The sequence below is a fragment of the Rhizobium leguminosarum genome, assembly GCF_001679785.1.
Classification (GTDB): domain Bacteria; phylum Pseudomonadota; class Alphaproteobacteria; order Rhizobiales; family Rhizobiaceae; genus Rhizobium; species Rhizobium leguminosarum_R.
In genome coordinates, this window is record NZ_CP016287.1 from 1,147,294 (window position 1) to 1,204,368 (window position 57,075).

At 56.9% G+C, this 57,075-nt stretch carries 47 protein-coding genes and 10 pseudogenes (1 of these 57 only partly in view); 25 read left to right on the forward strand and 32 right to left on the reverse strand.

Going from position 1 to position 57,075, the window contains the following annotated elements; genetic code table 11:
* Positions 1–321: 321 nt before the first annotated feature.
* Entirely contained in the window at positions 322–6,333 is a 6,012-nt protein-coding gene (locus BA011_RS29855) for a DUF3320 domain-containing protein (RefSeq protein ID WP_065283455.1), read from the reverse strand.
* A gap of 368 nt (positions 6,334–6,701) precedes the next feature.
* On the opposite strand from BA011_RS29855, the gene BA011_RS29860 reads away from it, so the two are divergent.
* From BA011_RS29860 to BA011_RS29870, 3 genes are all read left to right on the forward strand, one after another.
* Positions 6,702–9,341: an AAA family ATPase gene (locus BA011_RS29860; protein WP_065283456.1), complete on the forward strand. Its 2,640-nt coding sequence runs from the start codon at positions 6,702–6,704 to the stop codon at positions 9,339–9,341.
* A 434-nt stretch (positions 9,342–9,775) separates the two neighbouring features.
* Positions 9,776–10,369 (forward strand): DUF6088 family protein, encoded by a 594-nt coding sequence (locus tag BA011_RS29865; RefSeq protein WP_065283457.1) that lies wholly within the window; start codon positions 9,776–9,778, stop codon positions 10,367–10,369.
* A complete protein-coding gene (locus BA011_RS29870) occupies positions 10,362–11,300 on the forward strand; it encodes a nucleotidyl transferase AbiEii/AbiGii toxin family protein (protein WP_065283458.1) in 939 nt (312 codons plus the stop codon). Before BA011_RS29865 ends, BA011_RS29870 begins: the two co-directional genes overlap by 8 nt.
* A gap of 140 nt (positions 11,301–11,440) precedes the next feature.
* On the opposite strand, the gene BA011_RS29875 is transcribed toward BA011_RS29870, so the two are convergent.
* The gene (locus BA011_RS29875) at positions 11,441–12,253 is read right to left on the reverse strand and encodes a hypothetical protein (RefSeq protein ID WP_065283459.1); all 813 of its coding nucleotides are present in this window, start codon (positions 12,251–12,253) and stop codon (positions 11,441–11,443) included.
* 410 nt (positions 12,254–12,663) lie between these two features.
* On the opposite strand from BA011_RS29875, the gene BA011_RS29885 reads away from it, so the two are divergent.
* From BA011_RS29885 to BA011_RS29905, 4 genes and pseudogenes are all read left to right on the forward strand, one after another.
* Complete coding sequence (locus tag BA011_RS29885) at positions 12,664–12,894, forward strand: hypothetical protein (RefSeq protein ID WP_065283461.1); 231 nt, start codon at positions 12,664–12,666, stop codon at positions 12,892–12,894.
* 128 nt (positions 12,895–13,022) lie between these two features.
* A pseudogene (gene sbcD, locus BA011_RS42630) lies at positions 13,023–13,622 on the forward strand (exonuclease subunit SbcD); the annotation flags it as partial.
* A gap of 157 nt (positions 13,623–13,779) precedes the next feature.
* A complete protein-coding gene (locus BA011_RS29900) occupies positions 13,780–15,303 on the forward strand; it encodes an ISNCY family transposase (protein ID WP_065279116.1) in 1,524 nt (507 codons plus the stop codon).
* A 216-nt stretch (positions 15,304–15,519) separates the two neighbouring features.
* The gene (locus BA011_RS29905; RefSeq protein ID WP_041365332.1) at positions 15,520–15,765 is read left to right on the forward strand and encodes a DUF6429 family protein; all 246 of its coding nucleotides are present in this window, start codon (positions 15,520–15,522) and stop codon (positions 15,763–15,765) included.
* Here the strand turns inward: BA011_RS29905 and tnpC (BA011_RS29910) are convergent.
* From tnpC (BA011_RS29910) to tnpA (BA011_RS29920), 3 genes are read right to left on the reverse strand one after another with little or no spacing between them, the layout of a single operon-like run.
* Positions 15,734–17,377 carry an IS66 family transposase gene (gene tnpC, locus BA011_RS29910; RefSeq protein ID WP_064246225.1) on the reverse strand — a complete coding sequence of 548 codons (1,644 nt, stop codon included), beginning with the start codon at positions 17,375–17,377 and terminating at the stop codon, positions 15,734–15,736. The two genes, BA011_RS29905 and tnpC (BA011_RS29910), sit on opposite strands and share 32 nt — an antisense overlap.
* Positions 17,378–17,424: 47 nt before the next feature.
* Positions 17,425–17,775 (reverse strand): IS66 family insertion sequence element accessory protein TnpB, encoded by a 351-nt coding sequence (gene tnpB, locus BA011_RS29915; RefSeq protein WP_064246224.1) that lies wholly within the window; start codon positions 17,773–17,775, stop codon positions 17,425–17,427.
* Complete coding sequence (tnpA, locus tag BA011_RS29920; protein WP_065282713.1) at positions 17,772–18,200, reverse strand: IS66-like element accessory protein TnpA; 429 nt, start codon at positions 18,198–18,200, stop codon at positions 17,772–17,774. Before tnpA (BA011_RS29920) ends, tnpB (BA011_RS29915) begins: the two co-directional genes overlap by 4 nt.
* Positions 18,201–18,487: 287 nt before the next feature.
* Here tnpA (BA011_RS29920) and BA011_RS29925 point away from each other — a divergent pair, with 287 nt between their 5' ends.
* From BA011_RS29925 to tnpC (BA011_RS29945), 5 genes are read left to right on the forward strand one after another with little or no spacing between them, the layout of a single operon-like run.
* Complete coding sequence (locus BA011_RS29925; protein WP_186806579.1) at positions 18,488–18,979, forward strand: exonuclease SbcCD subunit D C-terminal domain-containing protein; 492 nt, start codon at positions 18,488–18,490, stop codon at positions 18,977–18,979.
* A 2-nt stretch (positions 18,980–18,981) separates the two neighbouring features.
* Entirely contained in the window at positions 18,982–19,749 is a 768-nt protein-coding gene (locus BA011_RS29930) for an AAA family ATPase (protein ID WP_065283464.1), read from the forward strand.
* 51 nt (positions 19,750–19,800) lie between these two features.
* Positions 19,801–20,229 carry an IS66-like element accessory protein TnpA gene (gene tnpA, locus BA011_RS29935; RefSeq protein WP_065282713.1) on the forward strand — a complete coding sequence of 143 codons (429 nt, stop codon included), beginning with the start codon at positions 19,801–19,803 and terminating at the stop codon, positions 20,227–20,229.
* A complete protein-coding gene (gene tnpB, locus BA011_RS29940) occupies positions 20,226–20,576 on the forward strand; it encodes an IS66 family insertion sequence element accessory protein TnpB (protein ID WP_064246224.1) in 351 nt (116 codons plus the stop codon). Before tnpA (BA011_RS29935) ends, tnpB (BA011_RS29940) begins: the two co-directional genes overlap by 4 nt.
* Positions 20,577–20,623: 47 nt before the next feature.
* Positions 20,624–22,267 carry an IS66 family transposase gene (tnpC, locus tag BA011_RS29945; RefSeq protein WP_064246225.1) on the forward strand — a complete coding sequence of 548 codons (1,644 nt, stop codon included), beginning with the start codon at positions 20,624–20,626 and terminating at the stop codon, positions 22,265–22,267.
* Here the strand turns inward: tnpC (BA011_RS29945) and BA011_RS29950 are convergent.
* Complete coding sequence (locus BA011_RS29950; protein ID WP_041365332.1) at positions 22,236–22,481, reverse strand: DUF6429 family protein; 246 nt, start codon at positions 22,479–22,481, stop codon at positions 22,236–22,238. The two genes, tnpC (BA011_RS29945) and BA011_RS29950, sit on opposite strands and share 32 nt — an antisense overlap.
* A 50-nt stretch (positions 22,482–22,531) precedes the next feature.
* Here BA011_RS29950 and BA011_RS29955 point away from each other — a divergent pair, with 50 nt between their 5' ends.
* Positions 22,532–23,890: a hypothetical protein gene (locus BA011_RS29955; RefSeq protein WP_065283465.1), complete on the forward strand. Its 1,359-nt coding sequence runs from the start codon at positions 22,532–22,534 to the stop codon at positions 23,888–23,890.
* A 9-nt stretch (positions 23,891–23,899) separates the two neighbouring features.
* Here BA011_RS29955 and BA011_RS45390 read toward each other — a convergent pair.
* Both BA011_RS45390 and BA011_RS29960 read right to left on the reverse strand, forming a co-directional pair.
* Positions 23,900–24,058: pseudogene (locus BA011_RS45390) on the reverse strand (MarR family transcriptional regulator); the annotation flags it as partial.
* 255 nt (positions 24,059–24,313) lie between these two features.
* On the reverse strand, positions 24,314–25,837 hold the full coding sequence (locus tag BA011_RS29960; protein WP_065279116.1) for an ISNCY family transposase: 1,524 nt from the start codon (positions 25,835–25,837) through the stop codon (positions 24,314–24,316).
* Between the two features lie 246 nt (positions 25,838–26,083).
* Here BA011_RS29960 and BA011_RS29965 point away from each other — a divergent pair.
* A pseudogene (locus tag BA011_RS29965) lies at positions 26,084–26,266 on the forward strand (hypothetical protein); the annotation flags it as partial.
* A 51-nt stretch (positions 26,267–26,317) separates the two neighbouring features.
* Here the strand turns inward: BA011_RS29965 and BA011_RS29970 are convergent.
* Both BA011_RS29970 and BA011_RS45395 read right to left on the reverse strand, forming a co-directional pair.
* Positions 26,318–26,797 (reverse strand): annotated as a pseudogene (locus tag BA011_RS29970) (IS6 family transposase); the annotation flags it as partial.
* Positions 26,798–27,182: 385 nt separating this feature from the next.
* Positions 27,183–27,394 (reverse strand): annotated as a pseudogene (locus BA011_RS45395) (IS6 family transposase); the annotation flags it as partial.
* A 220-nt stretch (positions 27,395–27,614) separates the two neighbouring features.
* On the opposite strand from BA011_RS45395, the gene BA011_RS29975 reads away from it, so the two are divergent.
* The 6 genes from BA011_RS29975 to purB all read left to right on the forward strand — a co-directional run bounded on the left by BA011_RS29975 (position 27,615) and on the right by purB (position 33,864).
* Positions 27,615–27,869, forward strand: a complete 255-nt coding sequence (locus BA011_RS29975) for a hypothetical protein (protein WP_064244980.1) — start codon at positions 27,615–27,617, stop codon at positions 27,867–27,869.
* Positions 27,870–27,961: 92 nt separating this feature from the next.
* Positions 27,962–29,452: a hypothetical protein gene (locus tag BA011_RS29980; protein ID WP_064244981.1), complete on the forward strand. Its 1,491-nt coding sequence runs from the start codon at positions 27,962–27,964 to the stop codon at positions 29,450–29,452.
* A complete protein-coding gene (locus BA011_RS29985; protein ID WP_065283467.1) occupies positions 29,449–30,906 on the forward strand; it encodes a S8 family serine peptidase in 1,458 nt (485 codons plus the stop codon). Before BA011_RS29980 ends, BA011_RS29985 begins: the two co-directional genes overlap by 4 nt.
* A 29-nt stretch (positions 30,907–30,935) precedes the next feature.
* Positions 30,936–31,562 (forward strand): GTP cyclohydrolase I FolE, encoded by a 627-nt coding sequence (folE, locus tag BA011_RS29990; RefSeq protein WP_064244993.1) that lies wholly within the window; start codon positions 30,936–30,938, stop codon positions 31,560–31,562.
* A complete protein-coding gene (locus BA011_RS29995; protein ID WP_064244983.1) occupies positions 31,562–32,569 on the forward strand; it encodes an adenylosuccinate synthetase in 1,008 nt (335 codons plus the stop codon). The genes folE and BA011_RS29995 overlap by 1 nt, the downstream gene beginning before the upstream one ends.
* Complete coding sequence (gene purB / locus BA011_RS30000; RefSeq protein ID WP_064244984.1) at positions 32,566–33,864, forward strand: adenylosuccinate lyase; 1,299 nt, start codon at positions 32,566–32,568, stop codon at positions 33,862–33,864. The genes BA011_RS29995 and purB overlap by 4 nt, the downstream gene beginning before the upstream one ends.
* A 56-nt stretch (positions 33,865–33,920) precedes the next feature.
* Here purB and BA011_RS30005 read toward each other — a convergent pair whose 3' ends face one another.
* From BA011_RS30005 to BA011_RS30030, 6 genes are all read right to left on the reverse strand, one after another.
* The gene (locus BA011_RS30005; protein WP_064244985.1) at positions 33,921–34,616 is read right to left on the reverse strand and encodes a 7-carboxy-7-deazaguanine synthase QueE; all 696 of its coding nucleotides are present in this window, start codon (positions 34,614–34,616) and stop codon (positions 33,921–33,923) included.
* Entirely contained in the window at positions 34,613–35,818 is a 1,206-nt protein-coding gene (gene guaB, locus BA011_RS30010) for an IMP dehydrogenase (protein ID WP_064244986.1), read from the reverse strand. The genes BA011_RS30005 and guaB overlap by 4 nt, the downstream gene beginning before the upstream one ends.
* The gene (locus tag BA011_RS42645) at positions 35,815–36,486 is read right to left on the reverse strand and encodes a nitrile hydratase subunit alpha (protein WP_186806580.1); all 672 of its coding nucleotides are present in this window, start codon (positions 36,484–36,486) and stop codon (positions 35,815–35,817) included. Before BA011_RS42645 ends, guaB begins: the two co-directional genes overlap by 4 nt.
* A complete protein-coding gene (queC, locus tag BA011_RS30020) occupies positions 36,486–37,190 on the reverse strand; it encodes a 7-cyano-7-deazaguanine synthase QueC (RefSeq protein WP_064244988.1) in 705 nt (234 codons plus the stop codon). The genes BA011_RS42645 and queC overlap by 1 nt, the downstream gene beginning before the upstream one ends.
* A 74-nt stretch (positions 37,191–37,264) precedes the next feature.
* A complete protein-coding gene (locus BA011_RS30025) occupies positions 37,265–37,894 on the reverse strand; it encodes an HAD family hydrolase (protein ID WP_186806581.1) in 630 nt (209 codons plus the stop codon).
* A 32-nt stretch (positions 37,895–37,926) separates the two neighbouring features.
* Complete coding sequence (locus tag BA011_RS30030; protein WP_064244990.1) at positions 37,927–38,499, reverse strand: phosphoribosyltransferase; 573 nt, start codon at positions 38,497–38,499, stop codon at positions 37,927–37,929.
* A gap of 166 nt (positions 38,500–38,665) precedes the next feature.
* On the opposite strand from BA011_RS30030, the gene BA011_RS30035 reads away from it, so the two are divergent.
* Together BA011_RS30035 and BA011_RS30040 are read left to right on the forward strand one after the other, a co-directional pair.
* The gene (locus BA011_RS30035) at positions 38,666–39,283 is read left to right on the forward strand and encodes a 6-carboxytetrahydropterin synthase (RefSeq protein WP_064244991.1); all 618 of its coding nucleotides are present in this window, start codon (positions 38,666–38,668) and stop codon (positions 39,281–39,283) included.
* Positions 39,284–39,479: 196 nt separating this feature from the next.
* A complete protein-coding gene (locus tag BA011_RS30040) occupies positions 39,480–39,710 on the forward strand; it encodes a hypothetical protein (RefSeq protein ID WP_064244992.1) in 231 nt (76 codons plus the stop codon).
* A 124-nt stretch (positions 39,711–39,834) separates the two neighbouring features.
* Here the strand turns inward: BA011_RS30040 and BA011_RS30045 are convergent.
* Together BA011_RS30045 and BA011_RS30050 are read right to left on the reverse strand one after the other, a co-directional pair.
* Positions 39,835–40,314, reverse strand: a pseudogene (locus tag BA011_RS30045) (IS6 family transposase); the annotation flags it as partial.
* 282 nt (positions 40,315–40,596) lie between these two features.
* A complete protein-coding gene (locus BA011_RS30050) occupies positions 40,597–41,580 on the reverse strand; it encodes an IS110 family transposase (protein WP_065283469.1) in 984 nt (327 codons plus the stop codon).
* A gap of 26 nt (positions 41,581–41,606) precedes the next feature.
* Here BA011_RS30050 and BA011_RS30055 point away from each other — a divergent pair, with 26 nt between their 5' ends.
* The gene (locus BA011_RS30055; protein ID WP_041365332.1) at positions 41,607–41,852 is read left to right on the forward strand and encodes a DUF6429 family protein; all 246 of its coding nucleotides are present in this window, start codon (positions 41,607–41,609) and stop codon (positions 41,850–41,852) included.
* On the opposite strand, the gene tnpC (BA011_RS30060) is transcribed toward BA011_RS30055, so the two are convergent.
* The 13 genes and pseudogenes from tnpC (BA011_RS30060) to BA011_RS30115 all read right to left on the reverse strand — a co-directional run bounded on the left by tnpC (BA011_RS30060) (position 41,821) and on the right by BA011_RS30115 (position 55,708).
* Positions 41,821–43,464, reverse strand: a complete 1,644-nt coding sequence (gene tnpC, locus BA011_RS30060; RefSeq protein WP_064246225.1) for an IS66 family transposase — start codon at positions 43,462–43,464, stop codon at positions 41,821–41,823. The two genes, BA011_RS30055 and tnpC (BA011_RS30060), sit on opposite strands and share 32 nt — an antisense overlap.
* 47 nt (positions 43,465–43,511) lie before the next feature.
* Positions 43,512–43,862, reverse strand: a complete 351-nt coding sequence (gene tnpB / locus BA011_RS30065; RefSeq protein ID WP_064246224.1) for an IS66 family insertion sequence element accessory protein TnpB — start codon at positions 43,860–43,862, stop codon at positions 43,512–43,514.
* Entirely contained in the window at positions 43,859–44,287 is a 429-nt protein-coding gene (tnpA, locus tag BA011_RS30070; protein WP_065282713.1) for an IS66-like element accessory protein TnpA, read from the reverse strand. Before tnpA (BA011_RS30070) ends, tnpB (BA011_RS30065) begins: the two co-directional genes overlap by 4 nt.
* 268 nt (positions 44,288–44,555) lie before the next feature.
* A pseudogene (locus tag BA011_RS30075) lies at positions 44,556–44,792 on the reverse strand (IS6 family transposase); the annotation flags it as partial.
* A 183-nt stretch (positions 44,793–44,975) separates the two neighbouring features.
* A complete protein-coding gene (locus BA011_RS30080; RefSeq protein WP_064244966.1) occupies positions 44,976–46,370 on the reverse strand; it encodes an aldehyde dehydrogenase family protein in 1,395 nt (464 codons plus the stop codon).
* Between the two features lie 8 nt (positions 46,371–46,378).
* The gene (locus BA011_RS30085) at positions 46,379–47,629 is read right to left on the reverse strand and encodes a glutamine synthetase family protein (protein WP_151343657.1); all 1,251 of its coding nucleotides are present in this window, start codon (positions 47,627–47,629) and stop codon (positions 46,379–46,381) included.
* Positions 47,630–47,896: 267 nt separating this feature from the next.
* A pseudogene (locus BA011_RS42660) lies at positions 47,897–49,057 on the reverse strand (cystathionine beta-lyase); the annotation flags it as partial.
* Positions 49,054–50,622 (reverse strand): GMC family oxidoreductase, encoded by a 1,569-nt coding sequence (locus BA011_RS30090; RefSeq protein ID WP_065283470.1) that lies wholly within the window; start codon positions 50,620–50,622, stop codon positions 49,054–49,056. The gene BA011_RS30090 and the pseudogene BA011_RS42660, both read right to left, overlap by 4 nt.
* Before the next feature lie 32 nt (positions 50,623–50,654).
* Positions 50,655–51,260 (reverse strand): LysE family translocator, encoded by a 606-nt coding sequence (locus tag BA011_RS30095; RefSeq protein WP_065283471.1) that lies wholly within the window; start codon positions 51,258–51,260, stop codon positions 50,655–50,657.
* Between the two features lie 65 nt (positions 51,261–51,325).
* Complete coding sequence (locus tag BA011_RS42665; protein WP_151343627.1) at positions 51,326–52,156, reverse strand: gamma-glutamyl-gamma-aminobutyrate hydrolase family protein; 831 nt, start codon at positions 52,154–52,156, stop codon at positions 51,326–51,328.
* Positions 52,157–52,185: 29 nt separating this feature from the next.
* On the reverse strand, positions 52,186–53,265 hold the full coding sequence (locus BA011_RS30105; protein WP_064244960.1) for a fatty acid desaturase family protein: 1,080 nt from the start codon (positions 53,263–53,265) through the stop codon (positions 52,186–52,188).
* A gap of 21 nt (positions 53,266–53,286) precedes the next feature.
* Positions 53,287–54,624 carry an O-acetylhomoserine aminocarboxypropyltransferase/cysteine synthase family protein gene (locus BA011_RS30110; protein WP_064244959.1) on the reverse strand — a complete coding sequence of 446 codons (1,338 nt, stop codon included), beginning with the start codon at positions 54,622–54,624 and terminating at the stop codon, positions 53,287–53,289.
* Positions 54,617–55,708 (reverse strand): 2-aminoethylphosphonate--pyruvate transaminase, encoded by a 1,092-nt coding sequence (locus BA011_RS30115; RefSeq protein ID WP_335727685.1) that lies wholly within the window; start codon positions 55,706–55,708, stop codon positions 54,617–54,619. The genes BA011_RS30110 and BA011_RS30115 overlap by 8 nt, the downstream gene beginning before the upstream one ends.
* Positions 55,709–56,602: 894 nt before the next feature.
* Here BA011_RS30115 and BA011_RS44530 point away from each other — a divergent pair.
* A complete protein-coding gene (locus BA011_RS44530) occupies positions 56,603–56,794 on the forward strand; it encodes a hypothetical protein (protein WP_186806601.1) in 192 nt (63 codons plus the stop codon).
* A gap of 24 nt (positions 56,795–56,818) precedes the next feature.
* Positions 56,819–56,908 (forward strand): annotated as a pseudogene (locus BA011_RS45400) (IS6 family transposase); the annotation flags it as partial.
* 54 nt (positions 56,909–56,962) lie between these two features.
* Here the strand turns inward: BA011_RS45400 and BA011_RS30125 are convergent.
* Positions 56,963–57,075: pseudogene (locus BA011_RS30125) on the reverse strand (IS5/IS1182 family transposase); its annotated part runs 82 nt beyond the window's last position; the annotation flags it as partial.

Genomic DNA, 57,075 nt, shown 5'->3' on the forward strand with positions numbered 1-57,075 from the left:
TTGCCGCTGTCAGACAGGCAATAATGCCCACCTCTTGATCCGATACAGAATTTGCCAGACCTGCATGAGCAGTCCCCGGATAGGCTCGGCGTCATATTTTCCGGGGCCGCGCCCAAGAGTGCGGCGGCTCCCATGGTGGCCGTGCATGATTTTTTGCTCCCACTAACGGAGCCATCCCTGCAGATGAAAGTTTCTCCCTGGCAACGATCGATTCCACCCTTACTTCCACTACAGGGCGTGTTGGCCGCTTCTGATGCCGTAGATATAACGAGCCCCGCAATGACAAACGCCGTGCGGAACCATCCTTGTTGGACGAGAGGTTTAATTTCCGGGGTTCGCATGAATGTGGCCTTCCTCCTCGAGGAAACCTTTTGCAGCAGCAATCGCTTCATTCAGACGGGCACGACTACTGGCCGCTAGACGTTCAAGGCCTAGCAATCGCGCAAACACGAGCGCCGGATCTGGCTCTTCCAGGGCCAAAGGATACTGACGCACAAAGCCAATCAATTCCGGCAGAGAGATGTCTGTCACTGGACGGCGGTCGCTCTCTGTCTCAGCGGGACGATAATCCACGACCGTCGTTACGCTACCTTTCAGCCATATGAATCGACCTGCACTATCTTCCGTCACATCGAAAACACCGAGGTGACGTTCAATCTTCTCGCGGATACGATTGCCGGTCCGCAACCAGCCGTGAGCTCTCGCAATTCTCTGCGCCAGAACGTCGTCGCGAACCGGCGCCTCGGCGCTCACGACAGCAGCAAGCATCTCGTCGACAATGGAGCGGTAGCTGAAATCAAAAAAGGCGCCCGGCTCTGCTTTAAACGTCGAGAGGTCGGCTCGCCGGAACTTGGCATGCACCTCAGCCTCATTCGCTGAAACCGGCATTGATATGGGAGTGTTGATTTCCTGAACGAACGGGATTTCATCCGCGTCAGGGGTAGTAATCGGAACGTCGACGTCGGTCTGCTGAACGTCCGCCCAGTCATCCGGCGCCGGTAAGTCCTCAATATTGGAATCTGGCGACGTCATCATGCCGCTGTCGGCCTGCGCCGCTTGAGCGGCATCGACCACCTTCTTCTCGGCCTCCTGCTCGCGACCTGCGAGCACCAGCTGCTGGAGTGCCTCGTGAAGTCGGTCAGTCGCACCGTTCTTGTCATACCACCAATCCGGCGACCAGATTCTGACGATATTCCAACCAAGGCCACGCAGAATTTGTTCCCGGATTTTGTCGCGATCGCGGGCGGTCGCCGAGCGGTTGTAGGTTGCTCCGTCGCATTCGATACCAGCCAGAAACGCGCCAGGCTTGTCCGGATGGACAATTCCAAGATCCACGCGAAAGCCAGAGACGCCTATCTGTGGAACGGTTGTCCAACCCCTCCCCTCAAGTGCAACGGCCACAGCTTCTTCGAATGGTGAATCGAATGATCCCACGGACCCCTTCTGTACCGCCGGCAGCGCAATGGCACCGCGCTCGGCAAAATCAAGAAACGTCTTGAGATGATGGACGCCGGTGGCTTTTGTTCGTTCCGTGTCGATCTTGTCGGCTGTGATCGACGTATAGACCATCAGTTCCTGCCGGGCGCGGGTGACAGCGACATTGAGACGCCGCTCGCCGCCATCTCCATTCAACGCGCCGAATGCCATCGTCAACTTGCCGGCATGATCGTGGGCAAAGGTGATCGAGAACAGCATGACGTCGCGTTCATCGCCTTGAACGTTTTCCAGATTCTTGATGACTGTCGGCTCAATCCGCTCTTTGGCAAAAAACCATTCGATCTCCGGATGATCGCGCCTCTTTTGATCAAGCAGATCCTCGATCAACGACTGCTGCTGACTGTTAAAGGTAATGACACCCAGGGTCGGCCGCACGCTCTCGGGAAGTTTCAGCCAAACAAGCATCCTTGCCGTGGCGTCATTGGCGATGGCTTCCGCTTCCGATTTGTTCGTGCGGCTTTTGCCGCGATCATAAATTGCGTTGGGGAGATACCGGAGCGAGACGGCACGATCCTCCGTGACGGGTGACGGAAAGGTGACCAGCCGGTTGCCATAGTAGTGCCAGTTCGAGAACGCGATAAGGGATTCATGCTGGCTGCGATAGTGCCAATTCAGTTGTAGAACTGGTAGGCCGGAGGCTTTAGCCTCATCCAGAATGCTCTCGAGATCCTTCTCATATTCCTGAATATCTGGGTCATCCTCACCGCCATCGGCCCGGCCAAAGAAGTTGGTCGGCGGAAGCTGCTTCGGATCGCCGACGATGATCGCTTGTTTCCCGCGAGCCAAGGCGCCGACCGCGTCCCAGGTCGTGATCTGTGAGGCTTCGTCAAAAATGACGACGTCAAACAGGGCCTGGTCGGCCGGTAGATATTGGGCGATCGAGAGCGGCGACATCAACAAACACGGCGCAAGCTTTGCGAAGTTTTCAGGCATGCCGGCGATCATTTCCCGAATAGACTTGCTCGGCCGCTGCAATTCCATCTGGTGCCGGAGCAGGCCCAACTCGGATCGCCTCGGCACTTCATTGGGTTTGGGCAAGTCTCTGACAAGCTTGCGCCGCACTTCACTCGCAGCACTCGCGCGCGCCAAATCATCCAGCTTACGGAAATCGAGCAGAGCCTCTTCATGCTGGAAGCGCTTGAACTGCCGCAGGACATTGTCGGCGTCTATCGCGGGCGGCAGCCACCAACGCGCATAGGAAAGTTCGAATGCATCCGCGAGCTGGTCTGGCCGCAGGTGTGCCTCCTCTAGTGCCGCGACAAACGGCGAAATTCCGTGAGCCTCCGCATTCTTGCGGACACCACACCAGGACGTCCACGCCTGCAGTGCCGACTGATTTTCGCGGATCTCTCGCATCGCCTGGGAAATGCCTGCGAGTAGAGAGGTGCTTGCCGCATCCGCTGGAACGGAGCCTGCCAGTTCACGATACGCTTTTATCTCGGTGATGAATGCTTGGCGCGCCTGGAGAAACCGATCGGCACCGTCTCTTAAAGGGTGATCGGAACTGCCGTGGCTGAGGTAAGGAGCGACCGATTGCGCAATGTTTTTAACAGATCCTGCCATCTGCCCGAGGCGAACAAGCGCTGATCGCATCGCCGCTGCCTGATCGAAATGGAGACGGAGAGATGTGGTGTCCGTTTGGGTCCCCTTCCAACCAGGCGCGTGCCTGCCGAGCTCACTCGTCTGTACGGTACCGGCGAACGTCTTCATCACCCGGAGTTGGGGTAAATCGTTGTCAGGATCCACTTGCCCGGAGGTTGCGTAGCTTTGAAGCAATTTGCGAACCCGCCGCTTGCCCAATGAGGACTTTGGCCAGATGGCCGCGTTTGCTTCTCGCCATTCGCGATCGAGGTCGTCGATTGGAATCCGCCCAAGATCATCCTCGGCGTAGGCGGCGCTGAGCTTTCTTTCCGCGGCCTTGAATTGCGTTATGGCGTCCTCGATGCCAGCAATCGAGCTTTTCAGCTGCTCAAACTGGCGTTCGAAAACAACACCGTAATTTCCACTTGAAGCCGACCGGAGCGCCGCGGCCATACCTGCAAGTTCGTTCAATTCGGACAGCGAACAGTCCGCTTTCGACCCGATCCCCAAAAGCGAGGTGAACGACTGTAAGGACGGTTGCAGCGTAGAGGCTACCTTTGCAAGCTTGTCCGATTGGGCAAGGAAACGACTCTCCCAACTTGCGGACCAGTCAGCAATGTTGATGTAGCGCAGCGATGGAACAGGTTTGATAGCCCTGAATGTCAGAGCGAGTTCCGCAATCAATGCCATGAGGCGCTGATAGCTCGCGCGGTCGTGACGGATTGTATCGCCCCATGAGAGCTCCGGCGCGTAGTTGTCCTTTCCCCGAACAAATACCCCCATCGCCGTAAAAATTGTCAGACCATTCGGGCTCTGTCTATGGAGTGCCTCGACATAGGCGTTGAGTTCGTCACGGCGAATCTTCAGCCGGTCATTGACCCTGATCCATTCTTCGCCGGTATGGGAGGTGCCAGCCTCCCACGACGCTTTCAATTGAGAAACGAATTGCTTGCGCTCCGCCTTGTTCGAATGGATTTCCAGGCAATAATCGCCGAGGCCGTGCTCACGAAGGCGGCGGTATACGACATCGAGCGCGGCCGTTTTCTCGGCAACGAACAGCACACTCTTCTTCGCAGACAGACATTGGGCGATCATATTCGCGATGGTCTGGCTTTTGCCGGTACCGGGCGGACCGATCAAGACGAAGTCCTGGCCCTCCGCCGCCGCCATTGTCGCTGCGAGCTGTGACGAGTCCGCCGCAAGCGGTGTCACCAATTGCCGCGGCTCATATTTGAGGTCGACGTCTCTTTCGCTTGGAAAGGCCGTCGAGACGCCAGCTTCGAATGCCTGTTCGGGACTGTCGATCAGATGCCGGACGACACGATTTTGCCGGAGCGAGTCCGTGCGTTCGACCAGGTCCTTCCACATCAAGAATTTCGCAAACGAAAAAGTCGATAGCGCAGTCTCGTTGATAACCTCGAAGCCCGCAACATCTCGCACGGCCCGACGGACCATCTCGAGTACCATGGGCACATCGATACCGTTCTCATCCACGGGCAACGTGCCCTCAAGTTGAGGAAGCTGGAGATCGAAGTCCTTCTTCAACAGCTGCAGAAGCGTGGAGTTGAAGCGGACCTCATCCTCGTGATGCAGGATATGAAATCGTGAAGACGCGCTACGCCGCTCGAGTTTCACCGGAACGAGCAGCAATGGCGCGCGATAGGCTTTTACGTCCTCCGGCGACTTCTTCCATCGCAGAAAGCCGACGGCCAGGAACAAGGTATTGGAACCGCCTTCCGCCATATCATTCTGGGCTCGGCGATAGATTTCCGTCAAACGACCATCAAGATCCTTGGGCGGAAGCGGCGACGAGACTTCGTCTCGTTGCAATGCTCCAAGCGCGAACTCGACGTTGATATCTTTACCGGTCGCCTGAAAATGAAGTTTTTCATCACGGTCACCGAGAGGGTTCTGTTCTGGAAGGGAGATGATCCGGATCCGCGCCTGTTCGGCCAATCGGTCTTCAAGAAAAGGCACATCTGGACACAGAAATGGAACAGCTTGCTTGCTGTCCTTAAAATTGAGCAGTCTGTTTCTCAGCGACAGATCGAGAAGTTTGCGTTGCCACCGATCAATACGTCCCGCCGCTGTCGTCGGCTTCTCCTCCGCCATATCAGCAAGAATTGCGTTAAAGTCCGGGAGCGGTGGGAGAGGCAAAGCCACACCCTCGGCACTCGCGTCCCCTCCGCTCTCGGGAGGTTTTTGATGCGAAGCCATCGGACGGATCTGCGACATGCGCGCACGCGTGATATCGATAGCCGCAACAAAGCGATCTTCTTCCTGCTCTGATGTGGATGTCCGCGCGATACGCATCGCATCGTCAAAGGTTGATGGAGGATTGTGCGTAACCGCGGTGGTCTCGAAGGTCACAAGTTCCTTGCCGGACAGCGCCTTGCGAACCTCTCCAGCGTCTGTCTCAAGAAGGTTCGGAAATGTCTTCTTCACAAGCCAGAAACCGGTATAGGCGTGGCCGTCGAGCAAAACGATGACTGAGTTCAGTCCCACTGCTTCCAACGCGGCTGCAAACAGGAGACTTGTATCCAGGCAGGTGGCTAGCCCATCCTCAACGATCGTTGCTGGGCGCCTGACCTTCTGTCCGTTTTTCTCGAAGCTGCGCGGGGGCTCCGCGTAAGTCAGACGTCTGGCTGAAATGGCCGACCAGATCGCCGCTCCGAGCATGTAGGACCGCCGAGGATCCTGGCTCTGGTAACCGTCAAGTGCTGGCGAGTGGCCATGATTGCCAAGGACATTGGCGGCCTCTTTGATAATCTTCGCGATGGCTGGATCGTTTGGCATGACAAAGGCTGCAAGGAGTGCGGCCATGGAGCCAAAGCCACCCCATTCGTCTCTGGCCAGCAGACGAACATCCTCGAACGCTTCGGCAACGAGCGCATCGCCCACAGTTAGGCGGAACGATGCCCGCCCTCGTTCCGCCTCGTTGAGGCCGGCGAGATAGTCGGGGTCGAGTTCGACAACGCGGTCTGAGATAGTCATACTATCGCCGGGTGCGATTCTATCGATCGCCCAGATCTTACGCTTCGAGAAGGCCGGCGTTACATCAAATTCAAGCCTCAGGTTACTAAGAGTTTCCGCCGTGTCGTTCGTAATTTCGACGGAACGCAGGACGGGTACAGAATTCTGCCAGGACGCATAATTTATAGATCCGACGACGTCGGGACTAATGGTTACAGTTGGGATTCTTTCCTCAGACTCGAGGATGTTCTCAGCTTGATCCAGAAGATCTATCGATTGCATTTGCTGCCCCCACCTAACTCTAGGTCGCTATTGAATATGATCTTGTGGTGAGCGTCTATAGGTTGTGTTAATTCATGCTGGTTAGGGAAACATCCCTGTCCAAGGCGCCTATCCATTTTTTTCGACGCACTGCTGTTTAGCGGCAGTCTTAAATTCATGGGGAGGTCGGCAAGAGATCGCTATCGAACAACTGATGCTCGCCGCGCTACTGTTTCAAATTCAATGGGTCCCAATAAATGCGAAATCGCAGAACGAGACATCGTGGAGCCAGCGGCAAAGGCGAACGCCCACAAATATAACGAGAAGTATTTTTCACTTCGACTTTTCCGGGAGTTGTTGATAGTTCTCTCAAAAAAGGGGAGGCAATTGTGGGGGCGATAGAAGATATTTTACTCTGGTCGGCGACCAAACTGGCACCATGGCGGCAGGATGCATTGCGCCGCTTGGCTAATTCGCCGGTCCTGACAGCCAACGATCATCAGGAAATTCTAAACCTGATCAAACACAAAGTCGGCTTCACGTTCACTGCCGCGCCACCTGCACCCGTTGCATTGAACAAGACGCATCTCACAGGTGCAGGAAGTGGCCAGCCGCTTCAATTGAAATCAATACGCAAAGTCACAAACGTCAACCGCCTTGTGCCGTCAGCGAACCTGACCTTTGAACCCGCCGGGTTGACAGTCGCTTACGGCAAGAATGGTAGCGGGAAGAGCGGATTCGTTCGGATTTTTCGAACCGCGTGCCGGACACGGATAGAAAATGCAGCCAAACTCAAAGTTCTGGCTGATGTCTACGGTTCGTCGGGTGGTCCACAAACAGCCGAGATTGTCATAGATCTTGGCGCCGGTGATGTCCCCATAACCTGGACGGCAGGTGCCGTAGCACAAGAGGACCTCCTTCAGGTCGCAGTTTTCGATACCAGCGCCGCACAGCTTTATGTTGACTCAGGCAACCACATTCAATTCCTGCCCTTCGGCCTCGCCCTTCCACACAAGCTCAACGAACTCTGCCTTATCCTGAAGGAGCACCTCGATGCCGAGCGCAAGCCGGTCACCGACCAGATCAACATCCTGACGGTCGCTTTCGCGCAGGCGCGCGATACAAGCGCGCAGGCGTTTAACAGTACGGTCGGTGCCAAGACCACGGACGAGCAGATTGCCAAGGCAACGGTATTCTCGGCCGATGACGAAAAACGTCTCAGCGAACTTTCCACTTTGCTTGCTGCAAGCATAGCTTCGGCTGCCGACATCACCGCACTGGCCGCGTGGATTAAAACCCTGATTGCTGAATGTGAGGGGTTCGAGGGAGCCCTTATGGATGCAAAGCTCAACCATTATAGGAGCACCCATAAGAGTGCGCTCGAGGCACGCAAAGCCGCTGGGTTTCAAGCTGCCGAACTTTTCGCAAGTGATCCTTTACCAGGTATCGGTGGCGAAACATGGCGCCGATTGTGGCTGGCTGCGCGAGAGTATTCCATTTCTGACGCCTATCCGGATGCGGAATATCCGGTTTTGGTGGAGGCCGCCCAACCAGCCAGCTGTGTGCTGTGCCAGCAACCTTTGCTCGAGGAGGCTTCCGAGCGGATGACTCGATTCGAGACCTTCGTTACCGGAGCCCTTGCCGCAGAGGCAAACTCCGCGGAATTGGTGGTCGAGGAGACCTTCACAAATTTACCGCAACTCACCGTCATGGCGGCGAAGGACTGGGCGACCCGACTGGATCAACTCCGCAAGCGCAACGATCACGTTGCTACAACAGTTGCTTTGTTCAAATCCGCCGTTGAACAGCGGCGCGAAGTAGCTGTGACCATCTTGACAGGGAAGCAGGAAACGTTTGGTTCCCAAAGCCTACTGGCATCTCCGGTGGCGAGCTTGACAGAATTGCGTGCGGCCCTGCTGAAAGAAGCGGAAGCGCTCGCCCAATCAGGTGAATTCGAACAACGCCAGAAGATTGTTGCGGAGCAGAACGAACTATTGGACCGCAAGGTGTTATCCGCAGCAAAAGATCGCCTCATCAAACGCCGTAACCTGCTGCAAGACGACGGCCGTTTCGCAGCTGCCCTCACAGAGGTCAACACGAAGGGGATCACGCAGAAGGCAAACGAACTGATCGATCTCCATTTGACCAAGGTGGTGTCTGATCGGTTCGATGAGGAACGCGGTTATCTCGACATCACCCACCTTAAAATCGGGCTGGCGAGGAAGAGCGGGCAGACCAAAGCCTCATTCCAAACCAGTACCGGTACAGCGCTGGCCAAGCTTACGTCAGAGATACTGAGCGAAGGCGAGCAACGTGCGTTGGCGCTCGCCGCCTTCTTTACCGAGGTCACGGTGACGGAGGGCTCGGGACCGATCGTCATCGATGACCCGGTATCGTCGCTTGACCGCGACCGCGGACTTAAGGTCGCTGCGCGTATCGCAGAGGAGGCCAAAAGCCGCCAAGTCATCGTTTTCACACACGACCTAATATTCTTCAACGACCTGTGTCGCGAGGCTGATGATCGTGGGATCAAGACGGCCACTATCGGCTTGTTTTCGGACGGAGCGAACGCCGGCAAGGTCGATCCAGCGGGCGTTGCATGGAGGGGGCTTTCTGTTTCCAAAAGACTTGGGCCGATCAAGAATGACTTCTCCTCAGTACGCAAACAGCATTCGGTCAGCCCCGCCGACTACGAGTTTGCAGTCAAGAACCTCTACGGGCGCCTGCGTGACACATATGAGCGGTTGGTGGAGGAGTTCATTTTCTGCGATGTCGTGCGCCGCGGTGTTGATCGAATCGAGACGCAGAAACTGCGTTTCGTCCATCTCCCAGACGCGTTGGCAATCCGTTTTCACGAAGGAATGTCGCGCGTCAACACCTACAGTCACGACAATCCGGCATCCGCAACCGTTTCTGTCCCAACCCCAGATGAGTTTGACACCGATATCAAATTCATCGAGGATTTAATCGAAGACCTCAAAGCGGAAAGCAAAGCGGCCGAGGTTAAGCGTCCTAGCATGAAGAAATAAGAACATGTTGCTCCACTCCCTCACGCACGCCAACTCCCACTGACCTGCGACACTCTGGACTCATCGCCATGATCCGCCGTCACGGCCTTCCATTTGCCAGTGGATATTGTGGAAGCTCTCAAAACTGTAGCGCCTCGCCAGCTCCCGGTATCGTCGAAGGTCCGCGAAATTCTCAGGCGCCGTCCCGCTTGCGTCAACTAACTCTTTGATAGCCCCCTGATTGGGAGCACTGGCTGGCTCTGACGAAAATGGATGAAGAACTCCTTCTCCCTTTGCCGGCGGGTGCTCTTCGGGTCGAGAACAGTCCAGCCCGGAAGCGGCTGACGACCTGGAAAATTGGGAGAAACGACATGCAGTAGGTTTTGCATGAATTTTGGATAAAAAAACTTGCAGGTTTCGATCAATGAACTACATTGGGGTCGAGGTGAAACACGATGGCAAAATTCGATGAGTTGAAAAGGCGATTAACGCCAGGCAAAGTCTACCGGCGTGCAGACCTCACAAAATGGTCTGCGGCGGTCGATCGCGATTTGCGCGCGCTTGTGGATGCGGGCGAACTGACGAAAGTTTCAGCAGGGGTCTATCTGCGCCCGAAACAGACGGCATTCGGTAAAGCTCCGGCCGACGAGAAAGATTTGGTTGAAGCCTTTCTCAAAGACAAGAGATTTTTGCTGACGACACCGAATGCTTATAATGCCCTCGGTGTTGGGACGACCCAGCTCTACAATCACACCGTTGTCTACAACAGAAAGCGTCATGGGCAGTTCAAGCTCGGCAACCGCCTCTATGACTTTCGCAAGAAGGCTGAGTTCCCCGAAACGCTGAGCAAGGAATTCCTGCTGGTCGATCTCGTGAACAACGTCAAACGCCTCGCTGAAGGCGAAAGCGTGGTCCTCAAACAGGTGAAAGCCAAAGCCAAGGCGCTGGACTCGAGTGCGCTGAAGCGAGCGGTTGATGATTACGGCGGGGTACGGGCCAAGCGGTTCTTCAGCGAAGTCCTCGAAGAGCAAGCCCAGTTGCATGCCTGAATATCTTCACCGCCATCCTGAGTTCGCGGACCTGATCAGGATTGTCGGCGAAGATATGGGGATCATCCCCGCCTTGGTCGAAAAAGACTATTGGATCATGCATTGCCTGTTCACCCTGAAACAGGCTGGATTTCAATTTGAGCTTAAAGGCGGAACGTCGCTATCCAAGGGCTTTGGCCTTATTGAGAGGTTCTCGGAAGACATCGATCTTCGGATAGACCCTCCAGAGACGCTCGGTGTCGCAACTGGCCGCAACCAGAACAAACCGAAGCAGGTCGAGAGCCGGCAAGCGTTCTATGACTGGCTCGCTCATAATATTTCGATCGATGGAATTGAGGTGGTCGAGCGTGACCGGGCGTTCGACGATGTAAAATTTCGTAGTGGTGGCATCCGCTTGCTCTACAAACCGACTTCAACGGAAGCCGTCGATCTCAAGGACGGTGTCCTTCTCGAAGTTGGTTTCGACGACGTCACACCAAACGAGGCGGCGGACATCAGTTCTTGGGCCTATGACTATGCAGTAGATAGGGTCGACATCATCGACAATCGTGCGCTGGGCATCCTGTGCTATCACCCGGGGTATACGCTTGTTGAAAAGCTCCAGACGATCTCCACAAAGTATCGCATACAGAGACTGACCGGCGAATTTCCGGTGAATTTTCTGCGCCACTACTATGACATTTTCTGTTTACTTGGAAACGCCGATGTCCAGGCGTTCGTGGGAAGCCAACCGTACCTCGACCATAAGGAAAGACGTTTTCGATCGGAAGAACGGGACCTAACAATCAATCCTGCCTTCGGCCTTCTGGAACCATCGATTTTCGCTGAATATGAGAGAGCTTATGAAAGCACGCGCTCGCTATACCATTTGAGGCGACCAACGTTCTCGGAGATTATGCAACGAATCCGTGAATTTGCCGAAAGGCTGTAAAGGGTGTGCGGCGGCTTCCTTCAGTGCGCTCATTTAAACGAAGCCCACTCCAATACGCATTGATATGCGAGCCGGACACTCTCGCCTTGCGTACCCGGCTTCAATTTACCAACCGAATCGAGCTGGGAGGGGATGGTCTCTTAACCTTCCCTTCCGTCGCCCCAAGGCTCATGTTCAATTTTGACAATCTGCAGTCGCGCGTTTTTCTCCTCAAGACGCCATCGGCGTTTCAGATAAAATTCCATCGCCTGGCGAACCACTACCACTAGCAGCTCACCTGAAAAACCATACTCTTTGCTCACTATCGCGGCCTGCTCAGCGGACAGAGCTGCGTGGGGACGCAGGAAAATGCGAGCTCGCGTGCGCCACTCTTCATCCAAAGGCAAAGCTTGGTCCAATTGGCGTTCGTCAAAGGAACTCGACGGGCTAAAGCGGATCGGAAGATAGTCACGATAAGCTTGGTGCTTGAAGCTGAATGCCCTGAGATGGACGTTCTCCCCATCCGATGTGAACCGAACCGGCGCCAGCCACTGTCCTTCGTCAGCACCTGTCGTCATCGACGTGTAGGAAACATGAATTGCTTTTCCCGTTCTCATCACATTGTAAAGTCGCGCGACGATTGCCGCATCGGCTTGACGAAAGGGCCGCGGTACTGAAGCCGAGCCACTTTCGCCGTCTTCGGCATCCTCCAGAACCTCAAAGTCGGTGGTTAGGCTGGGCGTCATCAGCGACTGATGATTTGCGCGCGCAATGTAGGCCTTCCGCACGGGATCATAATCTGGTGGAACGGGAGCCAACTGCAGGTAGGTCCGGAAATCGATCGCCGCTTGAGCGCTGGATATTCGAAAACGATCGATCAGGTCCCGCCGGTTTGCAGCACCTCGCCAAGTCAGGCACCGGTCCAGAAAAATCACGCGCTCGCGCTGGGCATATTTGAGGTCATTGATCGTCATGGAATTTATCTAGCTTTACTCCTCGCCTTAGTCTATATAAAAATTATACGTATAAAAATTAGATGCTTTTTCCACGTCGAAGGAGAAGTTGTCACGATGGCCCACCGATGGAGTTCCAGGAAATCACACACGCGGCGTCTTCGCTCCGGGAAGATCACCTCGGTCTGCGGAACCATCGTCTGTTATTCGACAGATGAAACATCAAAGCGCGACAGCTACCACCATCCCTGCCCCCTTTGCGGAACTGAGGTCGTCAGCGTTCGCATGCCGAGGGGCGGATGGGTTCATTTCGAAGCGAGGAAGGAGCTGAGGAGAACAAAACATTGGTGCCTGCATCTCGGTGAAGGGATGAGCCGGCGCCGAGACAACCGAACACTGGAGCTCTTCAACGATGAAAAATGAGGTCAAGCATGCCTGCATATCGTGACTTGGACGGCGACTCTGGGGTCGTTTCCTACCGCTACGGCGCAGACTGGATCGAAGTTGAGTTCGATCGCGGACCTCAGCGTTGCTACACGTATACCTATGCCAGCGCAGGTGCCGGGCATATTGAGCAGATGAAGCGCTTCGCGAATGCCGGTGAAGGTTTGAATTCCTACATCAACAAAAACGTGGCCAAGCGATACGCATCGAAGCGATGAAGCTGGAGCAGTTTTTTTCATCTAATCTTATCCGCGATTGCTCTTCGGAAATCGTGGAAATTTCTACACATGATCCACTAACCCACCAGCACGAAGTACCCCAATTAAAAAAGCCCGAGGAAAACCCGATGCGTATCCTGCACACTGCTGACTGGCACATCGGCCAAACCCTGAACGGTTGGTCTCGCGAGTATGAGCACGGGGCCTTTTTTGAATCTGTACGTGATGTGATTGTGACCGAGCGCATTGACGTGCTCCTTATCGCAGGCGATGTGTTTGACGGCATCAATCCATCGGGCGAAGCGCAGCGATTGCTCTATGCCGCCATCGCCGGTTTTTTGCGTGTAAATCCCAAGTTGCAAATCGTGATGACGGCAGGAAATCATGACCCAGCACAGCGGCTTGAGGCGCCCGAGGCCTTGCTGAAAGCGCTTGGCGTGCATGTGCTAGGCACACTGCGACGCGGGGCTGGCGGTGTAGACATTGACCGTCATCTCATCCCATTGAGTGATAGTACCGGCGCGGTCCGCGCGCATGTGCTGGCTGTACCCTTCCTGCGACAGGCTGACCTTCCAGGGCTGCAATTGGGTGCGGTCGGCGGAGCCGAACCTGCAGTCACCGCCGCGGTCCGAGCTTTGCATTTGGCGATGTCGGATGCAGCTAAGGTTCACGCAGGCGGATTGCCAATCATTGCCATGGGGCATCTAACCTGTGCCGGCGGCCTCGAATCTGAAGGGGCGGAACGGCGGATCCTTATCGGCGGTGAACATGCGTATAGCGCGACGATCAGGATGAGACGCCGCATTGCCTCGCCTGAACTGCTCCCTGAGAATGGGTTATTGCCTCATCTAAATTGCTCCCGACGAATCAACCTCGGGAGCTTTGATGAGGAAGGTAAGCATGGCGACACGTGTGGAATTGGTGGCGGCGATCAGTTGTCGCTATGTGTTAGGCGGGCGGGCCGAGAAGGCGAGGATGTTGGACGAGTTCGTGGCGCTCACGGGCTTTCATCGCAAGCATGCGATGCGACTGCTGCGAGGAGAACGCGAACCGGCGAAGGGTGGTCCTCGGCCAGGGCGCCGGGTTTACGGCGATGACGTGCGGGCGGCGCTCGTCGTTGTTTGGGAGGCGTCGGATCGAATTTGCGGCAAGCGACTACACCCCCTGTTGCCAACACTGATCGAAGCGATGGAACGTCATGGACATGGCGATATGAATAGCGAGACGCGCCGGCAACTCTTGACGATGAGCCCAGCGACGATTGATCGAGTCCTCAAGGAGATTAAAGCGAGCGCCACGGGTCCGCGGCGCCGGAAAGGATCAACGGCGATTCGGCGTAGTGTTCCCGTTCGAACGTTCTCGGATTGGGATGACCCCGCACCCGGCTTTGTCGAGGCTGATCTCGTTTCTCATTCCGGCCCGTACGCGAGAGGTGCCTTCTCGCAAACGCTGGTGTTGACCGATATAGCCACGGGCTGGACGGAATGCGCGCCGCTGCTGGTTCGCGAGCAAACGGTACTGATCACTGCGTTGACCGAACTGCGCAAGTTGCTGCCGTTCCCGCTGCTGGGCTTCGACACCGACAACGACAGTGTGTTCATGAACGAGAGCGTTCATGAGTATTGCTTGCGAGATAATATCGAACTCACCCGTTGCCGCCCCTACCGAAAGAACGACCAGGCATTTGTCGAGCAGAAGAATGGCGCGATCGTGCGCAAGATCGTTGGATACCGACGCTTCGAGGGGCTGCGAGCCACCCGGGAGCTGGCCAAGCTTTATTCCTCAATGCGGTTGTTCGTGAATTTCTTTCAGCCATCATTCAAGCTGAAAGAAAAGCACCGTGACGGAGCCAAGGTGATCAAGCGCTATCATCGTCCCGCCACGCCTTATCAGCGGCTGCTTGACGACGCACGCACGCCGGAGGATACATGCCTTCGGCTCAAGGCGATGTACCTGACGCTCGATCCGGTTCGGCTGCTCCGCGACATACGGCTGGCACAAGAGAGATTGGTCGAAATTGCTGACAAGCCTGATGGTCCGCCTGCCACCGACGGCGAGGCATTACCGCTCGAAGACTTTCTGTCTGGCTTACGGATTGCTTGGCGTGGTGGTGAAGTGAAACCGACTGCCCGCTCCAAGCCAGCGGCCAAGCGAGAGCGGCGGAGGCCCGATCCTCTACTCGCCGTCACTGCCGAACTCGAGGATTGGTTCGAGGCGGAGCCTTGGCGAACTTCGCGAGAGTTGCTTGAACGCTTGCAGGTCAAATACCCCGGCGTGTATCCCGACGGCCTCATTCGGACCGTGCAGCGTCGAATGAAGATCTGGCGCAGTACACAGGCCAATGCGCTGGTGTTCGGGCCATTCGCCGATGCCGCGCGGCAGACGCAAAACGTAGAGGTCGTGCAGTGAGGCTCTTACCGCCAGGTTGGCCTTCGACAACCCGCGGAAAACATGATGAACGCCCGCGAAGCCGCCCGCTCGCTACAGCGCTATTGAGGGCGCGCTCGCGAGCGGCTTCGCTACCTCCGTCACCTTGCACCAGGTGCGGGGACAAGATCGTAACAACCGTATCCATCCGAGGTGGGCCGCAGGACTTAATGGGGTTCGCGTGGTAACGTCGGGTTCATGGAGATCGATGAGGACAAGATCGACGATGCCGTTTTGGCGCTGTTGTGGCTAACGCTGCATAACGAGCGTTGTGCCTGGAAGGGCTTTGACTGGGCAACGACGGATCGCTTGCATCAGAAGGGCATGATCGGCGACCCGGTGAACAAGTCGAAGTCGCTGGTGCTGACGGACGAGGGTCTGCGGCGGTCGGAGGAGCTGTTTCGGACGCTGTTTACGCGGCAACCGATATCGCCACCGCCTTGATCCTCTTCCATTCCCAAGGCAAGAGCTCACGCAGGCGGGAGACGGGAAGATCTGCGATGCGCGTCAGCACATCTGCGAGCCAAGCCTTCGGGTCGATGTCGTTGAGGCGGGCCGTCGTAATAAGGGTCAGCATGATGGCCGCCCGGTCGGCGCCCCGCTCGGATCCGGCGAAGCTCCAGTTTTTTCTTCCACATGCAACCCCGCGCAGGGCTCTTTCCGCCGCGTTATTCGTCATGCAGATCCTGCCGTCGTCGGCGTATCTGGCAAAGTCGGCCCAGCGCGACAGCATATAGTTGATGGGTTCAATCACCGGTGAGGATCGCGACAGGCCTTCGAGTTCCAGCCTGAACCAAGCCTCCAGTTCGTCGAGCAGCGGCTTGCTCTTTTCCTGGCGCACGGCAAGGCGCTCTTCGGCGCTTTTGCCGTTGATGTCGCGCTCGATGTCAAACAGCGCATCGATGCGTTTGACCGCTTCCAGCGCCGTCGCAGAGACAGGCCTCAAGCCCTTGCCCCGCCGGGCACTGCGAGAGACATCGGCCAGCTCGAAGAACTTTCGCCGCGCATGGGCAAAACAGAAGGCTGGCGTTACCGGGATTTGTTTCCTGCTCCGGTCGAAGAGCGGATTGAAGCCATTGTAGCAATCGGCCTGCAGGATGCCGGTGAACTCGGCCAAATGTCGTTGCGGATGTTCGCCACGCCGGTCGCTGGAGGCGTAGAAGACGGCAGCCGGCGGCGACTGCCCGCCAAATGGCCGGTCGTCGCAAACGTAAGTCCATATGCGGCCGGTAATGCACTGCCCCTTGGCCAGGATCGGGATGGTGGTGTCATCGCCGTGGAGGCGCTCGGCCGCAAACACGTGGGTTTCGATCATATCGAAGAGTGGCTTGACGGCGGCGCTGACGTAGCCAACCTGGTCGGCGAGCGTCTGGGTTGACAGATCAATCCCCTCGCTGCGGAACCGGCGACTTTGGCGGTTCAGGGGCTGATGCTCGGAGAATTTGTCGAAGACGATCGTGGAAAGAAGGTTGGGGCCAAGGAAGCCGCGCGACGTGGCATGGAAAGGCGCCGGCGCCTGGCTGATGCAGCCACAGTCCCGGCAGGTAAATTTCTCCCGGACGGTTTCGACGATCTTGAAGCGGCGCGGGACCTCCTCCAGCGTCTCGGTAGTATCCTCACCAAGCTTCGACAGACGCTCGCTGCCACAATGGGTGCAGGCGGTCGGCGCGTCGACGACGAGACGTTCGCGCTCAATATTTTCTGGCCAGGGTTTGCGCACCGGGCGCTTGCGGGTGAAGGCACGAACGGTCTGTGTTTTCGCTGAGGCCGCCTCTGACGCAAGCTCATCCTCGGTCGCATCAGCGACCAGTTCCTCAAGCTGCAATTCCATCTGGTCGATCAGCCGCTGGGTGCGCTCCCGGCTCGGACCGTGTTTGTCGCGCTCCAACTTGGCGATCAGCAATTGCAGATGGGCGTTGAGCGCCTCAATGCCGGAAAGTTTTGCTTTTGCACTGCTCGCTTCAGCCTCAGCGCGTATCCGCGCCTCGCGTTCCGCCAGCAACGCGGCGTGGGCGCTGGCAAGATCGTCCGGCAGTGAGAGAGGCGGTAACGACATGCTGTCATAGAAGCATATTTATCCAACAAATTCAATGCAAAAGACGTTCAAACCCGCGTCGGGCGCCAGGTTTCCTGAGGGGCTCGCCAGTCAATTCCGGACAGCAAATAAGAAAGCTGCGCCGGCGTGATTGCCACCGCGCCGCCCTCTACATTCGGCCAGATAAACCGGCCGCGTTCCAATTTTTTCGTGAACAGGCATGCGCCCTGGCCATCATGCCAGATCAATTTTACCAGATCACCTCGGCGGCCCCGGAAGCAGAACAGATGACCGCCCAGCGGGTCATGCTTCAACACTTCCTGCACCCGAAGGGCTAGCGAAGGAAAGCCGCACCGCATGTCTGTATGTCCGGTCGACAACCAAACCTTGACACCCGTTCCCATCGGAAACGGGTTCATCGCAACGTCTCCAGACCCCGCATAATCCGCAGCAGGACGTCCACGTCGACATCCCGACCGACGATCACACGCCGGTCGTTCGCACTCACCACCTCCATGCGACCGTGGTCGCTGACAGGCGGCGGCACAGCGACAGTCGCCGCAGGTGGCGTGTTCGCAACAACCGGCTCGGCAACGACGATCGCTGGAACAAACCCGTTTGTCGAGCGGTGGACAAGCCGTCCTTCCCGGGCGGCCCTGCGCCAGGCATTCAACTGCCAGCGCGTGATCCCATGACGCTGCGCCGTGGCCGTCACCTGCCGCGGGCCGTTATAACTCTCAGCCACAATCGCTAGCTTCCCTTCATCCGTGAAACGCCGGCGACGCCCGCTATCGACAATCTCCATCCGGCTAAAATGCCCGGTGAGATCATTCATCAAGTCCATGTGTGAAGCACCGTCTATATTGCCGTCTATATAGACAGAGCATCCACACTCTCACTCACTCCACAATGCGGCCCAACTCGGATGCGTACTAACAACCCGTGAGGCATTCGAGAACATCCGAGTGAGGCAACGGCATTATTCTCCGGGAACACTCTTGGGTGAGGCAATACGAGTCTCACCTTGTTTGTCGCCGCGCACATGCGGTACCGCCCGATATCTTCCCGCCCGCTCTATCCTATGTAGCTCTTGGCCACCTACACCGACACCAATCGCTTGACGGTGGACGGGTGCGCTATTGCGGTTCGCCCTTCCCACTGTCCGCAGCCGAAACTGGCTATGATCACGGCGTTACGCTGCTCGATCTCGATGAGGGGTTTGCACCTCGACATATCCCTCTAACCCGACCCGTACCAATACACCGCCTGCCAAGCACCGGTGTCGCGTCGCTGGCGGAGGTCGCCTCGGCTCTGAGCAATTTGGAACTGTCGCCCGACACACCTCGTGAGGCGCAACCTTTCGTCTATCTGTCGCTCACTGCCGACCGACCGGTAACCCAGATCGCCGCCGAAGCCGAAGCACTGATAGAGGCGCTACCAGTCCGACTTGCAGGCCTATCGATCGCCCGGCCCGGGGACGTAACCACACCTGAAATACCGCCACCGAGCCTTTCCGATACCTCGCCGGAAGATCTTTTCCTGATGGCTTTCCACCAATCTCATGGTGTCGAACCGGATACGGCGCATCTGGCCGCCTTCCGTGATGCCCTGTCCGAAATCTAAAGTTGAGTTTTGATCTCATGCGAATCCTCTCCATTTCGGGCCAGAACATCGCAAGCCTTGCCCAGCCGTTCGCCATCGACTTTACTGCAGCACCATTGGCGGGCGCGGGTCTCTTTGTGATCACCGGCGAGACCGGTGCGGGCAAATCCTCAATCCTCGACACTATGTGCCTGGCGCTTTACGGCGACGCCCCACGCCTTGCTGGGTCCGCTGGCGACGAAGTGCCGGACCCGTCCGGCAAGGCCATTAAGGCACGCGATTCCCGTGCGGTCCTGCGTCGTGGCGCCGCGCAAGGCTGGGCCGAAGTCCGCTTCACTGCGCGCGACGGGCAGGATTATGTCGCTCGTTGGCAGGCGCGGCGTGCCCGCGATAAGGTCGATGGGCAATTGCAGAACGTCTCGCGTTCACTGGCGCGCGCATCGGACGGACAAGTACTTGCCAGTCAGGCCACAATTGTAACCGATCAAATCATCGAGCTAACAGGATTTTCCTACGACGAGTTCCGCCGCACGGTCTTGCTTGCACAGGGCGATTTTGATGCCTTTCTTCGCGCCGATACCAATGATCGTGCCGGTCTTTTAGAAAAAGTAACAGGCACTGGCCTCTACCGAGCGATATCGTCGCGCATCTATGAGCGCACCGAGGCTGCCCGCCAGGCGCATTCGGCGTTGGTTCAGCGGCGCGAGGGCCACCACATACTGACGGATGAGAGCCGTGCAGCACTGGAGGACGGTACGCATCCGAGTTGGGCCGCATTGTGGAGTGAGTGAGAGTGTGGATGCTCTGTCTATATAGACGGCAATATAGACGGTGCTTCACACATGGACTTGATGAATGATCTCACCGGGCATTTTAGCCGGATGGAGATTGTCGATAGCGGGCGTCGCCGGCGTTTCACGGATGAAGGGAAGCTAGCGATTGTGGCTGAGAGTTATAACGGCCCGCGGCAGGTGACGGCCACGGCGCAGCGTCATGGGATCACGCGCTGGCAGTTGAATGCCTGGCGCAGGGCCGCCCGGGAAGGACGGCTTGTCCACCGCTCGACAAACGGGTTTGTTCCAGCGATCGTCGTTGCCGAGCCGGTTGTTGCGAACACGCCACCTGCGGCGACTGTCGCTGTGCCGCCGCCTGTCAGCGACCACGGTCGCATGGAGGTGGTGAGTGCGAACGACCGGCGTGTGATCGTCGGTCGGGATGTCGACGTGGACGTCCTGCTGCGGATTATGCGGGGTCTGGAGACGTTGCGATGAACCCGTTTCCGATGGGAACGGGTGTCAAGGTTTGGTTGTCGACCGGACATACAGACATGCGGTGCGGCTTTCCTTCGCTAGCCCTTCGGGTGCAGGAAGTGTTGAAGCATGACCCGCTGGGCGGTCATCTGTTCTGCTTCCGGGGCCGCCGAGGTGATCTGGTAAAATTGATCTGGCATGATGGCCAGGGCGCATGCCTGTTCACGAAAAAATTGGAACGCGGCCGGTTTATCTGGCCGAATGTAGAGGGCGGCGCGGTGGCAATCACGCCGGCGCAGCTTTCTTATTTGCTGTCCGGAATTGACTGGCGAGCCCCTCAGGAAACCTGGCGCCCGACGCGGGTTTGAACGTCTTTTGCATTGAATTTGTTGGATAAATATGCTTCTATGACAGCATGTCGTTACCGCCTCTCTCACTGCCGGACGATCTTGCCAGCGCCCACGCCGCGTTGCTGGCGGAACGCGAGGCGCGGATACGCGCTGAGGCTGAAGCGAGCAGTGCAAAAGCAAAACTTTCCGGCATTGAGGCGCTCAACGCCCATCTGCAATTGCTGATCGCCAAGTTGGAGCGCGACAAACACGGTCCGAGCCGGGAGCGCACCCAGCGGCTGATCGACCAGATGGAATTGCAGCTTGAGGAACTGGTCGCTGATGCGACCGAGGATGAGCTTGCGTCAGAGGCGGCCTCAGCGAAAACACAGACCGTTCGTGCCTTCACCCGCAAGCGCCCGGTGCGCAAACCCTGGCCAGAAAATATTGAGCGCGAACGTCTCGTCGTCGACGCGCCGACCGCCTGCACCCATTGTGGCAGCGAGCGTCTGTCGAAGCTTGGTGAGGATACTACCGAGACGCTGGAGGAGGTCCCGCGCCGCTTCAAGATCGTCGAAACCGTCCGGGAGAAATTTACCTGCCGGGACTGTGGCTGCATCAGCCAGGCGCCGGCGCCTTTCCATGCCACGTCGCGCGGCTTCCTTGGCCCCAACCTTCTTTCCACGATCGTCTTCGACAAATTCTCCGAGCATCAGCCCCTGAACCGCCAAAGTCGCCGGTTCCGCAGCGAGGGGATTGATCTGTCAACCCAGACGCTCGCCGACCAGGTTGGCTACGTCAGCGCCGCCGTCAAGCCACTCTTCGATATGATCGAAACCCACGTGTTTGCGGCCGAGCGCCTCCACGGCGATGACACCACCATCCCGATCCTGGCCAAGGGGCAGTGCATTACCGGCCGCATATGGACTTACGTTTGCGACGACCGGCCATTTGGCGGGCAGTCGCCGCCGGCTGCCGTCTTCTACGCCTCCAGCGACCGGCGTGGCGAACATCCGCAACGACATTTGGCCGAGTTCACCGGCATCCTGCAGGCCGATTGCTACAATGGCTTCAATCCGCTCTTCGACCGGAGCAGGAAACAAATCCCGGTAACGCCAGCCTTCTGTTTTGCCCATGCGCGGCGAAAGTTCTTCGAGCTGGCCGATGTCTCTCGCAGTGCCCGGCGGGGCAAGGGCTTGAGGCCTGTCTCTGCGACGGCGCTGGAAGCGGTCAAACGCATCGATGCGCTGTTTGACATCGAGCGCGACATCAACGGCAAAAGCGCCGAAGAGCGCCTTGCCGTGCGCCAGGAAAAGAGCAAGCCGCTGCTCGACGAACTGGAGGCTTGGTTCAGGCTGGAACTCGAAGGCCTGTCGCGATCCTCACCGGTGATTGAACCCATCAACTATATGCTGTCGCGCTGGGCCGACTTTGCCAGATACGCCGACGACGGCAGGATCTGCATGACGAATAACGCGGCGGAAAGAGCCCTGCGCGGGGTTGCATGTGGAAGAAAAAACTGGAGCTTCGCCGGATCCGAGCGGGGCGCCGACCGGGCGGCCATCATGCTGACCCTTATTACGACGGCCCGCCTCAACGACATCGACCCGAAGGCTTGGCTCGCAGATGTGCTGACGCGCATCGCAGATCTTCCCGTCTCCCGCCTGCGTGAGCTCTTGCCTTGGGAATGGAAGAGGATCAAGGCGGTGGCGATATCGGTTGCCGCGTAAACAGCGTCCGAAACAGCTCCTCCGACCGCCGCAGACCCTCGTCCGTCAGCACCAGCGACTTCGACTTGTTCACCGGGTCGCCGATCATGCCCTTCTGATGCAAGCGATCCGTCGTTGCCCAGTCAAAGCCCTTCCAGGCACAACGCTCGTTATGCAGCGTTAGCCACAACAGCGCCAAAACGGCATCGTCGATCTTGTCCTCATCGATCTCCATGAACCCGACGTTACCACGCGAACCCCATTAAGTCCTGCGGCCCACCTCGGATGGATACGGAGGACGAACGGCTTGTCGCATCACAGGCCAATCAGATAGCAGGTGATGAGACCAAGACCATTCAGGCTGGACTGGCTCGGCATGCCCGCCATGCCGAAACTTCCCGGCAAATCACCCTCGCCGAAGCCGCATTCGACCAGGCGGTTACCAATCAAAGTGATTCCAGTGTCGATCGCGCTCAGCTTGCGCGCATTGACCTGGCAGCCCCGCTGCGCACTCAGTGGCAGACAGTGCAAAGCGCCAAGGTCCGGGTAACAAATGTCACGGACTTGGCAGCGAAGCACAAAACCCTGTCAGATGAGGCCGTAGCCAACGCCGATATATTCAAAGACGTGGCCAGCCAGGCAGAGGCCGAACATACAGCGCAGGAAGATAGATTTAAGGAATTTGGTCCGCTTTGGGATGAGGCAGCCACGCTGGATAGCCGCATTATCTCTGCCACATCGGAGCTGGAGGCGGCTCGCTCACAAACTGAAGCAATGGAGCGGGAAGCAATTGAGGCCCTAGATGCATTTCAGGCCTTTCAACAGGAAGATACCGAAACCCGTGAAATTCTGCAGGCGGCCGAAGACGAACTAGCCGGCCTTTCCCCCGATTCCAAATTGGCAGACAACTGGTCCCAAACCCGCCCACACATTGCGGAGCATGCCGAAGCGCAGTCCAGCTTGATTCAGGCAACGACGGAGATTGCCGTTCACGAGACGGAGATCCAGCACTTTACCCTCACGCTGGCCGAACTGGCTACCAAGACACAGACGGACGCTGCGGAAGAAGCGAAGCTTTACAAACAAGCGGTCAACCTCACCGATGAGGTGAGCGCTATCGAGGCTAGGCATCCACCGGGTAGCGGAATGGAGCACCAGAAGCTCGTCACAGCCCTTGCTGATATGCGTCGCGCCGAGCACGAGCACAGTGTTGCCCGGTCGGATGTTGCTGCGGCAGAGGCAACCGCTAAGCTCGCTATCGCGGCCGTCGACGTTGCCAAAGCCGAAGCCGCCTCTGCTGCTGAGGCTATGGCAACCGCGAGCACGCAAGCCGTCGCCCTGACCGCTCCCGCCGAACGCGCCGACATGGCCGTGTCAGATGCTGCCCAACAGCTCCGTCTGCGTCTGGAGCCTGGAATACCCTGCCCGGTCTGTGGCTCCGCTGAGCACCCTACGCATGCCGACAGCGCATTGGCGGATCTCGCCGCAGGCCTTCGCGCAGATCTTGCCGTCGCGCGGGCCGCTGTTGAGGTGGCGCGGGACAAGCAGGGTGAAGCCCAACGTGCGCAAGATCGTGCACAGGGAGAACTTGAGCTAGCCGGAAGAAACGCACAGACAGCTAGTACCACGCCACAGAGATTATGACGGTTTGTCTTATCGTAGAATTGGCAGGGCTTCTGGTGGGATGAGAAGTTGGATGCTGCGTGCGGCGCCTGGCACGCGAGATATAAAACCCGCCTTCTCGAGGGTCAGCACCATCTGGTGAACAGACGGAGCCGTAACGCCGAAGTGGCGACGCATGTCGGCTTCTGCGCGGCGACAAACAAGGTGAGACTCGTATTGCCTCACCCAAGAGTGTTCCCGGAGAATAATGCCGTTGCCTCACTCGGATGTTCTCGAATGCCTCACGGGTTGTTACGATCTTGTCCCCGCACCTGGTGCAAGGTGACGGAGGTAGCGAAGCCGCTCGCGAGCGCGCCCTCAATAGCGCTGTAGCGAGCGGGCGGCTTCGCGGGCGTTCATCATGTTTTCCGCGGGTTGTCGAAGGCCAACCTGGCGGTAAGAGCCTCACTGCACGACCTCTACGTTTTGCGTCTGCCGCGCGGCATCGGCGAATGGCCCGAACACCAGCGCATTGGCCTGTGTACTGCGCCAGATCTTCATTCGACGCTGCACGGTCCGAATGAGGCCGTCGGGATACACGCCGGGGTATTTGACCTGCAAGCGTTCAAGCAACTCTCGCGAAGTTCGCCAAGGCTCCGCCTCGAACCAATCCTCGAGTTCGGCAGTGACGGCGAGTAGAGGATCGGGCCTCCGCCGCTCTCGCTTGGCCGCTGGCTTGGAGCGGGCAGTCGGTTTCACTTCACCACCACGCCAAGCAATCCGTAAGCCAGACAGAAAGTCTTCGAGCGGTAATGCCTCGCCGTCGGTGGCAGGCGGACCATCAGGCTTGTCAGCAATTTCGACCAATCTCTCTTGTGCCAGCCGTATGTCGCGGAGCAGCCGAACCGGATCGAGCGTCAGGTACATCGCCTTGAGCCGAAGGCATGTATCCTCCGGCGTGCGTGCGTCGTCAAGCAGCCGCTGATAAGGCGTGGCGGGACGATGATAGCGCTTGATCACCTTGGCTCCGTCACGGTGCTTTTCTTTCAGCTTGAATGATGGCTGAAAGAAATTCACGAACAACCGCATTGAGGAATAAAGCTTGGCCAGCTCCCGGGTGGCTCGCAGCCCCTCGAAGCGTCGGTATCCAACGATCTTGCGCACGATCGCGCCATTCTTCTGCTCGACAAATGCCTGGTCGTTCTTTCGGTAGGGGCGGCAACGGGTGAGTTCGATATTATCTCGCAAGCAATACTCATGAACGCTCTCGTTCATGAACACACTGTCGTTGTCGGTGTCGAAGCCCAGCAGCGGGAACGGCAGCAACTTGCGCAGTTCGGTCAACGCAGTGATCAGTACCGTTTGCTCGCGAACCAGCAGCGGCGCGCATTCCGTCCAGCCCGTGGCTATATCGGTCAACACCAGCGTTTGCGAGAAGGCACCTCTCGCGTACGGGCCGGAATGAGAAACGAGATCAGCCTCGACAAAGCCGGGTGCGGGGTCATCCCAATCCGAGAACGTTCGAACGGGAACACTACGCCGAATCGCCGTTGATCCTTTCCGGCGCCGCGGACCCGTGGCGCTCGCTTTAATCTCCTTGAGGACTCGATCAATCGTCGCTGGGCTCATCGTCAAGAGTTGCCGGCGCGTCTCGCTATTCATATCGCCATGTCCATGACGTTCCATCGCTTCGATCAGTGTTGGCAACAGGGGGTGTAGTCGCTTGCCGCAAATTCGATCCGACGCCTCCCAAACAACGACGAGCGCCGCCCGCACGTCATCGCCGTAAACCCGGCGCCCTGGCCGAGGACCACCCTTCGCCGGTTCGCGTTCTCCTCGCAGCAGTCGCATCGCATGCTTGCGATGAAAGCCCGTGAGCGCCACGAACTCGTCCAACATCCTCGCCTTCTCGGCCCGCCCGCCTAACACATAGCGACAACTGATCGCCGCCACCAATTCCACACGTGTCGCCATGCTTACCTTCCTCATCAAAGCTCCCGAGGTTGATTCGTCGGGAGCAATTTAGATGAGGCAATAACCCATTCTCAGGGAGCAGTTCAGGCGAGGCAATGCGCGTCTCATCCTGATCGTCGCGCTATATGATCCGCTTTATCGTCGCCCCCGCTATCCCGCTGAGATCATTGCGCACGCGCTATGGCCAACCCCAAACTGAGTGGTTGATCTTTACGGTGAGCGGCATTCACTATATATATATTCTCCACAAGGAGAATGATTATGGCCACCGCAGCACGCGCCTACACGCCCGCCGAAGCCGCAGCTCTGAATGAGATCGCTCTGAAGTCGGTACACAATGCAATCGACAAGCGGATCATCGAGGCACATTTCGGGCGTGAGGGTCGAGAACTTTTCGATGAAGATCTACTGCGTCTGAAGCTCTGGTACGGCGTAGGATCAATACGGCACAAGTTATCAGCGGATTGATGCAGCGATAGCTGGCCGGGACGGCTGTCAGGCTGCGGCGACACACGCGATTTTGTTCCAGATTTGCATGGCGGCGTTACGCAGGTCTCGATGTTGAGCCGATGACAGCGTATTGCGGGGAAAGTGGAACAGGTTGGCAATCGGATCATGGATGGAAACGAACCGCTGAAGCTGGCGTGCCGACTTGAAGCGTTTCATGGTCCTTTCGCGTCGTCGGGTCGGCTGGTGCGAATTTTCCGCTCGATTATTGAGGCCTTTGTGCGACCGGTGTTCGACACCGGGCATGAGGTCGCGCCTGGCGGCATCATAGGACCGGAGCTTGTCGGTGATCATGACCCGTGGTGTCCGCCCTTGAGCCTTCAGCAACTTACGCATCAGACGCTTTGCCGCCTTGGCATTTCGGCGGCTTTGCACCAGTACTTCGAGGACGAAGCCGTCCTGATCGACCGCACGCCAGAGCCACTGCTTCTTGCCATTGATGGCCACCACGCATTCGTCGAGATGCCATATGTGGACGGCCCCTCCTTGCAAGAACTCTTTGATGATTTGATCGGATCTCTTGCGTTCATATGTCCGGCCTTTTGTTGCGTTCACACATGAACGCTGGCCAAGATGGGTTCCGCGACGTGGGTTCCAAACACTTGATCGGCCTCGTTGGGCCACTGGCATCTACGGAGTGTACCGCAGCTGATGCGTGAACTTGCAGGAAACGATTAGATGGTGTGATCGATCGATCCGAGACGAGACGTGCTTTGACGTATCCATGCCAATACGGATAATCTGATCCACGGACGGCTCCTTCGTTTGAGATCGTTAACAGCTCACTCTGGCACATTTCGATGCCGTTCGGGGGCCGTCCACCCCAACACTTGTCGCCCAGGCAGCCGGCTGACCGTCGCTTGATCTCCCGGGCGAAATGCCGTCCGAATTTCTCCGCCCAGCTCGAATGGTCTGGTGCGAGACGATGATGCCGCGGGCCGCCAGCATGTCCGCAACCATGCGCAGGCTGAGCGGAAAGCGAAAGTAGAGCCATACCGCGTGCGCAATGATCTCAGCGGGAAAGCGGTGGCGACGATAAAGCGGATCACGAGCAACTTCTGACATGGCCCATGTACGCACATCTTCATCAGCCGTCGGTTAACTTTACGGTGCCCATTGAATGCCTATCCGATAAGATTCGAGCGTCGCGCGCTAGTCGTGTAGTAATATTAGCTAAATTATAGGTTGCATTAACAGCGAAACCGTTGCATACTCTGCGAGACAGTATGTAGGGTTGCATAACTCGACATGGTGTTGTTTTTCCATCAGCAAACGGGAGGATGTCATGAGGGACATCGCAGAAGGTGTAGAAAAGTACATTGCCGATCTCGGGCTTAAGATCCCCGAGGCGGAACAGAAAAAATTCGCGCTCGAACTGACGTCGGAAATCGCCAGCGAAGCTCAATCCGAAGCCAATTCGGAAGTTGCCGGCGAAGCGAATAGCGAGTCCGCGAGCGAAGCCCATCAGGAAGCTGCGGCGGAAGCCGCGATGGAAGCGGCTGGGGAAGCCGCCGTGGTGGGGGTCCGCCGGCCCTACTAACAGGCCGGCCCGACGTCAAATTTAACTTCAGGTCATACAGGCAAAGTTTGGCAAGGTGCGAAGCCGGGTGCATCGCGCTTGATGGGTGGGGTATGCTCAATTCTCTCGAAATCGAACCTCGTGATCACACCGACCTTCGCACCTTCGCCGAAGAACTGACCGGACGATTGAACGCGGTTGCGGAAATCGATCCTGCGGCCCTAATGGATCTGTTTCGCGCATCCGAAGGGTTTCACGACGCTAACCGTCTGATTCTTTTCGCCCTTCAAAAATTCCTGCTGAAATGGACCGTGGGCCACGCCTACAAGCACACGAAATTTTACGGCAAAAATCCAGCCTATGCATCGCTTCCATCGAATGAAGTCGACGCTGCGCCTGACCTGTCGGCATGGCCAATCATATCCCGAACAGTGATTTCCGAAAATTTCGAAGAGTTCATAGCCGACGACGTTCAATTGCGCTCGACCTGCCATACATCGGGCACAACGGGCCAACCAATGGACGTTTATAAGTCATTCGAGGAAGTGCGTTTCATCAATGACTATTTCTCCCACATGTTCCGCTCGTTTTTGAAGTCGGGACGACCCAAACCGCTCAGCCTGTCTTTCCCTAATTTTTATCATGGAGTCGCAGTGCCGATGCCGAGCATCGGCATGAGTTTCGTCAGCGGTGTAACGGACGACACTTTGATCCAGGATGCGCGTCGTGTTCTGGATACGACCTATCATTTTAAGGGCTACGACAGCCGCATTCGTATATTAGGTGGTCTTGGGCACCATATCCTATTTTTCACCAGCTACCTACTGGAGCAGGGCGTGGACCTTAGCACGTATCGTATGGAATGCATCAACCTGACCGGTGGGTTCCTGTCCGTGCAGATGTTCGAGTTCCTACGCGACGCGTGGAAATGCCCCATCAACATCCGCTTTTCGATGACCGAAACCATCGGTGGTGCCACCTGCATCGAACCCACAAGCCGATTTGTTCTGGATCCCCACCTGATTGGCGAGGTTGTCGATGTCGACACCGGGGGCTCACTCCAAGAGGGGGTCGGCGCATTGGTGTTGACCAATCTTTACCCGTTCGTGCAGATGCAACCGTTGATCCGCTATCAAAACGGCGATCTGGTGCGACGTATTCCCTCGGCGAATGGCCGGGTCGTTTTTGACTTCCTGGGGCGCGTCAAGAATGCCTTGACCCGCATGAAGGATGGCAAGCGGGAATGGCTGCTGTTTTCGGCACCGCTCAATAATACGCTCGCCGCCATCCCCGATATTCGTGTTTATGACTGGTTCGCCAATGTTCGGACCGCCAAGGATCGCACTGTAGGATCACTTCCGATCATGTCCGTCCGAGCCGAAGAGAGCGGCGGCGTAGTGACCATTAAGCTTTCGCTGGAACTTCGCTACGCGCCGCATCTCCATCGGAAGCGCTGCGATCAACTCCGCAGGGAAATTATCGCCGCCATGCGCGCCGTTCCTGACACGGTGTTGAGTACGGCTATGGATGCAAACGAAGTCGTTTTCGACATCCTCTTTTGCGGACCCGAACAACTCAACGAGCCGATCGTGATAAAGATATGAGCGACGAACGCACCACCGGAAATGGACAGTCGCGGTCAAACCATGCGGCTTTTCGCGTGACGGCGGAGGTTATTATCTCCCCTCCCGAGCGTTCACTCTTGGCGACGGGCGATGTTCGCGAATTGCGGGAGTTTCCGAAACCAGCGGCTGCCGAACGAATTGGTCGGGTGAGCGAACTTCTGGAAACGAATGGTTTCAACATACATCACGTCGGTCCCTTTTCGATCACCATCGAAGGGACGCCGCAGCAATTTATACAAGCGTTCGGGTGTCGATTCGCGGATGCGCCGCATAGCCGCGCACGTCTTCCATTTGCCAATGCGGATCCCTCCTTGCACGTGCCCATCGACAAACGGTGGCAAGAGATCGAAGGCGTCGTCCTGATCCCCATCGAGAGCTACAGCGCCTCCTCGGATAGTGGCCCCTCGGACAGCGACGAAAATCATCCCGATCACCTGCCAAAACCCCAGGTCGACTACTATCACTTGAACGCCCCGAGAGACCTCGTTACCAATCTATGTGCCAACGAAGCACACGCCAAAAACATCTGTGGGCAAGATATCGACGTAGTCGTCGTCGACAGCGGCTGGTGGAACCATCCCTGGTTTCAAGACCGTGGCTTGCATGTGGATGTTGTTCTCGCGCCCGGCGCCTCAGCACCGGAATTGGACGAAGTCGGCCACGGGACAATGGTGTGCGCAAGCCTGATGTCCTTGGCGCCGAACGCCAAGGTCACGATGATAAAGCAATCCGGCGAGGACGCGTTCACCGCATTCAAAATGGCGATTGATCGAGCCCCTGCCATTATCCAAAACACCTGGGGTATGCCCGCCTCTCATGGTCCCTTGGACGCAGCGCAGAAACTTGTGGCCCTTACCGTGCTTTACGCCATCAATAACGGGATAATTGTCGTGTTTGCCGGGGGAAACGAAAAGAAGCTATTTCCTCAGCAGATGCATGAAACAATCGCCGTGGGCGGTTCATTCGTTCATCGCGACGGGTCACTGGAGGCCGCCAGCTACGCCAGCGGCTACGAGAGCCGCCTCTTCCCCGGCCGCATCGTGCCTGATTTTTGCGGGCTCGTCGGTATGAAACCGGAAGGCGTCTATCTCATGATGCCGACCATGCCTGGATCGGAAATCGACGTCGCCTTCGCCGAGAAACCCTATGCTTACGGTGACGGTACGGACCGACCCGATGACGGCTGGGTCGTCATCAGCGGGACTTCCTCCGGATCTGCGCAGGTTTCCGGGGTCATCTCAATGTTGAAACAAGTTCAACCGAGCCTGGATCAGAAAGCGGCGAAGGAACTTATCGCCCGATGCACGAGACCCGTGCTGTATGGCGTTTCGGCGGAAGGCAACCCCGCCGGGCTGCCGCTACCGAACCTGGCGACGGGATACGGCTTGGTCGATGCGGAAAAGGCGCTGCGGGAACTTGGTGCAGCGCTTTGATTTTTCTCCGTACAAATGAAGGTGATATCATGGACACCATTGCCCCTAAGATAGACATATTTCAACGCGACGTAACCCGAGAACAGGTGGAGGACGCCATCCGGACCCTGTTGGTATGGGTTGGCGAAGACCCGGCCCGCGAAGGATTATCGGATACGCCGAAACGCGTCGCTACCGCATTTAAGGAGTATTGTGCCGGTTATGAGGAAGACCCGCGCGATGTTCTGGATCGCACCTTCGAGGAAATCACCGGGTACCGCGATATGGTCGTCTTGCGGCACGTTCCGTTCGAGTCCATGTGCGAACATCATCTGGCTCCCATCATCGGCAATGCGCATGTCGCCTATCTGCCGGTTGGACGGGTGGTCGGCATCAGCAAACTTGCTCGTGTGGTTGACGGCTATTCGCGCCGCCTGCAAATCCAGGAACGCCTCACCGTCGAGATAGCGGAAGCGGTTGACAACGTCTTGAAACCGCGAGGTGCGGCCTGTGTCATCGACGCCGAGCATTTTTGCATGAAATGCCGCGGCGTCCGGAAGAAGGGCAGCTGGATGACGACAAGCCATCTCACCGGCGCGTTCCTGACGGACGATCGCACGCGGCAAGAATTTTATCAGCGCATTCGCTGCGACGGATTCGGCTCGAGGGGACTATAATGACCTGTTCCATCGTGGTCGGCGGACAGTGGGGTGACGAGGCGAAAGGCAAGATTTGCAGCTATCTGGCGGTTGCCGATAAAATCTCGGTCGCCTGCCGGGCCGGTTTGGGCCCGGGCGCCGGCCACACCGTGGTTTACGAGGGGCGCGACTACAAACTGCGCCAATCGCCCAGCGCCTTTATCAACCCGAATACGCGCCTTTTTCTGGGCGCCGGGGTCCTGATCAATAGCGACATTCTGATCGAAGAGATCACGCGGCTGGGTATCGAAAAGCGTGTCGGTATCGACCCGCGCGCGACCTTGGTCGAGCCACATCACCGCGCAGCTGAAGTCAGAGACGCCAATTTGACGAAGACGATCGGCTCCACCGGCAGCGGCCATGGCCCCAGCCTTGCCGATCGCGCCATGCGTCGGGCGCGACGTTCCGCCGATGAGCCTCAACTGCAAGATTTCCTGGTTGATGTTTCGAAGGAGACGAATGCCTGTCTTGACCGTGGCGAACACGTGTTGATCGAAGGGACCAACGGATATCTTTTGTCTGTCTTATACGGCACCTATCCCTATGCCGTCGGAAAGGACTCCTGCGCCAGCACCGCTGCCGCCGATATCGGGATTGGGCCGACCCGCGTTGACCATGTCATCGTGACCTTCAAGGCCTTTCCAACCCGCGTGGGTGCCGGCCCATTCCCAACCGAAATGTCGGCGGATGAGGCAAAAAGGCGGGGGTTTATCCAGTGCGGGACTGTCACCGGAAGACCCCGCCGTGTCGGCGAGTTCGATTTCGAGCTGGCGGCCGATGCCGCCCGCGTCAATGGTGCAACGCAATTGGCCGTGACACATCTGGATTGGCTGGATCCTGGCTGCAACCACCTTCCGATGGATCGCTGGAATTCGGATCTGCGCCGCTTCGTCGATCGCCTGGAGCAAGCGTGCAACGTCCCCGCGACGCTGCTTGGGACAGGGCCGGATACCCATCACATCGTCGACCGCCGGCATACCCTATGATCCCGCGCTACAGCCGTATGGAAATGACGCAGCTTTGGTCGCGGGAGCATAGCTATTCCTTGTGGTTAAAAGTCGAATTGCTGGCCTTGGAGGGGATGGAGGCGATCGGCAAGATCCCATCAGGCACCACCGAAATCGTTCGCTCCCGCGCGACGGTCGACGTGGAGCGGATTGCGGTTCTTGAGGCGCAAGTCCATCATGAGGTTATTGCATTCCTGACATCCGTCTCCGAACAGGTCGGCATAGAGGGGCGCTTTATTCACTACGGAATGACGTCTTCGGACATGCTCGATACGGCGCTTGCCGTGCAGACGTGCCAAGCGATAGATCTCCTTCTTGCCGAGATCGACGATCTCACGAACACGCTCCGCCAACTGGCGGAAGAACATCGTGGGACCCTATGCCTTGCCCGCACCCATGGAAGGGGCGCCGAGCCGACGACTTTTGGGCTAAAACTTGCCGGTTTCTTTGCCGAATTCCGACGCAGTGCGCGTCGCCTTGCCGAAGCCAGACGGGAAATGGCGGTCTGCAAACTGGCGGGCGCCGTCGGCACCTATGCCACCATCGACCCTCGCGTCGAAAACTTCGTCGCCGCCGCGTTGAGCCTTACGCCGGAAACCGTGGCAACCCAGGCAGTCGCGCGCGACAGGCATGCCTCGGTAATGACCGGCCTGGCGATCCTGGCGGGCGCGATAGAACGTCTTGCGACCGAATTGCGCCATCTGCAGCGGCAGGAAGTCGAAGAGGTTGCGGAAGGTTTTTCAGCGACGCAAAAGGGCTCCTCGGCCATGCCCCATAAACGCAACCCGATTTTCTCTGAAAATCTGACCGGCCTCGCGAGACTTATCCGCGCGTCGGCGATGCCCGTCTTGGAGAATATCGCGCTGTGGCACGAACGGGATATGTCCCACTCGTCAGTTGAGCGCGTGGCCCTGCCCGATGCATTCAGCCTGTGCGATTTCGCACTTGCGCGCCTGAGCGGGATTATGCGCGGGCTAGAGGTTCGACCCGATAGAATGCGCGCAAACCTGGACGCCATGCGGGGTGGTTTCGCCTCGCAGCGAGTTTTGCTGTCCCTGATCGATGCAGGCCTCAGCCGCGAACGCGCCTATGCAATGGTTCAACAGGCCGCGGCCCGCGCGGTAGATCAGGGCATGACTTTCAGGGACGCGGCTCTCCTGGAGCCAGAATTGACGACCCACATATCCGTGGAGGAGATTGACGTGGCCACCGATCCCGCCTGCTATTTGGCGAATGTCGATTTCATTTTTGCGCGCGCTTTTGCCGAGCTGTGAGGCTCATCCCCGAGCGTCTTTCAGCAACTCAAGGAACCGAGCGAAAGCCATGGTTCCTACCGTAAAGCTAACATCTTATGTGTCTGAAGGCACAGCGTATAGCCGTGGCGCATCGCGATATCAGCACAAAGGGCGCGATTGCGTTCATTCAAATTCTCGTCGCCATCGTCGCGCGGCATGACATAGATCGGCGCCACCGCTTTTTTCTGGCGAAATAGCCGCATGACATAGTTTTCCTTTTGCGTGGATCGTGCCGGCAATCCATCCTCCGCATCGACCTCGTCGACAGACAGAACGTATTTATAAGCGGAGATGCGGGGCACGATATCCGGATGCAACCCACGGGTTTTCGGGCTGCACACAATGGTCAAGCGTTCGCTTTCCGGCAGTTCGATCCATAAGGTTCCATTGGTCTCGATTTGAACACGCAACCCTCGCCCTAACAAGGTTTCGACCAGCGGAGCGATATTTTGCCGGAAAGGTTCACCGCCCGTGATGACGATCAAATCGCAAAACGACGGACGAATGTTCTCGATTGTCTCAAGCAACTCGTCCAGGCTCGGTCGCCATGTGGAGGATTCGAAATCGGTATCGCACCAGAAACACTTGAGATTGCAGCCGCAGGTGCGCACGAAAACGCTGGGCTGTCCGCTGAACGGCCCCTCGCCTTGCAGCGTATAAAATACCTCCTGGATCCAAAGTTCGCGACCGTCGGTCAATTCCTGACGTCTGAGTTTATTCTTGCCCTTCATGGCGAAAACTCCACCGTTTGCGTCGATTTTATTGCCCGGGCAGCCGCAGCCTCCCGAAGAAATTGCTCGCGATAATTGGGCTGAATTTGCTGAACCAGGCCGATTGCATGCGGTTTACTTTCAGCAATGCCGGCTCCAGTGATCTGGACGAAACGCGCCTTTTCATGCATTTCGGCGATATCCATGCTGCCGCAGTATGAAATCCCGGATCGCAAACCATTGGAAAGGGACCGCACCACCTGCATAAGCGGGCCGCGGTATTCAAAGGTCGCTTCGACACCTTCTGGTTCGTAATCGGCAATTTCATCGTCGAAAACCAAATCACCTTCTGTCCAGCGTATGGTCAGGTTCACGCCGAGGGAAACAAAGCCGGTCGAAATCTTGTAGCGTCGGCCGTCGCGCTCAACCGTGAAGGCCGCGCTTTCCTCTGCGCCGGCCAGGATGCTTCCCAGCATTACCGTTGACGCGCCGGCCGCCAAGGCCTTCGTTATTTCCCCTGATCCCCGTATACCCCCGTCGGCGATCACAGGAACATCGTGTGCGCGCGCCACCGCCACGCAATCGCGCACCGCTGTCAGCTGAGGCACACCCGCCCCTGCCACCAATCGCGTCGTGCATATGCCGCCAGGCCCGATACCAACCTTGATGGCATCGGCACCCGCTTCAATCAAATCATGGGTTCCCTCCGCCGTCGCGACATTCCCGGCGATCACTTCGACGGCGGGATACCGGTCCTTGAGGCGCGCAACCGTTTCTATCGCGTAGTCTGCGTGTCCATGAGCGATATCCAAGACGAGGATTTCGGCCCCTGCCTCGACCAGAGCGGCAGCACGCTCCAACGCTTCCGCCTTTGCGCCGATAGCCGCAGCCGCCAACAAGCGACCATCGACCGACTGCGTTGCCGTGTGTGCCGTCGCCGGGTCGATCATGGCGCTTTTGACATTCAGTATCGCGGTCACCTGGTCTTTGATCGGCATCATTCTATGGAGAACGCCAAGCCCTCCAAGCCGCCCCATGGCAATGGCCATCCGGGCATCCGTGCACCAGGGCACATTGGCGGATAAAATCGGCACCGCAAGTCTTCTTCGGTGCGTTACCCGACTGGAAATATCGATGTCCTTGCGGCTCCGGGCGCGCGTACGTTGCGGGACCAGCAAAACATCGTCGAAAGACAGTCCTAGGGGAATGATGTCTGACGTCATGATCTATTCCGCTCTTCGAGGTTGGGGTCATGGATGTGCTCGCAGTCGTGGGCAGGGGGACATTCATGGAATGGATCCCCTGTCGGAGCGTCTCTCACCAGCATTCTGCCCTCCAGCCGATGATCGGTATGCCATTTGGCGTCGCCGCCGAACGGACGGGAATGCCAGCTGGTTTCTGCCCCTGCGATACCGGTTCCGATCAAACTGTCCAAAGTGACCAAAAGGGCCATTTCCTCCAAGCCCAGCTTCTCGAAACCTTCGGGCAAAAGGGGCAGGACCAGGTAACGATGACGGAACGTCGAATCATAAACTCGGATTTCGGTCTCGTCGGGAATATTCAATCCGAACTGCTGGGACAAAAATCCTCGGGGATCCGTTTCCATTCGTCGCCGATATTCGGCGCTGCGATACCAATAAGGTGCCGGACCCAACAAGCTCGTGGGATAACAGGAGCACAATGTGCATACGACGGCATGGTGTACTCGTGGTTCGTTCTTCAGAACCGTCAGGATCGTACCATCCTCCAGCGCAACCCCGTATTCCGTCAGGACATCTCCAGAGTTGGTCAAAAGTCGATGTTCGAACAATGGATCCCGCCAGGCGCGTGCCACCAACATCGCGCCGACGGGTAAAAGCACCTCCGAGGATGGCCCATCTGCGTCTCGCATCAGGCGGCACCGCGTTGGGCGTAACGCGCCGGATCCTTCAAACCAGCCTCGCTGAACCCTTTCAGCCGGAGCAGGCAGGAATCGCATTCCCCACAGGACAGCCCCTCTACCGTTGGGTCGTAGCAACTGTGGGTCAGTCCGTACTTAACCCCCAGTTCCGTGCCGCGCCGAATGATCTGTGCCTTCGTCATCTGAATGAGCGGTGTATGAATCTTCAAGGTCGTTTCGCCGGTTACGCCTGTTTTCGTCGCCAGATTGGCCATGCGGACGTAAGCGTCGATATATTCCGGCCGGCAATCCGGATAACCGGAATAGTCCAACGCGTTGACGCCGATGAAGATGTCGGGGGCCTTCAGCACCTCTGCCCAAGCCAATGCGAACGACAGGAAGATCGTGTTGCGTGCGGGCACATAGGTGACCGGAATTCCCTCGCTCATTTCGGAGGTCGCCCGACCCTTGGGAACGTCAATATCCTGCGTCAGTGCCGACCCGCCAAATTGGCGCAAATCGATCGATGCGATCATATGATCCCTGACGCCTGCTTCGGCGGCAACTTGCTTGGCCGCCTCAAGCTCGGCGACATGGCGCTGACCATACCGGAAGCTCAATGCATACAGGTCGAAGCCCTGCTGCTTTGCAATGGCCAAAGTCGTCGCGGAATCCAATCCTCCACTCAACAAAACGACGGCTTTCGATTTTGACATGGCACTACCCTCCTCATGTTGCCTCTGAAAATCCCGTTGGCAAACTTGCCGTCCACCAAACCCCGATCGCCAGATCAAGTTAGATGTTCACTCGCCCTCAATTCCGCGACGCTCGCCACGACGTGATCTGGCGCCAGCGCCTCCAAGTGATTGCCCAAGAACCTGAAATTGCCTGTCCGAACAGCAATTGTTCGCATGGCGAGCGCCTTACCTGCCTGTATATCGATCGGCGCGTCGCCCACGATGGCAACTTCCCGCGGATCCATTTCCAGCTCTTTGAGGATTCGCTGCACAAGCGCGAGTTTCACCTCCAGGCTGCTGGGTGTGCCCGCGATCGCTTCCGCCCCAAGGTCGTCACGTGTCAGAACCGATTCAAAGCAATCGGCAACCTGCTCCCGCACCAGCAGACATTTCGTCTGGTCGGTGGCGACCCAGGCGCTGGCGATGGCAAGTCGCATTCCGCCATTGCTCAAGGTGCGGATAACGTCGGATGTGCCGGGAAAAAACTGTGCCTGCTCCATATATGACCGAGGGATACGATCCAGATGATCCATCACCAGAATGTCGCCGATCGTCCGCCCTTTCTCAATGCTGTGCCAATAGTCCAGACTCAACACATGATCGCGGTCGCTGGGTACGGATAAACATTGCCGGACATGCAGATCGTCAACGAATGCCAGGAACATCCCCGAGAAATCCAGCAAAGTCCCGTCCCGATCGAAAATCACAGCCCTAATCATCTGCGCACCGGAGCCTCGTCAGCGCTTCGCTGGCCCAAGCTCGACTGCGAGGCGACAACAAGCGGCTCGACGGGTCCATCCATCACTGCTTTCTGGCTTTCCCACGGGAAAACAACCCAATCGTCGGATTCTATCGCCCAATAATCGGGACGATTTTGACAGTTGACGTTGCAAACAACAGTTGCGGATCGGATAGATTTCGCGCCCATCTCGCGGAGTTGCCCAAGGATGGCGGTCAAGGTACCGCCATCGCCGGCGATGTCGTCGCAAATCAGCAAATGGCGAGCGGACCAGTCGTCTTTCGCCGGCCCCACCCAAGCTATCTTGGGCGCTCCACGCTCGGCATAGCGTTCGTCGCCGGCGTTTCGGGTGACGGAAATCACCCGGATGTCGTGCAGTTCCAGCCTATGCGCCAACGCGGTTGCCAGCGGCAGCCCGCCTCGCGCCAACGCGACCACCGCGTCCGGCTTCACCGCGTCCTGGCATATCCGTTCGTAGAGAATATCGACGGAGTTGCCGAATTCCTCCCAGCTCAATTGCAGAAGCCGCTTTCCCAGCCAAAGATCCATGGGGCCCCTCCTACCTGTGCCAACGCATGAATATAATTGTGCGCTTGCTCCGATAGCGCCTGAAAAAAATACAGGCTAAACGATTATTGTCAATGGTTGCATATTTAAAATTGCAATGCGAGAATGGTCTCGAAGATGTCGTGAATCCTAGCGCAGTGGGGAAACCATGCAGGAATATCATTTGATCACGCGTGAAATCGGTATCGATGCGGCCCACCGTATCCCGCACCACGAGTCGAAATGCCATAACTTGCACGGTCATCGATATAAGATTGCCGCGACTTGCGTGGGCCCCCTGTGTGGCGACGGGGAGCAGACTGGCATGGTCCTCGATTTCGGTTTCTTGAAGGACGAAATGATGGCCGAGATCGATGCCTGCTGCGATCATGGCATGATGATTTGGGTAGACGATCCCTGGATCGGCTCCTTTCTCCCCGAAAACGCATCTGAAGCCAAGGCCGCCGCGGTTCTGCGGAAATACCGTGACGAGGTGACCCATGCCGGTCAAAAGCTGATCGAAGGTCCATTCGGCAAGACACTTTTGCTGGCGAGCGTGCCAACTGCGGAGAACCTCGCGAAGCATTGGTTCGATAGGCTGGCACCCCGCGTTAGGTTCCGAAGCCATAACCGCGCACATCTCCTGCGAGTAGAGGTTTGGGAAACGCCAAACTGTATGGCGACATACAACACCCAGGATCCAGACTGGTTCGCGTTCGATGCGGTGCCGAAACTGCCCTCCGGCAGATTGAGTCATTTGGCAGGTTACGACTCCGGATTGAGCTGATATCCATGGACGGTGATGTCAGGTTAACTCGATCAAGTAAGCTTTCGGCATGCTGGTTGGATCAGGCCGCTGTCGCGGTGACCGCCTTCCTGCGCGAAAACATAAGGGTCAGCTAACCGCTTAGTGACGCCGCCATCTCGACAAGATTCCTCACCTGCGCTAGGGCTATCGCTTCTGGAACGGAAGAGGAACCATTATGATCCCTAAGCCCCGGCGCCTCACACCCTACCCCGACCATGACCTCGATTGTCAGGCCGCCCTGGAAGCCACATTCCAACACGTGGTCGATCTTGCGGTAACCAGCGGGTGGAACAAGGTCGAAGCCATCACGGCCTTCCAAGAGCTCGCCTACGCGCATCTCTCCACCGAGGACGAGAACATGCACGCCACCCTCGCCGTTCTCCACGCCGGTCTCACCAACCACTGAATTCAACACCGCCGCCGTGGTAATAGGACGCCACACCGATGATCGGGACCGCGATGAACGGTATTAGTCGGGCACTGTAAAGTTATCAGCGGATTGATGCAGCGATAGCTGGCCGGGACGGCTGTCAGGCTGCGGCGACACACGCGATTTTGTTCCAGATTTGCATGGCGGCGTTACGCAGGTCTCGATGTTGAGCCGATGACAGCGTATTGCGGGGAAAGTGGAACAGGTTGGCAATCGGATCATGGATGGAAACGAACCGCTGAAGCTGGCGTGCCGACTTGAAGCGTTTCATGGTCCTTTCGCGTCGTCGGGTCGGCTGGTGCGAATTTTCCGCTCGATTATTGAGGCCTTTGTGCGACCGGTGTTCGACACCGGGCATGAGGTCGCGCCTGGCGGCATCATAGGACCGGAGCTTGTCGGTGATCATGACCCGTGGTGTCCGCCCTTGAGCCTTCAGCAACTTACGCATCAGACGCTTTGCCGCCTTGCCATTTCGGCGGCTTTGCACCAGTACTTCGAGGACGAAGCCGTCCTGATCGACCGCACGCCAGAGCCACTGCTTCTTGCCATTGATGGCCACCACGCATTCGTCGAGATGCCATATGTGGACGGCCCCTCCTTGCAAGAACTCTTTGATGATTTGATCGGATCTCTTGCGTTCATATGTCCGGCCTTTTGTTGCGTTCACACATGAACGCTGGCCAAGATGGGTTCCGCGACGTGGGTTCCAAACACTTGATCGGCCTCGTTGGGCCACTGGCATCTACGGAGTGTACCGCGTCTCGGATCGATCGATCACACCATCTAATCGTTTCCTGCAAGTTCACGCATCAGCTCAGCACGGTAGCGTCTGTATCCTGCTCACCGTGACCGACTGATCTCTTCACGCCGCGCAGGCCAGAGCCGGGCGCGCAGCATTGCCCTTGTAAGCCTCGCCGGTCACCATCATTTTCCAGGCGATCCTGGCGATCTTGTTGGCCAACGCGACAGCCGCGAGTTTTGGGGCCTTGCGCTTGAGCAACTCGATGAGCCAGAGCGAAGCGTTCCTGCCTCTTCCCGCTCTCACCTGTCGAAGCAACGAGGTCGCACCCACGACCAATGTTTTGCGCAATGCCTCATCGCCGGCCCTCGTAATGATACCGAGCCTGACTTTGCCAGCAGTCGAATGATCCTTGGGCGTCAGGCCCATCCAGGCGGCAAACTGCCTTCCAGATCTGAACTGTTCCGGTGCCGGCGCTTTCATCACCAGCAAGACCGCGCCGATTGGTCCGACACCAGGGATCTTTGCAAGACGGCGACAACATTCATTGTTGCGATACCAAGCCATCAGTTTTGCCTCCACCTCTTTCAGGCGCTCACCCAACTGCGCAAATTCCTCAACGAGAGACGCGAACAGCTCACGCGCCACAGCCGGAATGCTTTCATCAATCATGATGCGTTCCAGAAGGAGCGGAAGATGAGACATGCCTTTGGCCGCGGTCAGCCCGAACTCAGCTGCATAGCCACGAATCGTATTGGCAAGCTGCGTCTGTGCGGCGACAGCGCGCTCGCGCATGCCCACCAGCATCAGCACGGCTTGCTGATCCGCACTCTTTACCGGAACGAACCGCATCGTCGGGCGGCTCATCGCCTCGCATAGCGCTTCGGCATCGGCCGCATCATTCTTGCCGCGCTTGACGTAGGGCTTCGCCAGTTGTGGCGCGATCAGCTTTACCTCATGTCCGAACCCTGTCAGCAACCGCGCCCAGTGATGCGAAGCGGCACAGGCTTCGATCGCAATCGCGGTCGGTGGGCATGTCGCAAAGAAATCCACCATCTCCTTGCGGCGCATCTTCGTATCCATCCGAGGTGGGCCGCAGGACTTAATGGGGTTCGCGTGGTAACGTCGGGTTCATGGAGATCGATGAGGACAAGATCGACGATGCCGTTTTGGCGCTGTTGTGGCTAACGCTGCATAACGAGCGTTGTGCCTGGAAGGGCTTTGACTGGGCAACGACGGATCGCTTGCATCAGAAGGGCATGATCGGCGACCCGGTGAACAAGTCGAAGTCGCTGGTGCTGACGGACGAGGGTCTGCGGCGGTCGGAGGAGCTGTTTCGGACGCTGTTTACGCGGCAACCGATATCGCCACCGCCTTGATCCTCTTCCATTCCCAAGGCAAGAGCTCACGCAGGCGGGAGACGGGAAGATCTGCGATGCGCGTCAGCACATCTGCGAGCCAAGCCTTCGGGTCGATGTCGTTGAGGCGGGCCGTCGTAATAAGGGTCAGCATGATGGCCGCCCGGTCGGCGCCCCGCTCGGATCCGGCGAAGCTCCAGTTTTTTCTTCCACATGCAACCCCGCGCAGGGCTCTTTCCGCCGCGTTATTCGTCATGCAGATCCTGCCGTCGTCGGCGTATCTGGCAAAGTCGGCCCAGCGCGACAGCATATAGTTGATGGGTTCAATCACCGGTGAGGATCGCGACAGGCCTTCGAGTTCCAGCCTGAACCAAGCCTCCAGTTCGTCGAGCAGCGGCTTGCTCTTTTCCTGGCGCACGGCAAGGCGCTCTTCGGCGCTTTTGCCGTTGATGTCGCGCTCGATGTCAAACAGCGCATCGATGCGTTTGACCGCTTCCAGCGCCGTCGCAGAGACAGGCCTCAAGCCCTTGCCCCGCCGGGCACTGCGAGAGACATCGGCCAGCTCGAAGAACTTTCGCCGCGCATGGGCAAAACAGAAGGCTGGCGTTACCGGGATTTGTTTCCTGCTCCGGTCGAAGAGCGGATTGAAGCCATTGTAGCAATCGGCCTGCAGGATGCCGGTGAACTCGGCCAAATGTCGTTGCGGATGTTCGCCACGCCGGTCGCTGGAGGCGTAGAAGACGGCAGCCGGCGGCGACTGCCCGCCAAATGGCCGGTCGTCGCAAACGTAAGTCCATATGCGGCCGGTAATGCACTGCCCCTTGGCCAGGATCGGGATGGTGGTGTCATCGCCGTGGAGGCGCTCGGCCGCAAACACGTGGGTTTCGATCATATCGAAGAGTGGCTTGACGGCGGCGCTGACGTAGCCAACCTGGTCGGCGAGCGTCTGGGTTGACAGATCAATCCCCTCGCTGCGGAACCGGCGACTTTGGCGGTTCAGGGGCTGATGCTCGGAGAATTTGTCGAAGACGATCGTGGAAAGAAGGTTGGGGCCAAGGAAGCCGCGCGACGTGGCATGGAAAGGCGCCGGCGCCTGGCTGATGCAGCCACAGTCCCGGCAGGTAAATTTCTCCCGGACGGTTTCGACGATCTTGAAGCGGCGCGGGACCTCCTCCAGCGTCTCGGTAGTATCCTCACCAAGCTTCGACAGACGCTCGCTGCCACAATGGGTGCAGGCGGTCGGCGCGTCGACGACGAGACGTTCGCGCTCAATATTTTCTGGCCAGGGTTTGCGCACCGGGCGCTTGCGGGTGAAGGCACGAACGGTCTGTGTTTTCGCTGAGGCCGCCTCTGACGCAAGCTCATCCTCGGTCGCATCAGCGACCAGTTCCTCAAGCTGCAATTCCATCTGGTCGATCAGCCGCTGGGTGCGCTCCCGGCTCGGACCGTGTTTGTCGCGCTCCAACTTGGCGATCAGCAATTGCAGATGGGCGTTGAGCGCCTCAATGCCGGAAAGTTTTGCTTTTGCACTGCTCGCTTCAGCCTCAGCGCGTATCCGCGCCTCGCGTTCCGCCAGCAACGCGGCGTGGGCGCTGGCAAGATCGTCCGGCAGTGAGAGAGGCGGTAACGACATGCTGTCATAGAAGCATATTTATCCAACAAATTCAATGCAAAAGACGTTCAAACCCGCGTCGGGCGCCAGGTTTCCTGAGGGGCTCGCCAGTCAATTCCGGACAGCAAATAAGAAAGCTGCGCCGGCGTGATTGCCACCGCGCCGCCCTCTACATTCGGCCAGATAAACCGGCCGCGTTCCAATTTTTTCGTGAACAGGCATGCGCCCTGGCCATCATGCCAGATCAATTTTACCAGATCACCTCGGCGGCCCCGGAAGCAGAACAGATGACCGCCCAGCGGGTCATGCTTCAACACTTCCTGCACCCGAAGGGCTAGCGAAGGAAAGCCGCACCGCATGTCTGTATGTCCGGTCGACAACCAAACCTTGACACCCGTTCCCATCGGAAACGGGTTCATCGCAACGTCTCCAGACCCCGCATAATCCGCAGCAGGACGTCCACGTCGACATCCCGACCGACGATCACACGCCGGTCGTTCGCACTCACCACCTCCATGCGACCGTGGTCGCTGACAGGCGGCGGCACAGCGACAGTCGCCGCAGGTGGCGTGTTCGCAACAACCGGCTCGGCAACGACGATCGCTGGAACAAACCCGTTTGTCGAGCGGTGGACAAGCCGTCCTTCCCGGGCGGCCCTGCGCCAGGCATTCAACTGCCAGCGCGTGATCCCATGACGCTGCGCCGTGGCCGTCACCTGCCGCGGGCCGTTATAACTCTCAGCCACAATCGCTAGCTTCCCTTCATCCGTGAAACGCCGGCGACGCCCGCTATCGACAATCTCCATCCGGCTAAAATGCCCGGTGAGATCATTCATCAAGTCCATGTGTGAAGCACCGTCTATATTGCCGTCTATATAGACAGAGCATCCACACTCTCACTCACTCCACAATGCGGCCCAACTCGGATGCGTACGCATCTTCTTGCGCAGGATCGGCCGCTCGGCGGCGTTCACACCATGCAATTGAAAGACGTGCTTTGACGTATCCATGCCAATACGGATAATCTGATCCACGGACGGCTCCTTCGTTTGAGATCGTTAACAGCTCACTCTGGCACATTTCGATGCCGTTCGGGGGCCGTCCACCCCAACATTTGTCGCCCAGGCAGCCGGCTGACCGTCGCTTGATCTCCCGGGCGAAATGCCGTCCGAATTTCTCCGCCCAGCTTCGAATGGTCTGATGCGTGACGATGATGCCGCGGGCCGCCAGCATGTCCTCAACCATGCGCAGGCTGAGCGGAAAGCGAAAGTAGAGCCATACCGCGTGCGCAATGATCTCAGCGGGATAGCGGTGGCGACGATAAAGCGGATCACGAGCAACTTCTGACATGGCCCATGTACGCACATCTTCATCAGCCGTCGGTTAACTTTACGGTGCCAGGCCGTCCACCTCATCAGGCCCGAATGGCGTGCTTGGCACGTCGCCAGCCCGCTTTAAAGTGCCATCGAGAGGACGAATGGGCTGGTCTTCCAGACCTCATGCATTTCGTGGGGCTATCCCGAAGCATTGCTCCTAATTATCACATAGCCTGAAGTGATATGACTTTGGCCGGGTGACGTGCTCATAACCCAGCACGCTCAATGTAGCACCTCGTCCACTGTTCTTGACACCAGTCCAGGCCAGCGTGGGATCCAAATGGTCGCACCGATTTAAAAGAACCGTACCGGTCTCCAAATCCTCGGCAAGCGCATTCGCCGCAGCGACATCCTTCGTCCAAATAGACGCAGTGAGGCCGTAAGTGCTGTCATTCATCAATTCTAGCGCTTGTTGATCGGATTCAACGCGCATAACGCCCACGACCGGACCAAATGTCTCTTCTCTCATAAGGCGCATGCTATGGTCGACGTCGACCAGTAGACGTGGTGACACGTAGGCGTCGCCCGGCCTGTCCAACTCAACCTTGGACAGAGGGACTAAATTCCTTGCACCCTTCCTGATCGCCTCATCCAGATGTTCCCTTATCACAGACGCGGCGTATTTATTGACGACAGGACCGAGATTGACGTCGATATCGAGCGGATTGCCAAGATGATACGTGGTGGCGAGCTTCGCCGCGCGTTCAATGAATTCATCGTATACGTCCGAATGTGCATAGATCCGTTCGATCCCACAACAAGACTGGCCGCTGTTGAAGAAAGCGCCGTCGACAATGTTCTCGACAGAAAAGGCTACATCCGCATCAGCCCTAATGTAGGCAGGATCTTTGCCGCCGAGTTCAAGGCCGACCCCAATAAACCGATTTGCCGCTGCCTTTTGCACAAGACGACCTGTTCGCACTGAACCGGTAAACGCCACATAGTCAATGCGTTGATCGGCAATGATCCTTTCGGCATCGCTGTTAGTCACCGTGATCACTTGAAAGACGTCACTGGGAAGTCGGATTGTTTCAAACGCTTTTGCGAATCGTTCTCCCGACAGAGGAGTCTGTGGGGCATGTTTCAAGATCACACTGTTGCCGGCGATGATCGCTGGGACAACCGTATTGACTGCTGCGAGCAAAGGGTAGTTCCACGGCGCAATAACGTATACGACGCCGAGCGGGGATCTCCGAATAAACCGTTTGAAACCGACCCGTGGTTCTGGACGAATGTCCTCCAGAGCCTCTGGGGCTAAAGCGACCATCGTAAGTGCGCGATCGGCACAGGTTCGCACTTCGCTTGGCGTTTGCGAAATCGGTCGGCCCATCTGTTGCGTGATCTCCAGAGCGATATCTTCCTGATTATCTAGAAGATACTGGGCAAACTTCTCACAAATTTGGAGCCGCTCTTTCAATGGGAATTTACGCCAGAGTTTTTGAGCGGCGACTGCTCGCTCCAAAATAGCATCGACTTGTTGCGCCGACGCATAGCTTCGTTCAGCAACGATGCTGCCATCGATAGGCGAAATAGTGCGTTGAAGGTCAGTCATTGTTTGCCTCAAATGATCTCGAAATAGCGGGACAATTCCCAGTCGGAGACATGGTGCTGGAACTGGCGATGCTCCCAGTCACGTGTCGCCGCATAATGTTCGACGAAAGCGCTCCCGAAGATTTCGTGGGCAATGGCGCTGTTTCTAAAGTTGTCGGCGGCTTCTGAGAGCGTACGGGGTAGCTGTTGCCGTGTCGGCGCGGTGATCTGATAAGCGTTGCCGGACAAAGCAGCCTCGGGCTCGACCTTGTTTTCAATTCCCCAAAGGCCCGCCCCGAGCGTGGCCGCCAATGTCAGATATGGATTGGCATCCGCGCCTGGAATGCGAAATTCCACGCGTTGAGACTTCAAGCTACCCGTGATGGCGCGTATAGCAACGGTACGGTTATCGATTCCCCACGTTGCTGCGGTTGGGGCCCAATGACCCGGGACCAGCCGGCGATAGGAGTTAACCGTTGGTGCGGTGAGAACCGCAATGGAAGGAGCAAGTTTCTGAAGACCGCCAATGAAATTGCGCATCGTCCGACTAATGCCGTGCTCGGTGCTGTGATCGTGAAACACCCCAACGCCATTTTCATCGACTAATGAGACGTGAACGTGGCCACCTTGGCCCGGCAGAGAGCTATCCCATTTTGCCATGAAGCTCGCCATGAGCCCATTTTTCTGAGCGAATACCTTCGCGAAGGTTTTGAACAACGCTCCCTTGTCGGCCGCCGCCAAGGCATCGTCCACGCCAATCGCGGCCTCCATGGCTCCCGGGCCGGTTTCTTCGTGAAGGCCCTCCAGTGGAATACGCATGGCTTCGAAGAGATCGAGGATGCCATGATAGAACTCGCTGTTCACCGAATTCCTGATAACGGAATAGCCGAAACCGCCGAAACCGAGCGGTCGGAGATTCCTATAGTTCTTATCGGCGAGTGTCCTGGCGTTTTCCTCCACGACGAGAAACTCGAACTCACAGGCTGCTTTTGGCCGAAGACCCATCGCCATCGCCTTGCGTAAAACTCGTTTCATTACTCCCCGCGGGCATAGCTCCTCGAGCTGCCCCACAAATTCGCCAAGGACGAAATGCGTTTCGCTTTCCAACGGAAGCTTACGCGCTGTTTCGGGCAGCAATCTGACCTGAGCGTCGCCATATCCGCTATTCCAGCCAATGCGATCGGTGTTATCGTAAAGCTGATCATTTGAATCCCAACCAAAGATGACATCGCAAAAGCCAAAACCATCCTCCAGTGAGGAAATAAATTTCTCGCGCGCCATGTATTTGCCACGCAGCACACCATCCAAATCGAAGGCGCCAATTTTGACGTGCTTATAAGCGTCGTCACGAAGGAACTGCTTGAGGTCGAGGCCGATTTCCGGGAATTCCAAAAACGTTTCTCTTATGGATCTATCGTCTGTGTTCGTCGAGAACAGGTGCGGAGATTGTTTCAGGTGGCGCCAATGGGACAGCCGACCGTCGATCTTCTCGACGGGACCGTTTCGAATTGTGGAATGGTCCGATCCTGATCGACTCTTCAAAGACAAAACCGATTTAAATGCAGCCTTGATATCGTCGATTAGGTCATCGGCTTCCTCCAAGCCTATCTGCAGGCGCACAAGAGGGCCCGCATAATTCTTTCCCGTCAAAGTGCGGTCGGCCAGATTGACCTGCAATGCGAGACTGGCATAACCACCCCATGAATAGCCAAGCCCGAAAATCGTGAGGCCGTTTAGAAAAGCGCGAACTGGGATGTCAGGGTCGAGCACGAAGGAGAATATGCCAGCCGATCCCGAGAAGTCGCGCTTCCACAACTCATGTCCGGCGTGACTCTCCAATGCTGGATGAAGGACTTCCAGGACTTCCTGCTGTTGCTCAAGCCATCGGGCAATTCGCAGGGCGCTGCTTGCATGACGCTCAAGTCGCAAACCCATTGTACGAAGCCCGCGCAATATATGATAGGCATCATCATTGTTCCCACAGATGCCCAAAGCCCCGTAAAATTCATTTAAGGTTGCGAAACAACTTTCGTTCGACGAAACGGTTCCCATCAAGATGTCGGAGTGGCCGGAGGGATATTTGGTCGTGGCATGCAACGAAATGTCCACCCCCAACTCCAATGGCTTCAGATAAAGAGGCGTTGCCCAGGTATTTTCCATCATGACGGTGGCGCCCACTGCATGCGCCTTCTCAGCGATAGCGGGAACATCCTGAATCTCGAACGTGTTCGAACCTGGGGACTCCGTGAACACAACCCGGGTATTCGATCGCAGAAGCCGCTCGATGCCACCGCCTATGAACGGGTCATAATATTCGACATCGCCCCCCAAGCGTGTGAGGGCGGTATCAGCGAATTGCCTTGTATTGCCATAGACGCTGTCGACGATGAGTAGATGATCGCCTGGTGACAGAAATGCCATGAGGGGGACCGTGACGGCCGTCAGGCCGGATGGAAGAAGAAGCGTCCCGAACGACCCTTCGAGCTCATTGATTGCGTCGCAAAGCGCCTTCGTCGTGGGGGTTCCACGTGTACCATAGGTGTATGGCTGATTATGCATCACCATGGTATCGGCATCAGGGAAAAGCACTGTTGACGCACGTACGAGGGGCGGGTCTATAAAGCCAAAATATTCCCGCGGATTGTTTCCACAATGGGCCAGCCGGGTGTTGATGCCGTGCTTCGCGACGGTGTTGGAAGTATCGTTCATGATCCAATCGCCAGTAAAGCTTCGTTCGCCGCACGGCTCCCGGGCGTCTTGGCCGCGGCTATAATTGTCGCAGCCGCTTTTTCGGCAACTGTCATGACGGCACAGTTTATATTCACGGTCACCATTGACGGAAAAATCGAAGCATCGCATACGCGCAAGCTGGCGATGTTTCTCACCCTCAGCGCAGTATCGACGACTGCGGTGGGATCGTCGTCGGACCCCATGCGGCATGTTCCTGCGGCATGATAGACGGTTTCCAGGTTTGACCGGATATAGTCGGTAATGTCGTCATCCTTCACGACGCTTGGCCCAGGAGCGACTTCGCGAACCGCGATCTCGCCGAAGGAATGGGTCTCGATGAAGCGCCGAGCAAATCGCATACCTTCGCCGATAATGCGCAGATCATAATCCTCCGGATCCGAGAGATAATTGAGGCGGATCCTAGGTTTGTCGCGCATGTCGGACGTGACCAAGCGGATATCGCCCCGACTGCGGGGACGAGTCGCGTTCGAGGCTATGTCGATAAGCCTTCCCTCGGAATTGAACGACGAGGTCGATTTCTCGCCGTGCCGACCGCTGGGGTTGCCTGGCCTCAACCCAAATTGGCACAAGCAATCAGGTGCCGGAGCATCAGCATCGACTTTGAGTAGCATAATGGATTCGTAGGGCGTCACATCCCATGCAGGTACCGACTCTTTCAGTTCGAAAACCACTGCGGAGGAATAATGATCCGCTAGGTTGCGACCGACTCCCGGGACATCGGCCACGACGGGTATACCCATTGCTCCTAGGTGCTGGGCCTCGCCAATGCCTGACACCATCAAGAGCTGCGGCGATTGGATGCTGCCCGCAGTAATGATTACCTCGTTTCGGGCATGAACAGGGCCAAGCGAGGTTTCGACACCGATGGCGCGGCCATCCTGAATAATGACACGCGTCACGAATGTTTCACTGAAGACTTCCAGCATCTCGGGCAGTTTCGACAAAGGATGAAGATACGACACGGAGGAAGATTGTCGATGCTTGCCAATGGCATTGAGCGGCAACATGCCAATTCCTGGCGAGATCTCCTGACGGAATTCTGTGCGACGAAGGCCAAGCTCCTGGCCCGCCCGCAAGAGAGCCGCCGATACAGGATTAGTATCTGGCCGGGTTTCGACTCCTACCTGGGAGAGTAGACGATTGATATGGGAACGAATCTCCTGAGGGCCCCATCCTTTCGCACCAAGCCTCTCCCATTCCGCAAAATCAGATTCCGGCGGAATGAGCCATGCGCAATCATTATGCGTACCACATCCACCGAGGACCTTGGCGCGTGAATAGTTTAGCCGAGCTGGCTTGGCATCAGTGGTCGATGCGAGGAAGCCCCAATCCAAACTTGTGGGTTGCTCGGATAGACGCGAAACATCCATCAAGCAAGGCACACCTTCGTCCAGCGGACCAGCCTCTATGAGAGCGATGGTGCCAATACCAGCGTCCGCAAGACGTCTGGCTATAACGGCTCCCGCACTGCCGCCACCGACGATAACATAATCGAACGTGAGGTCGTCATTAAAGTTCGGCACGCCCCTGTCTCCTTTGGAAAACGGTTTTGCGATCAGATGGAAATGGCTAGGGCGATGGCGACGCAGACGTAGACCACCCCTACAATTCGACTGATAGCAACCTGATTGTTGAAGAGTCGCTTTGCCTGACCGGCGATCTGAATATAGCTCCCATACACAAGCAGCGAGATTGTCATGGCGGTGATGCCGAGCAGGATCGCTTGCGGGAGATAAGGCAGTTTGGGGCTCACAAATGCCGGATAGATCAGCAGACTGGCAATAATACCCTTGGGATTCGTACAGGATACAGCAATGGCCCCAAGAATAAGCTCTTTGGTGGTTGCAGCAGTGACACGTTTTGTGACGAGTTCAGTTGGCTTGACGCTGAAAGCCTTGAGCGCCTGATAAAGGATAAGCGTAATGCCTCCCCACTTAATGATATGCAGAATGATCTCATACTTCTGGGCTAGCAGACCCACCCCGGATAAGACGATGACCGCATGTAGACCAGTTCCCAATGCAAATCCGATTGCAGCGGCGCTAGCTTTGCGGGAGCCATAATGTAGCGATTGCGCGACGGAGAATGCGACATTCGGTCCAGGCACCGCCAAGGTCGTGAAAAACATGATGCAGAACATCGTCCAGAGTGCCGTATCCATAATCTTCCCTTTTTCTGAAACCATTCCTGGTACCGGATAAGAATCCCGTGACCAAAAGTGTTGGCTCACTCTGTGTCCAAGAGTGTGTCGGAACGTCGCGGGACCGACAATGCGGGGCATGCTCTTCCTCTGCAGGATCTTTTGCGGTAAGAGCGACAAGACTCGCCAAATGAAGAGAAAAGCGACTGGCTGAAGGTATCGGTCGCAATATGCCATTCGGGATGCCACTGAACGCCTATCTGGAAGGTCGGCGAATCCTTGATCCGTATAGCCTCGATAAGTCCGTCATCGGCGACGCCTTCGATAACCAGATTGTTGCCGAGCCGATCTATACCCTGCCCATGGAGAGAATTGACCCAGACCTCCGTCCGATCCGCCAATCGGTGAAGCACACCATCTCGCCACAGGTTCAAGCGATGAACAGGGTCGTATTGACGGTCCCGTTCCAGACGTAGATCTTCCTGGTGTCTGATGTTGGAGGGTATGGTCCGGAGGTTGTCGTATAACGTGCCGTCGAAATAGACATTTAATTCTTGTAACCCTCGGCATATTGCCAGAATGGGCATCCCCAGCGACAATGCCGTGGCAATGGATGCTCCAGACAGCCGGTCCCGGTAGCGATCCCTTTGCGCAAAAACAAAATCGGTCACATCGGCCGGCTCGCTTCCATTACGCAGCACACACGAATCCACATTGGATTCATCCCCGGTCAGTACAAGTCCGTCCAGTCGAGCCAACGCGAATTCGTCACTATTGTGACCTCGCGCTAAGGTAGGCAGAACGACGACTTCAACATCCGCATATCCAACCAGTGCATCAATATAGCGGCGACGTATCCAGTCCCGGTGGACATTGTCGTCGATAATGCGGTTTGCCGTGATTCCAACGGTGGGCATCGTTCACTCCTTCAGGCAAGGTGCGTCCATCAGGCTAGGCCCACGGATAGCGGAATCTTGGCTGCATCGGTTCCATATTTATGCTGCCAATAGAGCCTTTCATTTCGCTCCATCAGCTGGCTCATGACGCTTCGCTGCCCTTGAGGTCCTCGAACGAACAAGCCTCCCCAGGTCGCTGCAACTTCGGCGTAATTCGGGTCCCGCATGCGTATTTTCTGGGCTTTTTTAAGAAGCCAGAAAGGGATGCCGGGAGAAAGATGATGTTCGAGATGGTATTCATCGAGATTGACGCCAAGCAGAAGTCGCTCGATGCAATTACCCTTTCTGTTACGCGTCAGGAAAAGATTGGTCTTTTCCGTCTCACACATGGGCGAGTGTTCCGCGATCTCGATGAACCAGCCAAGCGCCTGAAATGTCGTGAGATACGGCACGATCCAGAACAGTGCGACGTCATCCAGTAAATTCAACCAATAGGAACCGACGAGGATAGTGGTCCAAAATGCGTAGAAGCCGACCTTGTCTATAAAGAGAGCCTTGCTATCCAACTTGGATTTCTCAACTCCGGTGACCTTGAAACGGTGAGTGAACAGATATCGCAAGTATCCAATCGTGGCGGCCCCAAAGAGCGGCAATAGGATGATATCCGTTATGTATCGAACGGGATGGCGGACTTTGTAGACACCGCTTTCAAGAAAGAATTTCAGGTCCGGATCCTTGTCTGGATCGCCGAGGTGCGGATGGTGGAGATAGACGTGAGATACCCTGTAGGCCCAGTGCTTCTGAAACAATGGATAAGCGGCGAATAGAATTCCGAGCGCGTAGTTAAGCGTGCCGTTCCTTGCCAGCGTTCGATGGGCTGCATCATGGGCTATCGTGGTCAGGCCCCGCTGGTGCGCGCCGATGAAAAGCAAAGCTAGGGGATAGAACCACCAGGAAAGCTTGACGCAAAGAAGGGCGAAAAGAACAATGACCGCATAATCTTTTGCGATGTAGAGAGCACCGGTGATGTTGTCTGGACGCAATTCAGCCAACGCTTTTTTCACCTCCGCCGAAAAGCGGAAGCTTTCGTAGCGGGCATTCGTGAGTTGCCAAGTCTGATCAGATACCATGTGTTTTCCCTTTTAGCTCATTTACAGCGCGGCCAATGCACCCGCCAGGTCACGGATGATATCGTCAGAATGCTCGATACCAACGCAGAGGCGGATGGTGCCGTCATCGATTCCAGCTGCCAAGCGCTTCTCGCGCGGCACGGTCGTATGGGTGGTGGAAACGGGATGGGTGATAAGTGTTCTGGCGTCCCCGACATTGGAAACATGATAGGCGAGGCTGACGCTTTCGATGAGTTTGCGTCCGGCTGCGGCATCGCCAACGTCAAAGGTCAGCATCGCGCCATGGCCGTACTGGGGATCGAAAAGCTCGGCGGCGACCTCTCTTTGACGCCCTTCGAAAAAAGCCGGGTAGATGACTGCCCTGACCTTGGGGTGACTGCGCAGCATGTAGGCTACGGCCAAAGCATTTTCGCTATGGCGACGCATACGCAAGGGAAGAGTTTCGAGTCCCTGAATGAGCTGAAAGCTATTGAAGGGGCTCGAGCATGCGCCGGTATCGCGCAACCAAGTCATGCGGGCCTTAAGAAGAAACGGGCTGCTACCCAGATCGTCCAGATTTGTAATCGCCTCATGCCACAAGATGTCGCCATGCGCATCGTCGGGCCCGTTCATCAGGGGGAATCGATCAGGAAATTCGTCGAAAGCGAAATTGCCATGATCGACGATCAATCCTCCAAGAGTCGTCCCGTGGCCGCAAATATATTTCGTTGCGGAATAGGTGGAGAATGCTGCGCCCAACCTTGCCGGACTGCAAACGAGAGGTGTCGTTGTATTGTCCACGATTAACGGAATTCCGTGCCGGCGGCCAATTTCCGCCAGCTCGCGTATTGGAAGCGGCACCAGACTCGGGTTCGAGACGCACTCGCCGAAAAGACCAAGCGTCCGGTCGTCGATTTGAGCTTCGAAGCTTGAAGGGTCGTTGGGATCGGCGCTCCGCGCCTCGATACCCAAACGTCGAAAAGTATTGTGCAATAGGTTCCAAGAGTTGCCATAGAGAAACTTTGAAGCCACAATATTTCCGCCAGGGTAACCGCTGCACAAATTCACTAGGGCGAGAAACGTGGCTGCCTGCCCAGATGCGACAGCAAGAGAATCGAGGCCCCTATCAACCGCCGCGAAACGTCGTTCCAAGGCACGCGTCGTCGGGTTAATAATCCGCGTGTACGTATATCCATCTGCCTTGACGTTGTAGATGTCAGCGATCTTGGAGAGATTTCCGTCGAGCTCATATGCTGTATTCTGGTAAATGGGAACGCTTACCGCCCTTGTCGCCGGATCGTGCCTGAAGCCAGCATGGAGAACTGCAGTTTCCGGATTTTCCCATTTGGACGCTTGGGGATTTGGTATGAAATCAAGCATTGATTTGCTCCCTGGAGAGGCTGCTACACGCGAATTTTCTGGAAAAATCCCGGCGGGCGACCGTCGGCGCAAAACGCTCAACTCGGTCGATCAGACGATCTGGCCAGTCATCTTGGATCTGCCCGATGCAGCCAATACGAAAGGTCTGGGATGGCGCGTGCAGTTTCGCATAGATGTAGATCTGATCTGCGGCGAGAAAGTTATAGAAATATTCAAAGCTTTCTTGATCGGATATCCAATGCTTGGCTTGAAGAGCGAGGCAAATCGGCGATTGGAGCTCTTGTCTGAGAATGGGCGTGATGCCGAATGGCCTAAGGCCTTTTGTTAGGCGCTCTCTGACGCGATCATAGCGTGCCCATCGAGCCTCTGTGCCTTCCATCGAATGCTCCGAAAGCGCACGGTGGAGCGCTTGCGCTATGTGCGTCGGAGGAGTGGTACGCCACTCCCCCGATCTCTCGAACGACAACCACTGATCATAGAGATCCAGGGAGTAGGTGGTTGCGTGAGTCGACTTACGGTTGAGAAGCGTGTTTGCAACGATTGCAAATGCCAGTCCCGGCGGCGCCTCCAGACACTTGTTTCCTGAGGAAATCAGGACGTCGAACCTGTCTGTTTGCGCATTTACCGCGATACCGCCGAATGCACTCATGGAATCGACGATCGTGACGACGCCATTTGCTCTGGCAACATTGATCAAGGCGCTGAATGGGTTCAGAATGCCCGTGGTCGTTTCACAATGCACGAAGCACAAGTGGGTAATTTCTGGATCGGTTGCCAGCCGATCCGCCACCAGTGCGACGTCAGGCACCTCCGTTACAGGCGTCACCAGCGTTTCGAAGGCCAGACCATTACGCCGCAGCATGGTGAGTATACGCTCACCATACTGGCCGTTGATGCAGACGAGGGCTTTGTCCCCGCGACCGATGAATGTGGTGAGCGCCGCCTCAACGGCAAAGGTACCACTCCCCTGTATCGGAATAACCGTATGACTGCCGTGAGCCTGCGCGATGGTGAGGATCTGATCGCGAATCTCCTGAGTAATACGCTTGAAGGCCGCATCTCTCGACCCGATATCGAACAGCATTCCCTCCTTGACGAAGGGCGACAGGCAAAGCGGTCCGGGTGTGAATAGACGTACTTGATTTTGCAATCAAAATCCTCCGATCAGGAATGAACATAAGGCGCGCAGCCCTGGAGAACTGGCAAAACACTGACCAAAGCGACACTTTGTGTCGTTGATCCGTCGCTTGCTTCTTTCGTGGGCATTCGACTTGCGTAGCGACCTTGTCTCCTATCTTTTTATAAAAACAATCTTTAGTCAGCATAAGCTAATGCTATTCTAAGATGTATTTATAGCTTGGTCACAGCGCTAAGCGGAGCTGATTTTCGCTAGGGTCACGCAGCCAGTCCTGCACGTCGATCACCGGGGCTGGAGAGCCGCACTTCAAACTAGAGGTCATGCTCTTCTTCTCCACAGTGTTTTCCCCCGCTTCGTGCGCCAGGAATGAGCGTGTTAAGGATCAGCTCGAGTTGCTTCGATTTCAAAACGCGGCGCGTGTTCCATCTGTCGGACAATACACGCTGGTGATCTCGTCTTCTGAATGGCTTCTGCGGCAGTCGGTGATTGCGAATTTGGTTGGCAGAAGGTTCTGTGTGATCTGGAACGAAGAGATTGCGAACGGCGCATGGTCTCGTCATCATTGTGCGTCTCCTTGTTGGCGTCTATAATGTACAGAGTAGGTTCAAGTCCCGTGGAGGCTGGATGGAGCGTTCATGGAGGCAGCGTAAACTTAGAGTCTATTCAAGAAAGGGGATATCGAGCGAGCCTTCTGGTCATGAGCTTGATCATTGCGGTTTGGATGAAGGCGAGGCTTGTGGCTGAGAAGCGCTCGAAATCCTTTGCCATTCGGCGGTTTATGCCGAGCCAAGCCAGCGTTCGTTCGACGATCCATCGCTTCGCCAGCACCTGGAAACCGGCTTGATTGCGTTTGATAATCTCCATCGGTCGCGGGCTTGTCTCTTCGACCGTTGGGCCCTGATAGCCGCCATCGCCGCAGATTTTTTCGATGAATGGAAAGCGGTTGGCCAGCTTGTCGAAGACAAGTGCCGCTCCGTCGCGATCCTGAATGCCCGCCGAGTGGACGGCGATGTCACGTTGTCGGCAACTTAACGGGTGGCGGATAATTCGGTTGAGATGACCTCATCGACCATCAGCTACAAGAACCACCGCTTTCCACCGCAGATTATCGCCCGTGCGGTCTGGCTGTATTTCCGGTTCCCGTTGGGACGTGTTGCAGGGATCAGATTCTGTGCGAGATAACCCCACCCTTGGGATTTTTCATACAACACGCCGGAATTCTGGACGGCCAAGTTCAGTCATCCGGTTGAGAACGTGGACGCCGATCTGGGCTTCTGTTTTCTGATTGTCGAAGTTCCTCGCTTTGAGTTTTG

What these genes read in the sequence shown, in the direction of transcription:
- tnpA (WP_065282713.1), bottom strand. Translation starts at nt 44,287, where the DNA reads ATGGACTTGATGAATGATCTCACCGGGCATTTTAGCCGGATGGAGATT.
- BA011_RS30055 (WP_041365332.1), top strand. Translation starts at nt 41,607, where the DNA reads ATGGAGATCGATGAGGACAAGATCGACGATGCCGTTTTGGCGCTGTTG.
- BA011_RS29980 (WP_064244981.1), top strand. Translation starts at nt 27,962, where the DNA reads ATGCTCAATTCTCTCGAAATCGAACCTCGTGATCACACCGACCTTCGC.
- tnpC (WP_064246225.1), bottom strand. Translation starts at nt 17,377, where the DNA reads ATGTCGTTACCGCCTCTCTCACTGCCGGACGATCTTGCCAGCGCCCAC.
- BA011_RS29985 (WP_065283467.1), top strand. Translation starts at nt 29,449, where the DNA reads ATGAGCGACGAACGCACCACCGGAAATGGACAGTCGCGGTCAAACCAT.
- BA011_RS30105 (WP_064244960.1), bottom strand. Translation starts at nt 53,265, where the DNA reads ATGGTATCTGATCAGACTTGGCAACTCACGAATGCCCGCTACGAAAGC.
- BA011_RS30115 (WP_335727685.1), bottom strand. Translation starts at nt 55,708, where the DNA reads ATGCTGTTCGATATCGGGTCGAGAGATGCGGCCTTCAAGCGTATTACT.
- tnpC (WP_064246225.1), top strand. Translation starts at nt 20,624, where the DNA reads ATGTCGTTACCGCCTCTCTCACTGCCGGACGATCTTGCCAGCGCCCAC.
- folE (WP_064244993.1), top strand. Translation starts at nt 30,936, where the DNA reads ATGGACACCATTGCCCCTAAGATAGACATATTTCAACGCGACGTAACC.
- tnpB (WP_064246224.1), top strand. Translation starts at nt 20,226, where the DNA reads ATGAACCCGTTTCCGATGGGAACGGGTGTCAAGGTTTGGTTGTCGACC.
- BA011_RS29855 (WP_065283455.1), bottom strand. Translation starts at nt 6,333, where the DNA reads ATGCAATCGATAGATCTTCTGGATCAAGCTGAGAACATCCTCGAGTCT.
- BA011_RS29975 (WP_064244980.1), top strand. Translation starts at nt 27,615, where the DNA reads ATGAGGGACATCGCAGAAGGTGTAGAAAAGTACATTGCCGATCTCGGG.
- tnpA (WP_065282713.1), top strand. Translation starts at nt 19,801, where the DNA reads ATGGACTTGATGAATGATCTCACCGGGCATTTTAGCCGGATGGAGATT.
- BA011_RS29995 (WP_064244983.1), top strand. Translation starts at nt 31,562, where the DNA reads ATGACCTGTTCCATCGTGGTCGGCGGACAGTGGGGTGACGAGGCGAAA.
- BA011_RS42665 (WP_151343627.1), bottom strand. Translation starts at nt 52,156, where the DNA reads ATGCCCACCGTTGGAATCACGGCAAACCGCATTATCGACGACAATGTC.
- BA011_RS29870 (WP_065283458.1), top strand. Translation starts at nt 10,362, where the DNA reads ATGCCTGAATATCTTCACCGCCATCCTGAGTTCGCGGACCTGATCAGG.
- BA011_RS29900 (WP_065279116.1), top strand. Translation starts at nt 13,780, where the DNA reads ATGAGGAAGGTAAGCATGGCGACACGTGTGGAATTGGTGGCGGCGATC.
- tnpB (WP_064246224.1), bottom strand. Translation starts at nt 43,862, where the DNA reads ATGAACCCGTTTCCGATGGGAACGGGTGTCAAGGTTTGGTTGTCGACC.
- tnpC (WP_064246225.1), bottom strand. Translation starts at nt 43,464, where the DNA reads ATGTCGTTACCGCCTCTCTCACTGCCGGACGATCTTGCCAGCGCCCAC.
- guaB (WP_064244986.1), bottom strand. Translation starts at nt 35,818, where the DNA reads ATGACGTCAGACATCATTCCCCTAGGACTGTCTTTCGACGATGTTTTG.
- BA011_RS30035 (WP_064244991.1), top strand. Translation starts at nt 38,666, where the DNA reads ATGCAGGAATATCATTTGATCACGCGTGAAATCGGTATCGATGCGGCC.
- BA011_RS29875 (WP_065283459.1), bottom strand. Translation starts at nt 12,253, where the DNA reads ATGACGATCAATGACCTCAAATATGCCCAGCGCGAGCGCGTGATTTTT.
- BA011_RS30005 (WP_064244985.1), bottom strand. Translation starts at nt 34,616, where the DNA reads ATGAAGGGCAAGAATAAACTCAGACGTCAGGAATTGACCGACGGTCGC.
- BA011_RS29885 (WP_065283461.1), top strand. Translation starts at nt 12,664, where the DNA reads ATGCCTGCATATCGTGACTTGGACGGCGACTCTGGGGTCGTTTCCTAC.
- tnpB (WP_064246224.1), bottom strand. Translation starts at nt 17,775, where the DNA reads ATGAACCCGTTTCCGATGGGAACGGGTGTCAAGGTTTGGTTGTCGACC.
- BA011_RS30080 (WP_064244966.1), bottom strand. Translation starts at nt 46,370, where the DNA reads ATGACTGACCTTCAACGCACTATTTCGCCTATCGATGGCAGCATCGTT.
- BA011_RS30040 (WP_064244992.1), top strand. Translation starts at nt 39,480, where the DNA reads ATGATCCCTAAGCCCCGGCGCCTCACACCCTACCCCGACCATGACCTC.
- BA011_RS29865 (WP_065283457.1), top strand. Translation starts at nt 9,776, where the DNA reads ATGGCAAAATTCGATGAGTTGAAAAGGCGATTAACGCCAGGCAAAGTC.
- BA011_RS42645 (WP_186806580.1), bottom strand. Translation starts at nt 36,486, where the DNA reads ATGCGAGACGCAGATGGGCCATCCTCGGAGGTGCTTTTACCCGTCGGC.
- tnpA (WP_065282713.1), bottom strand. Translation starts at nt 18,200, where the DNA reads ATGGACTTGATGAATGATCTCACCGGGCATTTTAGCCGGATGGAGATT.
- purB (WP_064244984.1), top strand. Translation starts at nt 32,566, where the DNA reads ATGATCCCGCGCTACAGCCGTATGGAAATGACGCAGCTTTGGTCGCGG.
- BA011_RS30095 (WP_065283471.1), bottom strand. Translation starts at nt 51,260, where the DNA reads ATGGATACGGCACTCTGGACGATGTTCTGCATCATGTTTTTCACGACC.
- BA011_RS29905 (WP_041365332.1), top strand. Translation starts at nt 15,520, where the DNA reads ATGGAGATCGATGAGGACAAGATCGACGATGCCGTTTTGGCGCTGTTG.
- queC (WP_064244988.1), bottom strand. Translation starts at nt 37,190, where the DNA reads ATGTCAAAATCGAAAGCCGTCGTTTTGTTGAGTGGAGGATTGGATTCC.
- BA011_RS30110 (WP_064244959.1), bottom strand. Translation starts at nt 54,624, where the DNA reads ATGCTTGATTTCATACCAAATCCCCAAGCGTCCAAATGGGAAAATCCG.
- BA011_RS29960 (WP_065279116.1), bottom strand. Translation starts at nt 25,837, where the DNA reads ATGAGGAAGGTAAGCATGGCGACACGTGTGGAATTGGTGGCGGCGATC.
- BA011_RS30085 (WP_151343657.1), bottom strand. Translation starts at nt 47,629, where the DNA reads ATGGCGCGCGAGAAATTTATTTCCTCACTGGAGGATGGTTTTGGCTTT.
- BA011_RS30030 (WP_064244990.1), bottom strand. Translation starts at nt 38,499, where the DNA reads ATGGATCTTTGGCTGGGAAAGCGGCTTCTGCAATTGAGCTGGGAGGAA.
- BA011_RS29950 (WP_041365332.1), bottom strand. Translation starts at nt 22,481, where the DNA reads ATGGAGATCGATGAGGACAAGATCGACGATGCCGTTTTGGCGCTGTTG.
- BA011_RS29955 (WP_065283465.1), top strand. Translation starts at nt 22,532, where the DNA reads ATGGATACGGAGGACGAACGGCTTGTCGCATCACAGGCCAATCAGATA.